Consider the following 44,292-nt stretch of genomic DNA (forward strand, 5'->3'; position numbering starts at 1 on the left):
CGCGCGACCAGGCATCGCCGCAGCCGCGCGCCGGCCGCGGCGATGCCGATGGCCCCGCGCGTGGCGATCGCAACTATTCGAACGCCCCGGGCGAACCCTGGCGCGGCAACGGCCGCGGCCAGAGCAGCCGGCCCGACGAAGCCCGCGGCTTTGTTGGCCAGCCGGGCGGACCGGCCGACGCGCAACGGCAGGCGCAGGGCATGCAGCGCGAACAGCAGCAGGCTTTGCAGCGCCAGCAGATGGAGCAGCAGCGGGAACAGCAGCGCGCGCTGCGCGAGCAGCAGCGGCAGGGACCTGATCTGCAGCGGCAACAGCAGGAGGCCCAGCAACGCGACGCCCAGCAACGCCAGTGGCAGGACCAGGCCCGCGACCAGCAACGCCAGCAGGATCAGCAGCGCATGCAGCAGCGCCAGTGGGCGGATGGGCAGGACCGTCCCGATCCGGCGCGGCAATCGCAGGAAATGCAGCGGCAGCGCTTTGAGCAGCAACGGCAAATGCAGGAAGCCCAGCAACAGCGCCAGATGCAGGACGGCCAGCAGCAACGGCAGATGCAGGAATCGCGGCAGCGCCAGGCGCAAGACGCCCAGCGCCAGCAGATGGAGCAGCAGCGCCAGTCCGAAGCCCAGCAGCAACGGCAGATGCAGGAATCGCGGCAACGCCAGGCGCAGGACATCCAACGCCAGCAGATGGAGCAGCAGCGTCAGTCCGAAGCCCAGCAACGCCAGGCCGCCGACCAGCAGCGCCAGCAGGTGGAGCGCCAGCGCCAGATGGCCGAGCAGCAGCGGCAGGGCCAGGAGATGCAGCGCCAGCGTTTCGAGCAGCAGCGGCAAATGCAGGAGGCCCAGCAGCGGCAGGCCGAGGCGGCCCAGCGCCAGCAGATGGCACAGCAGCGGCAGATGCAGGAGCAGCAACGCCAGGTGCAGGAGCAGCAACGGCAGCAGGCTATGCAGCGCCAGCAAGCGGAACAGCAGCAGCGTCACGTGCAGGAGCAGCAGCGTGCCGCGCAGGAGCAGCAGCGTGCGATGCAAGAGCAGCAGCGGCACCAGCAGGACCAGCAACGGCAGATGCAGGAGCGCCAGCGGCAGCAGATGGAGCAGCAGCGCCAGCAGCAGCAACAGCAGCAACAGCGCGCCCAGAACTAACGCGGCCAGATGGAGGCGCGCAACGGGCGCGACGGCGATCGCCGGCAGTAGCACGGCCCGCTTGACGGAGCCCGGAAGGCAGAAACCCCGGCAGGCCTCGCGGCCTGCCGGGGTTTCTGCTTGCGCGGCGCCGCGCGGGCGGCGCCCCAGCGTGGCTTACTTCGCCAGCTCCGACAGCCGGACCTGCGAAATCTTGCCGTTCTGCACCCAGCCGACGATGGTGTCGGCCATCGAACCGCCCTTGGCGTCGATGCCGTCGACTTCGTTGGGGTTGACCTCCTTGGCCAGGCCCTTGACCGCGTCGGGCATCTTCGCCCGGATCGCTGCCGCGTCGCTGGTGGTGCCGGCCAGCTTCATCGCACCGGCCAGCGCGTACACCATGGTGTAGTTCAGCGACATCTCGGTGGTGGCATCGCGCCCGTCATGCAGCTTCTTGTACTTGGCGTTGAAGTTCTGCGCGGCGGGGCGGCTGTCGTTGACCAGCGGCAGCACGCCGATGGAACCCTCCAGCATGCCCAGGCCGTTGGTGACCTTGGCCATCTCGTCCATCTTGGCCTGGTCCATCACGATAAAGCCGCCCTTGAAGCCCAGTTCGCGCGCCTGCTTGACCACCAGTGCGGTCGGCTCCGACGGGCCGCCGACGAACATCACGTCCGGCTTCTCGCTCATCGCGCGCGACACGCCGCTGTAGAAGTCCGTGGCCTTGGTGTACGACATCGGGTTGTTGGCCACCACCTTGCCGCCGGCCGATTCCCACGCCGGCACGAAGGCCTGCACCCAGGCCTTGGCGTAGTCGTGGTCGGCCGGGGCCAGCGCCACGTTCTTGCCGTAGCGCTTCATCTGTGCCTTGACGAAGGGCTCGATATAGCCGGTGTACGCGGGCGGGATGCGGATGGTCAGCTTGTTGCCGGCGTCGGTGATGCGCGGCACGCTGGAGTAGGCCATCACCAGGAACTTCTCCTGCTCATTGAAGGCCTGCAGCGCGAAGATGCCGCCCGAATGCGGGACGAACACCGCAGGGGTCTTGTGCTGCTGCACCAGGCGGCGGCCGTTGATGGCGGCCTCGGCGGGCGAGTACTTGTCGTCCAGCGCCACCACCTCCAGCTTGACCTTCTTGCCCTTGACTTCCAGGCCGGATGCATTGATCTCGTCCACCGCCATCTGCACGCCCGACAGCACGTTCTTGCCATACAGCGCGGCGCCGCCGGACAGCGGTCCGGTATAGCCGATTTTGACCACTTCCTGTGCCAGCGCGGTGCCAGAGGCCAGCATGGCGGCCATCGCGGTGGCGGCCAGCGGGAAGATACGGCGCATGATGTTGTGTTGCATTGTCTTGTCTCCTGAAAGTACTGCGCTTGTTATGTCTGCTATCCGTTGACGACCGCTCGGTTTGCGCCCCTCTCCCGCTTGCGGGAGAGGGGCAGCGGGTGAGGGCAGGCGCTGGCATACCACAGGCCCGGACTTCGTCATGTACGCCTGGCCCTCACCCCAACCCTCTCCCGCACGCGGGAGAGGGAGCACACAGTCGGTCATTCCGGTGCTACCCCCCGATATACGCCTTCCGAATCCCCTCATCCTTCAGCAACGTATCCCGATCCCCTTCCATCACGATGCGCCCGCTCTCGATCACATAGGCCCGATGCGCGATCCCCAGCGCCGCGTAGGCGTTCTGCTCGGCCAGCAGCACGGTGGTGCCGGCGCGGTTGATGCGCTGGATGATCTCGAACATCTGCTTGACCACCAGCGGCGCCAGCCCCAGCGACGGCTCGTCCAGCAACAGCGCGCGCGGGCGGCTCATCAGCGCGCGGCCCAGCGCCACCATCTGCTGCTGTCCGCCGGACAGCGAGCCGGCCGGGTCGTCCTTCTTCTGCCGCAGGATCGGGAACAGTTCATAGACCTCTTCCAGCGTCTTGCGGATGCCCGCGCCATCGCGCCGGTGCACGTAGGCGCCCAGCACCAGGTTCTTCTCCACGCTCATCGCCGGAAACAGCTTGCGGCCCTCGGGGCAATGCACCAGCCCCGCCTGCACGATCTGTGACGGCTTCATGCCCGACAGCTCGCGCCCGTCAAAGCGCATGCTGCCGCCGCTGATGCGGTGGATCGCGCTCATCGCCAGGAAGATCGAGCTCTTGCCGGCGCCGTTGGCGCCCAGCAGCACCACCAGCTCCCCGGCGCCGGCGTGCAGGGTGATGTTGTCCAGGGCGCGGAAGCTGCCGTACGACAGCGAGACGCGTTCAAGCTGCAACATGGTCGGCTCCCAGGTAGGCCTCGATGACATGCGGATCCTGCTGGATCTGCGCGGGCGTGCCTTCGGCAATCTTCTCGCCGTAGTTCAGCACCATGATCTTGTCGGCGAGGCGCATGATCATGTCCATCTTGTGTTCGATCAGGCAGACGGTCTTGCCATGGCGCACCATCTTGCGGATCAGCTCGGCCAGGCCCACGGTCTCTTCCGGGTTGACGCCGCCGGCGGGTTCGTCGAGCAGCAGCAGTTCCGGGTCGGTCGCCAGTGCCAGCGCAAAGGCCACGCGCTTGCGCGCCTCTTGCGTGATATCGGCGGCCACCTCGTGCGCCAGGTGCGACAGGCCGACGAAGTCCAGCGCGGCTTCGGCCTTGTCGCGGCACAAACGCTCTTCTTCACGCAGGCGGCGCGTGTTGAACAGCACGTCGCGCAGGCCGGAGTGGGTGCGCAGGCGGTGGCCGACGATCAGGTTGTCGAGCACCGTGGCGCGGTCGAACAGCGCGGTGGCCTGGAAGGTGCGGGCCACGCCCAGGCGCGCGATCTGGTCGGCGCGCAGGCCGGCCACGTCCTGGCCCTTGAACAGGATCTGGCCGGAGCTGGGCGCATGCGTGCCCGCTACCAGGTTGAAGAAGGTGGTCTTGCCGGCGCCGTTGGGGCCGATGATGGCGTTGATATGGCCTGGCTCGAAGGTCACCGAGACATCGTGCACCGCGGTCAGGCCGCCGAATTTCTTGGTCAGGTTGCGGATCTCAAGCATGGTCGGCTCCGGCGCGGGTGGTCGGGACAGGGGCGGCGGGTTGTGCAGGGGGCTGCGCCGCCAGCTTGCCGCGCCGTTCGGCCGCGGCCTTGCGTGCCTGCTTCTTCAGCCAGGAACCCACGATGCCGTCCGGCACGAAGATGATCAGCAGGATCAGCACCGGGCCGAACACCAGCATGCGGTAGTCCTGCATGAACTGCAGCGACTGCGTGATCCACGGCACCAGCACCGCGCCCAGCAGCGGCCCGAAGATGGTGCCGATGCCGCCCACCAGCATCGACATCACCATGTCGAAGGTCAGGTCGGTGCGCGCGATATCCGGCCCCAGGAAGCGCACCTGCCCGGCGTACAGCGCACCGGCAAAGCCGGCGTAGCCCACCGACAGCACGAACGACAACACCTTGGTGCGCATCAGGTTGATGCCCAGCGCCTCGGCCAGGGCGTCGCTGTTGCGCACCGCCATGAAACTGCGGCCCAGCAGCGAGGTGACGATGCGGTGCATCAGGAAGGTGCCGACCGCCAGGAAGAACAGCACCAGGTAGTACTGCGCCTGCACGCTGTCAAAGCTGAGCGGCGCGATCGCCGCCGGCACCGGGATGCCGATCAGGCCCACCGTGCCATGCGTCAGGCTTTCCCACTTCTCGATCAGCAGGTAGATGATGTAGCCCACGCACATGGTGAAGATCGAGAAGTAATGGCCCTTCAGGCGCAGCGACACCACGCCGACCACATAGCCCAGCACCATGCAGACCACCCCGGCCAGCACGAAGGCCAGCCAGAATGGCACCTGGTGGTCCACCGTCAGGATGCCCAGCGTATAGGCGCCGATGGCCATGAAGCCGCCATGGGCCAGGTTCAGCTGCCCGGTGTAGCCGGTGATCAGGTTCAGCCCGAGCGTGGCGATGGCGTAGATGAAGGCCAGCGTCATCACGGTCAGGTAGTAGCTGTTGGGCGTGATCAGCGGGAAGGCGATGGCCAGCGCCAGCAGCAGCGTCCAGCCGGTTTTTCCTTGCAGTGCTTTCATTGTGTTGTGCTCCTCAGGCCGTCTTGCCGGCAAACAGGCCCTGCGGCCGGATCGACAGGATCACCACCAGCAGCACGAAGGCGATGATGTCCTTGTAGTCGGTGGAAACGTAGAAGCCGCCGAAGCTCTCGGCCATGCCGATGATCAGCCCGCCGACGATGGCGCCGGGGATGCTGCCCATGCCGCCCAGGATGATGATGACGAAGGCCTTGGTGATCACCAGGTTGCCCATGCTGGGGTAGACCAGGTTGATCGGGGCGTAGAGCGTGGCGGCGATTGCGGCCAGCGCGCCGGAGATGGCAAACACCAGCAGCGTCACGCGGGTGGCGTCGATGCCGACCAGCGCGGCGCCTTCGCGGTTCTGCGCCATGGCCATGATGGTGGCGCCGGTCATGGTGCGCGTCAGGAACAGGTGCAGCAGCACCATCAGCGCAAAGGCGGCGCCGATGATCAGCAGGCGCTGCAGCGGCGCGGTCAGCCCGAACACGTCGACGATCTGGCCATAGGGCGTGGGCATGCGGTGGAAGTCCGCGCCCCACAGCGCCTGCGCGCCGGCTTCCAGGAACAGCAGGATGCCGATCGCGGCGATCATGTCGTGCAGCTCGGGCGAGTTGCGCAGCGGGTGGAACACCAGCCGGTCGGCGGCCATCGACAATACGGCCACCGCCAGCGCCGCGCCCAGCATCGCCAGCCAGTAGTTCACGCCCAGCGATGTCATCAGGAAGTACGACACATAGGCGCCGGCCATGTAGAAGGCGCCGTGCGCGAAGTTGGGCACGTGCAGGATGCCGTAGACCAGCGTCAGGCCAAGCGCCACCAGGCTGTAGACGCCTCCCAGCGTCAGGCCGTTCAGGAACTGTTGAAGGAACAATGCCACAGGGGTACCTCGTGCGGTTCGGGAAACCAGGCACGCAGCGGCAAAGGCCGTGCGTGTTCCGTCGCGGCGGCGCCAGGCGCGGCCACGGTCAGGAAGTCGGGGGTGGAACTCAGGCGGGCGGCAGCGCCGGCTCGCGCGCGGCGATGCGCGGACGGGATGGCCTGGCCCAGGGCGCGCCGTGGCGGTCACGGTGCGGGTGCGCAGATGCGTGTTGCAGGTGCTGCATGGTTGTCTCCTGTGCGATGCGGCGCGCTGGCCGCCCGGCAAGCCGGGGCACTGGCCGCGTCAGCATGGACGGCGGCGTTGCGACCCGGTGACGAGGTGTCGGGAGTATTCCCGCACGATCGTTCGTTTTCACCGACTGTTGCATAGGCTTCGAGGCACCGTCAAGGAAAGCGGCGGAGTATTCCGCACCGCGAAATGGCAATCGGCGCGTCTCCGGGTAAGCCCGGGGGGCTTGTCCCGCCATCATCGACAAGGCCGATGACCCCTATGCGTTCCCTGCATGGACAGCAGCCCTCGATCCCTTTGTTGCTGACTTCATTGATGCGACTGCGGATTGCCTGTGCTCAGCACATCCTGCGTTCTTTTTGATAGCATCGCGCAGGCTTTTTTCTGCTCTGGCGGTCGCCTCGTCGGCTTCCTTTATCGCGTGGGCGCGGGTGTAAAAATTCTAAAAATCAAGAGGAAGGACAGTTCAATGAAGAGGCTCATAACGGCAATTTGCAGTTGCCTGCTGCTCGCTGCATGCGGAGGCATGCACGTGCGGCCTCCCGCCGACTATGTGTTGGCGGGTGCGCCAGCGCCTTCCAGCAATCTCGTGAGGGTGGCTTTCGACCAGCTTGGGGATGTTTATCCCCGAGACGCTTCCAGCGTTCCCTGGCCGCAACGGGCGCCGGGCGTGAATTCTCGCTTTGCACTGAGCGACATTCTTGAACATGGCGATCACGGTCGGCGACTGTACGGTCCAGAGCAACGGCGGGAAGCGGAAGATGCCGTTGTTGCAGCGCTCAATTCGAAGCTTGCCGCTGGCGACACGCTCCTGGTGCTGGTGCATGGCTTCAATGAGGACTTCGAATCCGCGCAACGGTTGTACAGCGTTTCCCGTAACCTACTTGGAAATGAGAAGCCGGCGGTTATTCTTGAGGTCTACTGGGACGGCCTTCGAACGCGCAACCCAGAGATCATGACGGAGCAAACGCGACTTACCTTCTGGCCGGATGCGCTTCTGAGCTCCAACTATGCTGGCCAGAGGGGTTTGCGGCCCATCTTGAATCGGCTTTCGAAGCCTGTCGATCTCCGCTTTCTTGTGCACTCCCGGGGCACGGCTGTGGCCCTCTCAGCAGTGGCCGACCCTGTCTATGAGGGCAATTTCGGAAACGATCCGGAGGGTCGTGTCCGACCGCTGGACAACCCGAACATTGGTAGCATTAAGATCGCAGCATTTGCGCCGGCAGTGGGGAGCGGACATGTTGGCCAAGCCATCTATGACAAGTGGGGAAATCACCCCGTTGATCTGGCTTTCACAGTAAATCCTTGGGACCTGGCACTCTCAAAGCTCTTTGTCTTTCATGACACTTTTTGGGGTGACACAAGTCTAGGCACATCCGAACATTTCGTCCGAGCTCGGATGGAGGAGCATTTCGCGCGTCTCCGCCTCATCCCTGTCAGATTCCCCAATAAAATCGCTCATGGTCTGGACAAATACGTTGAGGGAGACCCCAGCGCAGCTACCTGCATCATTCGATTTGCAGGCCTGACATCGTCCGAATGCCCGTCGAGCGTTGAAATCATTCATTTGCGTGATGGGCAGTGACGGCTCTCAGGCTTACGCAGGCGGCTATCCATCGTTAACTTTGTTTTCGGCTGCGGGTTAGACTCGACCCGCAACTGCGGGGAGGCAAGGAGTCCTCCCTTCCTGCTTGCCGCGCGCGGCATCACTCCGTCAGGCGCAATGTGACCGTGCGTGGTGACGCGTCGACGGATGCCAATGCGGCCAAATTGGCGGGACAATTCTGGAGCCGCGACCACATCACGCCTTCGGCGGTTTTGCGTACGCCGACGGCAACTGCTGTTTGTATGGAAGTGGCTAGCGCCTCATTGTTGATCGAGAACAGCCAGCCACCTCGAATCGCAATGCCAACGGCTGCAAACGTGCCAGCCTCGGCGCGGTCGCCGATATTGTCCACTTGCTTGAGCTTGTCAGTGTTGTCCTTGCCTGCACACATGGAAGCGGAGGCCCTGCACAGGGACGAATTTTTTGCCCCAGGGACGCGGATGCGGTCGTCACCCGTCGCCTCTAACAGGACACGCACCAAGTCAGAAACCACCGCATTGGGGTCGAGCTTGTTTGTTGAAACCTTTTTGTCCCCCGCCAGATCGACCGTGGCGGCCATACCTGGAAATCCATAGCTCTTGCCCGCACGACTCACAAACGTCTGCTCGCCCAGTACGCCCAGGATCCGGCAGGGGGTGACCTTACCTTCCTCCTGGCACAGCCGCTGTCCGAGGTCCTTGGCAAGCTGGTCGATCTGGGCATCCGCAGCCGTCAAGACCGTCTCGTCCTTAATCGACTTCTTGAGCTTGTCAAGGAGCTTGGACTTCAGCTCGGGGTAGTCAAAATCGAGTGTGACGATTTTCCCATTCCGGAAGTAATCCGACACATAGCGCGCCACGAGGAGCCGCAGTGTCACCTGAGCGGCATCTTGCGCCTGCGTAGTAGTTGTTATTTGGTTGAGTCCATAGGTCTTCGCGTAGTGGCCCAACGCTTGCGCTGCCGCACCGACCCACCCTTCGCCGCTGGTGGCGAACGATACGTCCTGAATCATCCCGGTCCATTCACGGCGGCTGATGGTAATTTCGCCGCCGCCAAATTTCGACGAGGTAACCGCAGGGTCCGCTGGCGCCAGGTCTCGAAACTGCGTCGAAGTCAGTACCTGATTGGCGCGATCCACTGCATCAGGCGCAAGAGCGTCGAGATTGACCTCGATGCCGCTCGGATCAATCCCGAGTCGTGCGAACAGCCCTTGTGAAAAGCCCGTGACATGATCATCGTATGCTGCAGCTGACGCCGGCACAGCGCTTCCGGAAGTGGCGGACGCCAGGATACTCAGCCCGAGTTGCAGATCAGTGCGATTGCGCTGGTTGCCCGACAAGCTGGCATTCACTGCGACCGGCGGCATAGTCGTTGGAGACAGGGCGTATTCAGCTTTCGCACGTGCACAAGCGCTGACAGGCGAGCCAATGACTACCGTCGTGCCTGTGTCTGCGATCTTCTTGTTGAAGTCGCCAGCCGTGATACATCCGCCGAGTGATGGCAACACCGTCGCGAAAAGCACACCCCTAAAGCATTTCCTCATAGCCATTGTTCCATCGACGAACCGTCGGAGTTGAATAGGATGCCGGGATGTTTAGGGCGGCGGAGAGAACTGTCCGCCCGCCAACTACCTGGCCGACTGCACCTAAGCGACATAAGTCAGCCACGCGGGCAGTTCATTGGATGGCTTCCGTCGTGTTTTTCACATGCTCTGGGGCTGGACGGGCAGGAATATTCCTGACAAGGCAACCACGCCGCGAGTACTACGACGCAATCGGTGAAACTGTTCGTGCGTGACGCGTTGCGCGAGAGTGCGCGATGCATTTGGTCCCCGGAGGGAGTTGCTGAAGGCTACTGCAAGAGTTCAATACCGCAAATCCCCCCAAGAAGGGGGATCTGACACCTTGATCTTTTCCGGCCTGGCGACGGCACGGGCGCCGCTCAGCAGCGGATCGCGCCGGACAGGAAGCGGAAGCAGTCGGCGGCCGCCGGCATCCTGGGCGCCGGTTCCTTGCGCATCATCAACGCCACGCGGCGCTTGAAGCTGGGGCTGCCCAGGGGCACGGCACGCAGCGCCGCATCGTTGATGCCCTGGGCGTATAGCCGGGACAGCAGACCGACCGCGAGCCCCGCGCGCACCAGGCTGTAGAGCGATTCGCTGTACTGCAGCCGGTCCACCGCATGGGCGTGGAAGCCTTGCTGCTGCAGCAGCGCCAGTGCCGACTCATGCGTGGTGCCGTGGCTGAACACGGCCAGCCGCTCGTCCTTCAGTTGTTGCCAGCGCAGCGCGGGCCTGTCGGCAAGTGGATGGTCCCGCGGCAGCAGGGCAACCAGCTGGTCAGTGCCGACATCCGTGGCAGCAATCTCCGGCGCCGGCCGCGTGACCCAGCCCAGGCCAATATCGATCTCGCCGTCGCAGATGGCCTGGAAAAGGGCCTCTCCCAGCATGTCTGAAACCTCCACCCGCACGTCGCCGCGCTCCGTGCGCCAGCGCGCCAGGGCCGGCGCCAGCAAGTGCATGGCGGACGGCACGGCGCCAAGCCGCAGCGGCTGTGACTGTTGCGACAGGATCCGGTGCAGGTCGTCCATGCCGTGGCTGTAGCTGTTGAGCAGCCAGGTGACCACGGGCAGCACGGCCGCCCCGGCATCGGTCAGCGTGACCCGGTGCGTGGTCCGGTCGAAGAGTCGGGTGGCCAGCACCTGCTCCAGGTCGCGGACGCTGGCCGAGAGCGCCGGCTGGGTCAGCGACAGCTCTTCGGCCGCGCGGCTGAAGCTCTTCAGGCGCGCCACCACATGGAAGACCCGCAGCTGCCGCACGGTCAGCTGGCGGGCCAGGAACTCTGCTTGCCGGGTCGGATCGGTCATAAGATGAGTTTATAAAAATCTAAAATTAATCGATTTTATTTGATTTCGATCCTTCCCTAGAATGCGGGCATTCGTCGATTCCAGGCCCGCAAGACGCGGCCCCGCGCCATGACCGAAAACCCGCTGGATACCTTCCTGAGAGCGCTGCCCAAGGTGGAGCTGCACTGCCATCTGTTCGGCTGCGTGCGCCGCGCCACCTTCACCGAGCTGGTGCGGCGGCAGGGCATGCCGTTCTCGGAAGAAGAGATTGAGGGCTTCTACACCCGGGGCGAGAAGCCGGTCGGCGTATTGCGGGTGCTGCGCGCGCTGGACAGCCAGCTTATTCGGCAGCCGGACGATCTCTACCGGCTGGCCTTCGAGTACCTGCAGGACGCGGCGGCCGAAGGCATCCGCTACAGCGAGTTCTTCTGGAACCCCACCGGCACCGTCAGACAGTCCGGCATTCCGTACCGCGCCGCCATGGAAGCCATCGTGCGCGCGATCGTCGATGCCGAGGCAGGGTTTGGCATCGTGGGGCGGCTGGTGCCGTCGATCGACCGCGAAGCCGATCCCGCCGAGGCGGTCGAGATGGTCGACTGGGTCATCGCCGACCGCCGCGACGAGGTGATCGGCATCGGCATCGACTACCGAGAGAATGACCGGCCGCCCGAGCTGTTCGCCGAGGCCTATCGCAAGGCCCGCGCCGCCGGGCTGAAGACCACTGCCCACGCCGGCGAGTTCGGCACGCCCTGGACCAATGTGGCCACCGCGCTGGACCTGCTGCAAGTGGATCGCATCGACCATGGCTACACCGCCATTGACAACCCCGAGTTCGCGCAGCGTTGCGCGGACCGCGGCATCGTCTTCACGGTGGTGCCGACCAATTCCTACTACCTGCGCACGCTGCCGCGCGAGCGCTGGGCGCTCGATCACCCGATCCGCCATATGCCGGGCATGGGCCTGCGTGTGCACCCCAACACCGACGACCCCGTGCTGCACCACGTCACCGCCAGCCAGGCCTGGGGGATGATGGTGCGCGATTTCGGCTTTGGCCTGGACGACCTGCGCGAGTTCATGCTTAACGGGCTGGACGCCGCGTGGATCGACGACAGCACGCGCCGTGCGTGGCGGGCGCAACAGTGCGCCGAGTTCGATGCGCTGCGCGCCAGGCTGTTCGCGGCCCCGGCTGCCTGAGGCTGCAGCCTGGTCCGTTTCCGTTCCCTGTTTTTTCCGTTCTGACCGCTCGGCCCGACCTGACCGATTCTCCTGGAGCCTGCCATGCTTGCTCGTTTTGCCCATTCGCGGTTCCGCCGCCTGCTGACCCGCGCGCTGCTGCCGCTCGCCCTTGCCGTACCCGCCGCGGCCACGGCCGCCGAGGCGGCCTGGCCCGCCGCCAGGCCTATCACCCTGGTAGTGCCATACAGCGCAGGCGGCAGCACCGACGTGATCGCACGCCTGCTCGCGCAGAAGCTGGGCGAGCGGCTGCGCCAGTCCGTGGTGGTGGACAACACCACCGGCGCCGGCGGCGTGATCGGCGTGCGCCGCGCGGTGCAGGCCGCGCCGGACGGCTACACCCTGGTGATGGGCGCGGACAGCTCGATCGCGATCGCACGGCTGGTCAATCCGGCGGCGGTCAAGTACGACGCGCTCAAGGACCTGGAGCCGATCGGCCTGGTCAACACCGCCGCCATGGTGCTGGTGGCCCGCTCGGGCCTGCAGGCCAACACGCTGGACGAGGTGTTGAAGCTGGCGCGCGCCCAGCCGGGCAAGCTGACCTACGCCACCTCCGGCATCGGCACCGTGCTGCACGTGGCGATGGAAATGCTCAAGGCCCAGGCCAAGGTGGATATCACCCACGTGCCATACCGCGGCGCCGCACAGCAGGTGACCGACCTGATGGGGCAGCAGGTGGACCTGGCCATGCTGATCAGCGCCTCGGCCATCCCGAACGTGACGGGCGGCAAGATCAAGGGCATCGCCGTCAGCTCGGCGCGGCGCCTGGAGGCCTTGCCCAAGGTCCCGGCGGTGGCGGAAACGCCCGCCTTCAAGGGCTTCGAGATCAACAGCTGGACCGGCCTGTTCGCGCCGGCGCGCACGCCGGCGCCCATCGTGGAGCGGTTGAACCGCGAGTTGAACGCCATCCTGGCCTCGCCTGAGGTGGCCAGGATCATGAAAGAGCAGGGCGTCACGCCGGGCCATGGCGATGCTGCCGGCTTTGCCGCCTTCATCCAGCGCGAGCAGGGGCGCTACGCCCGGATCGTGGAGAGCGCCGGCATCCGTGAATAGCGTTAGCGGCAGGCGCCCGGCCATTGGCAGCCGGCGCATTGCCGGAATATAAAAGAAGACAAGGGGAGGAGTAAGTTGAAGTTCAAGCGATATGCCATCGGCACCGGACTGATGGCGATGGGGGCCTGTGCGCAGGCGCAGGGGAGCATCCAGTTGTACGGCCTGCTGTCGGGCGGCGTGGCCTATGTCAGCAATGCCGGCGGCCATCCGCTTGTCATGGCTGACAGCGGCAACCTGCAGAGCCCGCGCTGGGGTCTGCGCGGCAAAGAGGACCTGGGCCAGGGCCTGCAGGCCATCTTCCAGCTCGAGTCAGGCTTCAGCCTGAAGACCGGCGCCCTCGGCCAGAACGGCCGCCTGTTCGGCCGCCAGGCCTACGTGGGCATTTCCAGCGCCAGCGCCGGCACCGTCACGCTGGGCCGGCAGTACGACGCCGTGCCCCAGTTCCTGGGCCGGATCGAGACCGCCGGCAACGAGGTCAGCGTGGGCGATATCGACAATGCCTTCAACTCCTTCCGGGTGCAGAACGCCATCACCTACGTGACGCCCGACCTGGGCGGCATGAAGGCAATGGTCATGTATGGAGCGAGCGACAAGGCCGGCGAGATCGCCAACAACCGCGCCTACAGTTTCGGCTTGGACTACGAGCGCAACGGTCTCAAGCTGGCACTGGCCCATACCACCCTGGATAACCCGGGTAGCGCCGACAATACCGGCGGCGCCGTGGTCGGCGACTACGGCACCATGTTCAAGCGCAGCATCGAAACCCCCAGCGCGGGCGTGCGCCGCCAACGCGTGAGCGCCGCGGGTGGCATGTACACCGCCGGCAAGGCCCAGATCGGCGCGTTGGCGACCGACACGCGCCTGAACTATGCCGATGGCAGCGACCTGCGTATCGATAACTACCACCTCAACGTCAACTACCAGGTGGTGCGCAACACCTATCTGGGTGCGGCGTGGCTATATGCCAGCGGCAAATACTCGTCCGGCCAGGCGCCGAAGTGGCAGCAGTTCACGCTGTTCGTGGACCAGTTCCTGTCCAAGCGTACTGACATCTTCCTGATCGGGCGCTACCAGCGTGCTATGGGCGACGCGACTACGGCGGCGATTTTCGGCTACCCGACTTCCGCCGGGCGCGATCAGGTGGTGGTTACCACGGGGATGCGGCATCGGTTCTGACCGGCCGCGAGGACGCTCACGCCGGCAGTGTCATTGCGTGGGGAAATCGATCTCGGCGCGCCCTGGCGATTCTTCAACCAGCCAGCTCGCGGTGCAACGCCACGTATTCCTGCGCCAGCTTGTGGCGCGGATCCAGATGGATCATGGGGGTGGCATGCTGATGCGATTCGCGGATCTTCACCGATGCAGATAGCCGCGATTCAAGTACTGGCAGGCCCTCGCTTACCAGTTCGTCGACCAGCTTCTGCGGCAAGCTGGCTCGCGGCTGGAACTGGTTGATCACGATTCCCTCGACCTGCAGCCCGTCGTTGTGGTCCTGCTGGATTTCCTTCACGTTATCGAGCAGCGTGTAGAGGGCACGGCGCGAGAAGTCATCGCAATCGAACGGGATCAGGCAGCGCTCCACGGCGATCAGTGCGGAGCGGGTGTAGAAATTCAAGGCCGGTGGCGTGTCGATGTAAATGGCGTCATAGACTGCCTCCAGCTCGAGCAAGGCGTCGCGTAGCTTGTAGATCTTGTAGCGGGATTCGAGCTTGCCGTGGAGGGAATCCAGGTCAGGATGCGCCGGCATCACATCGAGGTTCTCGAACGGCGTCGGGTGGACAAAGGACGTAAATTCCACCGGCCTGAAGTTGTAGGTCAGGGAGGTCTCGAAGAAGTTCGCCGCGGTCGGACTTGCCTCCGCGGCCCGCGCGCCAAGCAGGTACTGGGTGGAGTTGCCTTGTGCATCCAGGTCAATGACCAGGGTGCGCAAGCCCTCGCTGGCGCTGATCGCCGCGAGATTGCACACAATGGTCGATTTTCCGACCCCACCCTTCTGATTGAACACGACGCGCCGCATTTGCCCCTCTGGAGAGAATCGATCCGAAAGCGGCAGCATACCTCAGCGTGAGGTTCCCGGCAGCACCCCGCCCGGCTATGACAACGATATTCCAGGCCGTGATGAGGTGGCACCCGCGGGCAGGCGATTCAGTGGGTGCCAGAGTCAGCCGTCCGATTCCTGCTCGCGGTACCATTGGCGCCTTGAGGTGGTCCCGCGCTTGCATCTCATGGACCAGCCTTGTGCTGCACACTATGCGGCTCACGCCACCGAAAGCATCGACATGGTTGCCGACCTTGCCCGTTCCTGGTTGACCTTCAGCGCGCCTGTGGCCGCTGCACAGGCTGCCGGCCGCCCGCTCGTGGCGCTCGAATCCACCATCATCGCCCACGGCATGCCCTACCCGGAGAACGTTCGCACGGCGCGCGAAGTGGAGGCCCTGATCCGCGACCTGGGAGCCGAGCCCGCGACGATCGCGCTGATTGGCGGGCGAATCCGCATCGGGCTTTCGAACGACGAGCTGGAGCTGCTGGGGCGCTCGGAGCGGGCGCACAAGGTGAGCCGCCGCGACCTGCCAGCCGTGCTGGCCGGCGGCGGGCTCGGCGCCACGACCGTGGCCGGCACGATGATATGTGCCGCGCTGGCGGGCATTGAGGTCTTCGTTACCGGCGGGATTGGCGGCGTGCACCGCGGTGCGCAGGAAACCTTCGACATCTCGGCTGACCTGCAGGAACTGGCCAGGACCTCGGTGGTGGTGGTCTGTGCCGGGGCGAAGTCCATCCTGGACATCGGACTCACGCTGGAATACCTGGAAACACACGGTGTGCCGGTGCTCAGTTGTGAGCAAGACAATGTTGCTGCGTTCTACACGCGCGACAGCGGCTTTCGTGCTGACTTCAGGCTGGACGACGCGGCGGAGCAGGCACGCTTCATCCGCACCAAGTGGGACTTGGGCCTGGCGGGCGGTGTGGTGTTGAGCACACCGGTGCCGCAAGCGGCAGCGATGACGTCCGGGGAGATCGACGCGCTGACTCGGCAGGCGCTTGCCGAGGCCAGGGCGCAGGGAATCACCAGCAAGGCCGTGACGCCTTTCCTGCTGGCTCGCATCAAGGCGCTGACGAGCGGACGCAGCCTGGCGACAAACATCGCGCTTGTGAAACACAACGCCGAGGTGGGAGCAAGGCTTGCGCTGGCATTGGCACGCGCGGGGCGCGGGGCGGGGGCAGCCTAGTCATGTGAGCAGGCCGGCATCCGCAGGGTGCGGGCGCGCACCTGGCAAGCTGGGTCTATGCGCCAACGTCGCCTAATCTTGTGTCTTAGCGATCAGCGAGTGGAAAACTCGCCTGAAGTCGCAACGCGTACATTTTCGATCCGGGGCTAGCGGAAGGAGTCATCATCATGCGACTCTCACTAATAGTCAGCGGCGCCATGCTGGCGCTTTCGGCATGTACATTGGAACCGGCCGGAACAGGCGCCTTTACAGTCATGGGGCCGGCCAGCTTCGATCGCACCTTCACCGCAGCAGCCGGGGCCATGCGCGACCAGGGCCTGGCGATCAGCGTCGAGGACCCGGTCAATGGCGTGGTCGTCGGCAGTCTGGATACCACGACGGTGATGGCCGGTGTTCACCAGCAGGCAGACGGCTACGTGCGGGTGGAATTCGACGGCATGGTTGCACACGATCCAGCGTTGATGGCGCGCATTTCGCGCAGCTACAACCGCCGCATGGGCCGCTGAATCGCGTCAGAGGTCAATTCAATGGATGTCCGCTTTCCGGAAGCGGACCCTGACGAGCCACATCACGACCGGCTGTCTGCCCTTCAGAACGCTCGGACGTCGGGGACGCGAGCATGGCTCGGGCAAAGCGCCAGCGCGAAATCCTCCAGATCCTTCTGGGTGTTGCCGTGAGGCTTCCGGACCCGATCCATGGGTTCAACGCGGATTCGCCTTCCCATGTCCGCGCCGTTCAGCGAGCGCGTCGGCGAGTGCTCTCACCCGCAACGGTATGTGGCGATGGCTGGGGGCCTGAGCAACCTCTCCGTCTGGCAGCAGAGCATCGCGCCTGGCGGCCTGCTGGCGTTGGCGCAGGGTATGGGTCCGCTCGGCCAGGTAGGGCAGGTTCGCCGATAGGCATGCCCCTTTAGTCGCCGGCTCTGACGGGCTTGGTAATTGCAGTCGCGACTCCGCGTCGTTCACTTTCTTGGCCGGCCCCGGAGCCCGGGGAAAAGGATCGCGGCGAGCAATAGTCCTCCGCCGGTGAGAATTAGAATGTCCTGCATGCCTTGCGCCTCCCACGAAGATGCCAGATCGAGCGAGCCAATCTTAGGGATTACGCTGTCGCAGTGCTATCCGTCTCTGTCCGACAAGATGTTGGATCGAGCGCAGGATTTCGGATCGCCGACGCGCGCTCGCATGCAATACGCCGCCGGCCGGCATTGATCGCAAAAATGACCGCGAAGCCAGAGGCACAGGCAGCGAACGTGGGCCGTAAGAAACAAATGTAATCGTTTGTTAATGCCGCCCCCGCAGCCCCGTATTGCCAACAGATGCTTCCTTTCGCTTTGGTACGATGCCGCTCTTTCCGCAAAGCGTCCCGCCATCGTGAATCGCCGCTGTATATTGTTTTTTCGTGAGTATTGCGCACGGTGGCTCATCCGCATCCAATCGCTGGCCGCTGCCGGCATCACGATAGCCAGGCGCGTCTTTCCGGGCGCGCTGCGCCGCCTTGGCCACCCGACGCGATGCGGCATCATGCTGACGCTCGCCGCGGTGCCGGCGCTGTTTCTGCTGTACGTGCTGGCGCTCGTGCCGTTTACGCCGGGCATTGGCGACATCCGCAAAGCCCGCATCGACCGCCCAGCGCTGATCGTATCGGCCGACGGCAGAGTGATCGACGAATTCAAACCGGTCAATCGCGAGTGGGTATCGCTCGGGCAGATCTCGCCGTACATGGTCGCTGCATTGATCGCCACCGAAGATCGCCGCTTTTATGAGCATCACGGGATCGACTGGCTGCGTACCGCGTCGGCTGCGCTGCATACGTTCTCCGGCGACCGACAGGGTGGCTCGACGATCACACAGCAGCTTGCGCGCAACCTGTATCCCGACGAAATCGGCCGCGCGCCGACCCTCGCACGCAAGCTCAGGGAAGCGATCACGGCGCTCAAGATCGAAGCCGTGTACAGCAAGGATCAGATCCTTGAGACATACCTGAACAATGTGCCGTTCCTGTACAACGCCTACGGCGTGGAAATGGCCGCACGCACCTATTTCGGCAAATCGGCGCATCAGCTCGATATCCTCGAGAGCGCGACACTCGTCGGCATGCTGAAGGCCAACAGCACCTACAACCCAGTGCTGAATCCCGAGCGCGCATTGGAGCGGCGAAACACCGTGCTAGGGCAGATGAACAAGTACGGGAAGCTCAAGCCCGACGCGTACACCTGGCTGAGGCGGCAACCGCTCAACGTCAATTTCGGGTTGCAGACCGCGCCACGAAGCGCGGCGCCGCATTTTTCCGCGCAACTGCGCAAGTGGCTGATCGCATGGGCCGAGCGCAACGGCTACAACATCTATGCCGACGGGCTTGTCGTGCGCACAACCATAGATTACCGTCTGCAGACGATGGCGGTGCAGGCGATGGACTGGCAGGCGAGCCAGTTGCAATGGATCGCGAACGGGGCATGGAACGAACGCACTGGCTGTTGGCCAGGCAACGACCTGTTCCGGACATTCATCCGGCAAACGCCTGACTATCGTGCAGCACGCGATGCTGGTCAATCGGATCAGGTCGCGCTCAGGAAGCTCGGCATGAATCGCACGTTTGTCCGCGCACTCTGCCGGAGCAAGGCCCAGGTCCAGGCGGGTTTTGTCGCGATCGATCCGCGCAACGGCGATATCAAGGCATGGGTGGGTAGTCGCGATTTCGGTGACGCACCGTTCGATCACGTGCAGCAGGCCCGGCGCCGGCCGGGTTCGACCTTCAAACCGTTCGTCTACGGGGCGGCGTTCGCGGACGGCGCGCGGCCGGGCGATACGATCGTAGACCGGAACGTCGCCATTCCACTGGCCGGCCAGGCGATCTGGCGGCCTACCGATGCGGCGCCGCCCACCGACCGGCCGATGACGCTGCGCGACGCGCTAGTGTATTCGCGCAACCGCGTCACCGCTCAGCTCATGCAAAAGGAAAGCCCCGAGAAGGTCGCACGGCTCGCGCGCGCGATGGGCGTGCGCGACAGTCCCCTCGAAGCGGTGCCGTCGCTCGCGCTCGGCACGAGCCCGGTCACGCTCAAGGAAATGGTATCGGCGTACAGCACGATCGCGAACCGCGGTGCCTATGTCGAACCGCGCATGGTTACCCGGATCGAGGATCACGACGGCAAGGTGCTCGCCGAATTTGCGAGCGCATCGCCGGAACAGGCACTGCCCGCCGCCGCCGCGCAAACGCTCGTCGATGTGATGCGCGACGTCATTATCCGCGGCACCGGCGCAGGCATCCGCACGCGCTTCGGGATTCGCGCCGACGTGGCCGGCAAGACGGGCACCACGCAGGACAACGCGGATGGCTGGTTCATCCTGATGCATCCGCAACTGGTCGCGGGCGCGTGGGTGGGTTTTGACGATGGACGTGTGACGCTCGGTAACGACTGGGGCCAGGGCGCGCATAGCGCGCTGCCGATGGTGGGCGCGTTCTACGACATGGCGCTGCGCGCACGAGTGATCGACCCGGATGTGCGGTTCAGTCCTGAGACCCGGGCTCCTCGCAAGCCCCATGCGCGACAGCATCGGCAATTCCTGTTCTGGAAATTCTGATGTCGTCGCTGGCGGACGCGACATTCGCTTTCGCAGGTGCCGCCGCGCGATGCGGTTAAGAGCGCGATGGGATGGATGCCCAAGTGACGGGCGCCATCGCGCGTCGCCTCACTCAGTCGTCGTGACGATGCTTCTTGTGGCCCTTGTGCTTGCCGCGATTGCCGTTCTTGTGGTCATCGGCATAGTTGTTGCGCGACACATTGCCGCCCAGCGCCGAACCCGCTGCACCACCGGCCGCGGCACCGACGATGCCGCCGGTTCGGCCGCCCACGGCATTGCCTGCCGCCGCGCCGGCACCACCGCCCAGCGCGCCACCCACGATGGCGCCGGTTCGTTCCTTCTTGTTGGCAGTCACCGCGCCGCCCGCGCCGCCGCCCACCGCACCGCCAACCACGGCACCTGTGCTGCCGCCCAGTGCGCCACCGACGGCCGCGCCAGCGGCACCGCCCAGGCCGCCACCCACGGCGTTCTTAAGGTCATCGGCCAGCGCGGGGTGTGGTGGCAGCGGTCAGCAGCAGGGTCAGGCACAGCGTACGAAGTGGTTGTCGAGTCATGTTTTTCCTCATAGGGGGATGGTTGGCGATCCGCCGATGGGGGAGTTTACACGGGGCGGTCTGTCGCGCTGAGCCCGGAATGCTGGGGTCAGTCGATATTGGCGCAGGAAACAGCGACCCCAGGATGGAGGCGCCACGGGCCGGAAAGCAGAAAAGCCCTTCGCAATTCGTGGAGGGCTTTGTCAATTCAGGCCGTCAGGTGGGCAGGTCGACTATAGCGGGCGGATCTTTGACGCCTGTGGGCCTTTCTGACCTTGCGTGACTTCAAATTCCACTTTCGCACCTTCCTCCAGCGATTTGAACCCGGTGCCCTGGATTTCGCTGTGATGCGCAAACAAGTCCTTGCCGCCATCATCCGGCGTGATGAACCCATAGCCCTTTTCACTGTTAAACCACTTCACGATGCCAGTCGCCATCTCGTCCTCGACATTTGGTGCACACAGGTTGCGTGCTGAGAAGCCCCGCCCCAGAATCGCCCCGTCGCCAAAACATGGTTGAATGCGGTACGGCGCGCCGAACCCCTAGCATACCTAAGAGGAGGGCGCGCAGCATCTGCGGGTTAACCTCCGGATTAGAGAGCTGAGGATGAGGCGGGCGAGTCGCGATACGGGCTGAGTGCGCAAATTTCCGACCGCCGAATATGAGGAAGCCCCCTCGATCCAGGCTTACTCAGTCCAGACGGCATCGACGTCCCGCAGCAGGTGCCCGGCCAAGATGTAGTCGCCGGCCTTCATGGCCTTTGTCTCCAAGGCAACCAACTCGTTGGCTGCGAGCTGGTCCAATGCAAACTGGCAGTAAAGGTTCCGTTGCCGGAAGGACACCTTCGGCCGGCTGAGGCCGGCAATGAGCGCCGCGAGGGACTTCACGGCAATGCTTTCGTGTCCGCGATACTCCACCCGTATCCCTACCTTATTACCAAGGCGCCCGAGTTCAATAGCATCTTGCCAACCTGACTCATAGTCGAGCTCGACCAGCGCGACCCCCTCTGCCTCCAGGAGCCTGATAGCTTCCCCTTTGGTTCCAGCCCGAGCCGTTGTCATTTTTGCCTCCACTCACACTATCCCGCGCGCGGGACCCTTGGCTTCAGATTTGGAGTCAAGATCCTGCTTAATTCTGACGTAAGAAAAATCTAAGTCAATATAGAATCGCCCTGTAGTCCTGCTGCCACCACCCGCGCAACCGCTCCGGCGACGCGGGTTTTTTTTGACACAGAGCGGTCCTCATTCGGCCTGACGCTCCCCCCAGCAGCGACATATCGAGCGGACCTCGGCGAGTGGCGCTAATGCAAGCCGTCCGGCCGGTCGGCGAATGGATGCTCCCGAATCTGGATGCATATCATGCTGCGATATTCATTGACCTGCCTCCGCGTACGTTTTGGCGATAGAGAAAATACCGGGGATTACGGCAGACATGCTTCCAATCACATTGAACACAAGGTAGCGAGCAACTAAGATGGACGTTCCGGGTGCGAGAACAAGCGCCCGCCAGCCAGAACCTCGCGTCCGAGACGAAACAAGCGGCCTGTGCAAACCAGGCCGGCTGTCCCGGACGGTAGTGAAGTCCCGTAGCAAAAGCAGACCTACAGCTTGGGAGACGACTGTGCTGAGTCATCATGAATTCGCCACGCTTGTGCTGGTAAGCGGCAGCTCCGACCCAACGGAGCTGGACCGCGCGGATATGGACACGCTGCTCGCATATCAACTGGTTACGCTTGAGCGCCTTGGGCCAAACCACAGCCGCCCTCAGGTGACAATCCAGGGCTACGCTTTTCTGAAAGCCCTCGGCCGAGTTCGCGCAAGGGAAGGTCAGGCTCGCCAGGCCTCCTTATGAGCGTGTTGCTTTAGCTGGAAGCGACTGCTGGCGTTGGCGCGCTTTCGTCTGATCGGCGTGGCCTGCCAGGGTCACAATGCAGCAATCGTTATCGACTCTATTCCCGTCCCGTCGGAGCTCTCATCGGATGGCTCAGGTGGCGGGTCGCACTTAGGAGATGCAAGATGACTCAGTGGTCCCCCGAGCAATTCATGAAGGTCCAGATGGCAGGCATTGAAGCCCTGACCGGGCTGACCGGCAAGGCCTTTGAGGGCTTCGAAAAACTGCTGGAGCTGAATCTGCAGACGATGAAGACGGCGCTGGCTGAGACCCGAGAAGGCGCAAAGAAAGCGCTCTCGGTCAAGGACCCGCAAGAATTGGTCGAATTGCAAATCGAGTTGTTTCAACCCGCAGCCGCCAATGTACTGGCGTATCGCCGTCAACTGTACGACATCCTTGCCGCCACCCGGGCGGAGTTCGAGAAGGTCGCCGAGGTCCAATACACGGCAGGCAAGCAGGGTCTGCAAGACTTCCTTGGAAGCGTGGTGAGCCAAACGCCAGCCGGCACGGCGGCGGCGCCATTGGCTGCCTGGCAGGAGGCCGTCAGCGCGACCACTGCGCTCTATGAGTCGATGCAAACGACGGCAAAACAGGCCGTGCAAGTGGCCGAGGGCAGCTTCAATACTGCTGCGCAGGTGGCCTCGAAAGGCACGCAACGTCGTGCAGCACAGGCCTCAAAGGCACCTGCAAATTAAGTCGGCTTTGAAGAATAGGTGGAGCGTTGGAGGCGGCCACGTGCGTTGCACCGCCGCCGCTCGCTCGCCTGTCCTGTGCCGCAATGCCGAGGGGGCCATGAACCGCGCCTAAACTTCCTTCGTGTCGAATATGAGCATGTCAACGCCGGCCTGGGCAAAATTGGCCAAGTCAGCTGCTGCTGCGGTGCCCTCAGGCGAAGCCATTGCCTGCTGGAGCGCCGCCAGCGAATCGAAGCTCAGCACCGCAACCAGGTGAAACGGCGAAGCGCCGGCCGGGCTTGCAACCGGGCCGCTGCTGACCTCGTAGCGTCTCAGTCCGGCGATCTTCTTGGCGATCGGAACATGGGTCGAGAAGTAATATGAATCAAACGCTGCCGTGTCCGCCGGCTTCTTGTATAGCACCATTAGCTTTGCCATCGTGGTTCCTCCAAGCGTGAGTTTGATATAGCCCGAGCTTGCAAGTGTATCGTCCCTATGGCGGGTGAACCCCATTTCTGTCAGAGGGTCGGGTTGAGCAGTTTCTTCATGCTACGATTTTCCTATCTAAGTCGGAGGTCGTCATGACAATCGAAAGCTACCAGGGCTACATCGTCCGCGGCTTTGCAAAGCAGCTTGGCGACGGATCCTTCGAGGCATCCGGAGCAGTTGAGAAGGACGGCCGCATCGAGGAAGGATCGGATCCCTTGGGGTACTACCCCTCGTTTGAGCGTGCCGCGGCAGCCGGCATTGCCTGGGCGAAAGCGTGGGTAGATGATCACGGCTGAACCCCTCTGAAATCGCCCACCCAGACCCACGGATTGGCACCTATGCGCCGCCGCAGTTGATGCCGGATGGTGCGCTTTCGTCATGCTAGGATGCCTCGAAACGCTGGGAGGTCGCCATGTCGAGCCATGTCTGGGTCGAAGAAGGGGAGTACTACTGCCACTGCACGGTCTGGAAGTCTAAGTCCGGGACCTGGGAGGCATCGGTATTGTTCGAGCGAAGAATCGATCACGCAAACGAGTTTGTCCCAGGCTTGCGGCACAAGATCAAAGCCTCGTTCAATAGCGAGGGCGAGGCAATGACCGAAGCAATCGCTTACGCAAAGGCTTGCGTCGAGAACACCAAGACCGGCTTGTAGCCCCATGCGGCTACCCCAAATCGTTTCGATCCCTGCACCGACTGGCTCGCCATCTCAGGCACGTTGACGATCGGTGCTGCCGTCATCGGCGACTTCGCGCTGCGGGACACGATTTCTTACAACCAGGGGAGGTGCCCGTCGGTATCCTTGCGGCAAATTCGCCAACTGCAAGCGCAGGTCACCATGAAACCCCTATTTGTGCTCACCGTGGTCACGGCAGCACTTCTCACCGGCTGCGCCGTCGCTCCCTATGATGACGGCTACTACCACGGCGGATACTCGCGTCCGATTTACGGCGGCGGTTACTCCGATTGGGACGGCGCAAGGTATTACGGCGGCAACCGAAAGTGGGGCGGTGACTGGGATCGAGGCTGGGACCGGGACGAGCAGCGAAACCGGGGCCGTGACTGGAGCGGCCGTGATAACCGCGGCTGGAACCGTGGTGGAGATCAAGGCGAAAACCGCGGCGAGAAGCGTGGATGGAATCGCGGCGATGAGCGAGCGGAGCATCGCGGCCGGGACCGTCGAGGCGAGCGTGGCGAGGACCGGGGTAATGAACGTGGCGGTAGCCGCGGTGACGACCGTGGGCGGAATCGTGATGCTGACGGTGGCAACGGTCGCGGCAGAGACCGTAATAAGGATTGATGCGACAGCCCCTGGCTTCGCAGCGTTACGACGATGACTTGGTCCGATGCCAGTCAGACCTTCAGCGGAGTTTGTCGTCACTGAGTGATTCCCCTGCTTGCCGCTTCTTCCAGTTGATGCTGCCCGCATCGCAGGGTAGGCCTGCGAGCGCGGTTGCGACGCGCTGACCGATAGCACTACCCGTTGACGGAAGAATCTCTATCGCTTGGCTGAAGCGTCAGCCTGCGAAGGAGTGGATACAAAGCCTTACAAGACTCTCAAGCGCCGTGGTCAACTGTCGCAAGCTGCCGCCGTTACACGAGGTAACCAGCTTTAGGTTCTGCTCATACCAAACAGGGCGAGAACGCCCTAAGGTATCGGCAACATTCGACGGAACAGCATCATGCAGAAGATCTTGGCAGTTTGTGCAATCGCAGCCGCATCCATGCTTGCGTCAGGCGCCGCTCAGGCAAGAGTGGACGTTGGAATTGGCATCGGTATTCCAGGTGTCGTGGTTGCCGCGCCTCCACCCCCGGTGTACTACGAGCCGGCCCCAGTTTACGTGGCTCCGCGCCCGGTGGTAGTGGAGCCGGGTTACTACGACGATTGGCAGGCACGCGCATGGCGTGAACAACAGTGGCGTGAGCGGCGGTGGAGGGAACGCGAGTGGAGAGAGCGCTATCGCGAGTGGCACCGTTGGCACGATGACGACTAGGACTGAAGCCGTCGGGTTCTACGCTAAGCCTGCCTTCCTGCGGGCCTGACCCGAGGCGCGGGCTTCCCTGCGGAGGCCCGCTTGTCGTCCGCCCGTCTCAGAAGGTGGCCGGCGAATTCACCCATAGCACCTTGGCCACCACGTCGCCCACATTGCGGTAGCCATGCGGCACCTGGCTGGCGAACGTGAAGGCATCGCCCGGGCCGATCAGGTAGACGTCGTCGCCGAGCATCAGTTCGAGCTGTCCTTCGAGCACGTATCCCACTTCCTCGCCCTGGTGCTCGATCTGCCCGTCGCTGGCCTCGCCGGGCCAGACGATGTGGATGTTGGCCTGCAGCAGGCCGCCACGCTTGGGCAGCACCACGCGTTCGAGCGCCACGCCGCCGGCCCGGATCACCGGGCGTTCACCATGCCGCAGGATCGGCGACTGGTTCGGCTCCTCGTCGCTGGTCAGCGCGCCGATATTGGTGTCCAGCGCCACGGCCAGCCGGTGCAGCGTGGTGAACGACGGGGTGGCGAGCCCGCGCTCAATCTTTGAAATCAGGCTTTCCGAGCAACCCGCCTTCCCGGCGAGCTGCAGCAGCGTGTAGCCGGCTACCAGCCGGGCGTGGCGCAGCTTGACGCCAAGCGTCAGGGTGGCTGACTTGCTGTCGGCCGCTTCAGGTGTGGGGTGCTCGGGCTTTGCCATGCAGGCTCGGAATGGGTTGGACTTGGATCGGCCGCCAGGCGCCGTAACGTCAATGTGTTCAGCGGCTGGCCAGTTCGGCGACAGTGTAAGCCAGTGCCTGGGTTCCAAGGAACAGATCGGCGCCTTCCGTATCTTCGGCGGCATTGTGGCTGATGCCCCCCTTGCTTGGCACGAAGATCATCGCCGTGGGGCAATGGTCGGCCAGGTACATGGCGTCGTGGAACGCGCCGGAGGTCAGCCGCATCGGCAGCGCGCGGCCGGCGTTGCCGCTGGCACGCGCGCAGGCGCGCTCGATGGTGCCCAGCATGGCCTCGGGGAAATGCGTCGGCTCGCGATGGAAGAAGCGCGTGACCGTGACCGCTTCGGGCGCATGTGCGTGCCTGACGCACGCCGCGCGCAGTGCCGCTTCGGCGCGGTCAAGCGCGGCGTCGTCCAGGCAGCGCATATCGACCGTGAACGTGACGTGGCCGGGAATGGTGTTGACCGAGTTCGGCGCCACGCTCCAGCGGCCCAGCGTCAGGCGCAGTTCGGGAGTGCCGGGGGCGGCCGCATGGCGCGGCGCCAGCGCGTACAGGTCTTGCGCTATGGCCACGGCCGCGGCCATCGCATCGCATCGTACCGCCATCGGCGTGGTGCCGGCATGGGCCATCGTACCCGTGCATTCCACGCGGAACCAGCGCACCGCCTGGATGCCGGTGACCACGCCCAGCGGCACCTTTGCGCCTTCCAGCACCGGCCCCTGTTCGATGTGCAGTTCGACGCATGCCGCCATGGGCCGCGCCATCGGCACCCTGGTGACATCGTGGCTTTTCGCCAGCGCGGCATCGAGCGCCTCGCCGAAGCGAATGCCGGCCGCGTCAGCCACGTCGCGATAGCCTGCCAGCCGGGTGGGTTCGACGAAGGCGCTCGACCCCATCGCGCCGGGACCGAAGCGGCTGCCTTCCTCGTTGGTCCAGGACACGACCTCGATGGGGCGCAAGGTCTCAATGCCGGCCGCGTTGAGCGCGGCAATCACTTCCAGGCCGGCCAGCACGCCGTACGCGCCGTCGTACTTGCCGCCCACCGGCTGCGTATCGGCGTGGCTGCCGGTCAGCACCGGCGGCAGGTCTTCGCGGCCGGGGCGGCGGAAGAACAGGTTGCCGCAATCGTCGATGCCGACTGTGCAGCCCAGCGCGCGTGCCTGGTCGATCAGGTGGCGCCGGGCGGCCAGGTCGGTCGCGGTCAGCGTTTCGCGGGAAACGCCGCCGTCGTGGCGCAGGCCAAAGCGGGCCAGGGCTGCCAGCGATGCGGCCAGCCGCTCGGCGCCCACATGATCCTGCGCGCGTTCGGCAATGGCTTGTGCGTTGGCGAGGGTGGGCTGGTTCGATACGGTCAATTTGGTCTCCAGATATCAGGCAAGGCTGGCGCCGAGCGCCTGCTCAAGGCGATGAGCCATGCCAAGCACGCGGGCATCGGCATGGCGCGGCCCCGTCACGGTCACGCCAACCGGCATGCCGGTGGCGCCGGTACCCGTCGGCACATGGACGCACGGGGTGCCCAGCAGCGTCCACATGCGGCAGAAAATCGGATCGCCGGTGGCGCCAAGGCCAGCAGGCGCTTCGCCTTCGGCGCTCGGGGCCAGTACGACGTCGAATTCGGCCATCGCCATGTTGAACGCCGTGCGGGCCGCCTCCGCGTGGGCCAGTGCGACATGGAAGCGCTGGCCGGTGACGGCACGGCCCGCTTCGAGCTGGCGCGCGAAAGCCGCGCTAAAGCCTTCTGCGTGCTCGCGTGCTTCCGGCGCGAATGCGGCGAGTGCCTCGAATGCCATGATGTCCAGTTGGGCTTCAGTCAGCCCGTGGCAAGCGTGCGGCAGGTTGAAGTCGCGCACCGTGCCACCGATGCGTTCGAGCGCGCGGATCGCGGTGTCCAGCGCGGCTTGGGTATCGGCACTGGCGCGCTCCCAATGCGGCGTGCGGCAAATGCCGATGCGCAGCGGCGCGTGGTGTAGCGTGGACGCGTCCGCTACCGCGGCATCGCGCGCCAGGGTGCCGATGAAGAGGGCCGCGTCGTCCACGCGGCGGGCCAGCACGCCCACCGTATCCAGGCTCGGTGCCAGTGGCTTGATGCCGGCCAACGGCAGCGTGCCATGCGTGGGCTTGTAGCCCACCACGCCGCAATAGGCGGCCGGCCGGATGATCGATCCCGCGGTCTGTGTGCCGAAGGCCAGCGGCACCATGCCTGCGGCGACGGCGGCGGCCGATCCGCTCGACGAGCCGCCGGGGGTGCGGGGCCTGTCCGCCGGCGCGCGCGGGTTGCGGGTCGGCCCCGGCTGAAACGTGGCGAATTCGGTGGTGACGGTCTTGCCGAGCACGACCGCGCCCGCCGACCGGGCCAGTGCCACCGCCGCCGCATCCACGCCCGGCCGATGTCCGGCGTATATCGGCGAACCATACGTGGTCGGCATGTCGGCAGTATCCATCAGGTCCTTGACGCCAAGCGGGACGCCCGGCAACGCGCCTGACGCGCCGCCGGCATCCAGCCGCCGCGCCTGCGCCACCGCGGTGTCGCTACCCACGTGCTGCCAGGCAAGAATGCCTGCGTCTTGCGCCGCAATGCGGGCCAGCGCCGCACGGACCACCGCTTCGGCGCTCAGTTCGCGCCGGGAGACCAGCGCCGCCAGGGTGCGGACCGGAAGATCGAGGAAATCGTCCATCGCATGTTCTCCGGATCAGCCGAAATAGGCTGCGCGAACCTCATCGTTCTCGCGCAGCGCCTGCGCGGTGCCCTGGGCCACGACACGGCCCTGGGTCAGCACATAGCCGTGGTGTGAGATGGCCAGCGTCTGGCGCGCGTTCTGCTCCACCAGCAGCACCGTCATGCCCAGTTCGTTGATCTGCTGGATGACCTTGAAGTTTTCCTTCACGTAGAGCGGCGACAGGCCCAGCGATGGCTCGTCGATGACCAGCAGCCGCGGCTGCGCCATCAGTCCGCGCCCGATCGACACCATCGCCTGTTCGCCGCCGGACATGGTGCCGGCGAGCTGGCCCGCGCGCTCGCGCAGCCGGGGGAAGATCGTGTACACGCGCTCGATGCGCTCGCGCACCCTGGCCGGGTCCGCCTCAAGGAAGGCGCCCAGCGCAAGGTTCTCAGCCACCGTCATGCGCGGGAACACCTTGCGGCCTTCGGGAATGCAGGAGATACCGCGTGCGATGATGTTGTGGGTCTTCTCGCCCGCGATGTCCGTGCCGTCCCACAGGATGCGTCCCTGGCGCGGCGGCGTCAGGCCCAGGATCGAGCGGATCAGCGTGCTCTTGCCGGCGCCGTTGGCGCCAAGGATGCATGTGATCTTGCCCGGCGGCACCTCGATCGAGACATCGTGCAGGACGTTGACCTTGTCATAGCCCGTGGTCAGCCCTTCCACGCGCAGTGTGCTGTCGCTCATGCGGCTTCCTCCCCCAGATAGGCAGTCTGCACGTCGGGATCGGCGGTAATCTCGGCGTAGGTTCCCTCGGCAATCTTCTTGCCGTAGTTCAGCACGATGCAGCGGTCGGTGATGCGCTCGATCACGTTCATCTCGTGCTCGATCAGCACCACCGACAGGTCCTGCAGCTTGCCGCGCACCTGCAGGATGTCGTCCATCAGTTCATGGGTCTCGTCATGCGTCATGCCCGCCGAAGGCTCGTCGAGCAGCAGCAGGCGAGGGCGGCTCATCAGGGCCCGGCACACCTCGATGCGGCGGCGGTCGATCATCGTGAACGTTTCCACCGGTTCGAACAGCCGCCCCACCAGCGGCGGGCTGAAGATGCCCAGCAGCTCGCGCACCGACTCCACGTAGCGCTCGTACTCGGCGCGGAACGCCTTGCGCCGGAACAGGTTGAAGACCAGTCCGTGCCGCATGTTCTGGTAATCGCCGATCACGATGTTGTCGAACACCGTCAGCGGCAGCGACAAGCGCGAACGCTGGAACGTCCGCGCCACGCCGCTGCGGTAGATCTGCTGTGGCGTCTTGCCGATGACGTTGTTGCTGTCATAGGTAATGGTTCCGGCGCTGGCCTTGTACAGCCCCGTCAGCACGTTGAAGAACGTGGTCTTGCCGGAGCCGTTGGGGCCCAGCAGGCCCAGGATCTCGCCACGGCGGATATCGAGCTGGAGGTTGTCCAGCGCGGTCAGGCCGCCAAAGCGCATGGTCAGGTCGCGCACCTGGATCATCGCGTCGCTCATTGCGCATCCTCCCGGGGAAAGAACAGACGGGTCTTGCGCGGCATCAGGCCGTCCGGGCGGAACAGCAGGATGGCGATCACCAGCGCCGCGTAGAACAGGAAGCGGTATTCCTGGATGAACTGCAGCTTTTCGGGCAGCACCAGCACGATAATGGCCGCCGGCACCAGGCCCACCACGTTGCCGAGGCCGCCCAGGATCACGATCGACAGCATCAGCAGCGAGTCGGCGAAGGTGAAGTTGTTGGGCGCCACGAACGCAGTGACCATGCCGTAGACACTGCCGGCGATGCCGGCAAAGAAGTTGCCGAGCATGAATGCAATCACCTTCCACCGGGCGATGTGCAGGCCGAACGCGGCGGCGGCGGTCTCGTCGGTGCGCACCACGTCCATCGCCAGGCCTACCCACGAGCGCTCCAGCGCCTTGACCACGGCAAACGTGCCAGCGCAGATCAGCAGGCTCAGCAGCGCATAGCTGGCGTAGAACGACACGTCCACGCCGAACAGTGTCAGGCTCTCATTGAACTGGAAGCCGAACAGCGTCATCCCGGGCACCTGCAGGCCCTGCGGCCCGCCCAGCACGTCGTTGACCTCAAGGAAGGTCTTGAACAGGATGCCGAACGCGATGGTCACCAGCGCCGCATAGTGGCCGCGCGTGCGCAGCACGGGCGCAACCAGCACCGAGCCGATCACGGCCGCTGCCACGCCGGACAGCACGATCACCAGCACGTGAGGAATGCCCGTGTGCGCGCCCAGCACGGCCGTGGTGTAGGCGCCGATGCCAAAGAACGCCGCCCCCGCGAAGTTGGACACGCCGGAAAACCCGAACTGGACTGTCAGCCCCAGGCAGGCGGTGGTGTAAAGCAGCACGGCACACAGCATCAGCAGGACGAAATGGCTCTCGTGGAACAGCGCGATCAGCGCCAGCGTGCCGGCCAGCGCCCATAGCCTGGACTGGCCCGGTCGCCGCACTGCCGCCTGCTCCAGGGCCTGCGTCAGGCCCAGCCGGCCCGCCGCAAACACCGCGGCCCCGGCCAGCGCCAGCAGCACGGCCACCGCCAGTTGCGATTCCGCATGCAGGAAGAAGTAGAGATAGGCCACCAGGGCGATGGCCGAGATGGCCAGCACCATGGCCGGGCGCCGCTGCGGGCCATCGGCCGTGGCGGCGGGGGCCACCGGCAGCGGCTTCGAGACGTTGTCAGACACGTTCACTGGCTTTCTCCGCGATGAGTCCGGTCGGCTTCCAGGCCATCAGCACGATGACCACGGCAAAGGCGAATACGTCCTTGTAGGCGCTCGGGATGTCGGGCACCAGGGCCGGCAGCATGGCACTGCCCAGCACTTGCAGCGCCGCAAACAGGAACCCGCCGAGGATGGCGCCGTAGATATTGCCGAGCCCGCCCAGGATGGCAGCGGCAAAGCCGATCACTCCCAGCAGCAGCCCGACGTTGAAGTTGATCTCGTTGTAGTAGAGGCCGTTCATCACGCCCGCCAGTGCCGCCATGGCGGATCCCAGTGCAAACGTGACCAGTACCACCACCTCGAAGTTGATGCCCATCAGCCGGGCCGTCTCGCCATCCTGGGCCACGGCACGAATGGCCATGCCAAAGCGCGTGCGGGTGATCAGCAGATGCACGCCGAGGATGATGGCTACGCCGGCGGCCAGCAGGATCAGGTTGTCCGCGCGGATGGAGAGCGCGCCGATGGTGAACTCGCCAGCGGGCAGCAGCGCGGGAAACGGCTTCGGATTCGAGCCGTCCGGGTAGAACAGCCGGACCGCCTCCCGCAGCACCGTGCCCAGCATCAGCGTGGCCAGCAGCGTGTTCAGCGGTGGCGCCCGGCGCAGCGGCAGGATCAGGACGCGGGCGATGCCGGCGCCCAGCAGGCCGGTCACCGTCACCGCGCACACCACGATGGCCAGCAGCTGCAGCCACGGGGAATCCACGTGCATCGCCACCACGCCGGCTGATGCCGCCAGCCCGGCAAATGCGCCCACCATCAGCACATCGCCATGAGAAAACTTGATCACGTCGAGCACGCCGAAGAACAGCGTGAACCCTACCGCCACCATGGCGTAGATCATCCCGAGCATCAGCCCGTTAAAGATGTACTGCCCTAATACACTCATCGGTATCCCCCGAATTCCGGATGCCCAGGCGGGCGCGGGGCCGGGCGGGGGCAGGAGCGCCCCGAACCCGGCCGCCATGCTTACAGGCCGGTCAGCTTCTTCTTGCCCTTGCCGTAGGTGCTGTCTTCCCAGATCACCCACTTGCCGTCTTCCACCACATACTTGGTGATCAGCGGCACCACGTTCTGGCCGTGGTCGTCGAAGGTGACCTTGCCGATGATGGTGTTCACGTCCCTGGTGCCGTTCAGCACATCACGCACCTTCTTGCGGTCCGGGCCCACCTTTTCCACGGCGTCCATGATCAGGTTGGCCGCGGCAAACGCAAACGGGCCGTACGCTTCGGGCGGTTCACCGTACTTCTGCTGCGTGTAGCGTTCCATGAAGAACTGGCCGCCAGCCAGCTTCTCTACCGGCGCGCCTTCGATGAACGCCAGCGAACCCTCCGACAGCGATTTGCCCACGCCTTCGATATAGGCATCGGACTTGATGCCCGACGTGCCTTCGAACTGGGCCTTGATGCCGAGCTTGTCCATCTGCGTGCGGATGCGCACGCCCAGCGGCGTGAGGCCGCCGAAATACACCACGTCGGGCTTCAGTTCGCGGATCTTGGTCAGCTCCGTGGTGAAGTCCTGCTGATCGGCCGTCACGCCGAACGTGCCGACGATGGTGCCGCCATCCTTCTTCAGGAATTCGCTGAAATACTTGTTGTGGCCCTTGCCGTAGTCGGTGGTGTCATGGATGATCGCCCACTTCTTGTAGCCCAGCCCGGTCATGAATTTGGCTGCCACTTCGCTCTGGTTGATCATCGTGCCGTTGACGCGATGGATCTCCTTGAACTTGTTGCCGTAGGTGACCTCGGGCAGCACGGCGCCCCACACCACGGCGGGCATGCCGAAGCGGTTGTAGACGCCCACTGTGCCCATGGCCACGGCAGAGCAGAAGTGCGTCACGCCGGCAACAATGAACTTGTCCGCCGCGATCTTGGTCGCCACCTGCACGCCGACGTTCGGCCGGCATTCGTCGTCCTGCACCACCAGTTCATAGGTGTACCTGGCCTTCGGGTCCGCATTGCGCAAGCGCACGGCCAGGTCCGCGGAATTGCGTCCGCCCAGGCCGATCGACGACACGCCACCGGTGAGCGGACCGACAAAGGCAATCTTGACGACATCCTTGGCCTGCGCCGGTGCTGCCGTCAGGACCATTGCGGTCGCTGCGGCTGCCATGGCGGCGGCTACTGCAGTGTGTTTCTTGCGCACTCTCTTTCCCCCTGGGTTGCATGGACAAATTGGACGGACCGCTGCGCGGCGTCACGGACCCGAACCGATGCAGGGCGCCTGCGGACGCCCAGGAAAGCTGCCTGCACCACATTCAAGTTACTTGAATACTATGCAACAGGCATGCCACCCTTCAACGAGCGAAAACCCGTAGCTTGAATGAGAGTCTGGGGAAATGAGGGGGCATACCCGTGGGTCCATGCTCAATCTGGGCGCATGGGCGCACGGTTGCGGTGCGCCGCAGAGCAAAACAAGGGAAGAAACATATGGTGAGACACAGGTGCTGCTTGAGGCACTTTTATTGCATCTCGTAGGCACCCACAGATGCAGGTAGCGGTAGATAGTGATGGCCGGCTATGGTGAGACCCGCGCTGCGCGGAATCCCGAGGACAGCCAATGGGGGCACTGGACTTACTGATTGCCGCGCACGCGCTGGAGACTGGCGCGGTGCTGGTGACCAATGACCAGGCGTTCCGGCGCGTCCCTGGCCTGGTGGTGGAGGACTGGTCGGTTCCGACCGGAAACTGATCGTGGCAATCTGAAAAATTGACCATCATTCTAATATTTACTAGAATGATAGCATGAGAGAGTTGAAGAATCACCTTTACGAGCAGGTCGCCCGGATCGGAAAAGCTGTAGCCAGCCCGAAGCGGCTGGAGCTCATCGAGCTCCTGTGCCAGGGCGAGAAGACGGTCGAGGTACTGGCTGACCAAGCGGCAATCAGCGTGAAGCTGGCTAGCGCCCATCTCAAGGAACTCCGCGAGGCCCGCCTCGCCGAGACTCGCAAGGATGGAAAGTATGTCGTGTACCGGTTGGCCAGCACCGGTGTGGCCGACCTCTGGGTGACCTTGCGTTCCGCAGCCGAAGAGCGGCTGGTCGAATTGCAGGTGGCACTGGCGACCATCGTCGAGCATGGCGATGACCTCAAAGGATTTGACCGGAGCGCCATCCTGAGGAAGGCCAGGGCAGGGGAGGTGCTGGTGCTCGATGTACGCCCTGCCGATGAGTTCACCGCGGCCCACCTACCGCATGCTCGCTCCTTACCGCTGGGCGAGCTTAAGAAGCGGCTTGCCGAGATCCCCAAGGACATGCCTGTGGTTGCCTACTGCCGGGGACCCTTCTGCCTGATGGCCAAAGACGCCGTCGAGCTCCTGCGCAGCAACGGCTACTACGCCTTCCATCTGACCGATGGCGTGGCCGAGTGGCGGGCCCACGGGTTGCCCATCGAGGTTTAGGGCAACCATAGGAGACAGTTATGTTCTTCCGGCAACGCCCCGCAGAAAACGCCACGCTTTCCTACTTCTTCGGATGCGCCGGTGTCGGCAAGGCAGTTGCCGTCGACGTCGTCGCCGGCGACGAAGCCTGGTTCATTGCCGAGGCCAAGAAGGGGGGCGTGGTGATTGCGCATGTGATCGACACCCATGTACACGCCGATCACTACTCCGGGGGGCCCGCACTGGCGCGTCAGGTCGATGCGCCCTACTACCTGCACGAAAGCAACAAGGGACGGGTCGCATTCGACTTCGCGCCGCTGGTCGATGGCCAGCGACTGGAGGCCGGCAATGTGCTGGTCGACGTCCTGCACACTCCCGGGCACACACCCGACAGCGTCTGTCTGCTGGTGCGCGACCTGCGCCGAGGCGACGAGCCATGGTTTGTGATGACTGGAGACACGCTGCTTGTGGGGGCCGTCGGACGCCCCGACCTCGCTGGCATGGAACGCGAGATGGCCGCCCAGCTTTATGACAGCCTGCATCAGAAGTTGCTGACGCTGCCCGCAGATCTCGAGATTTACCCCGGGCACCAGGCTGGCAGCGCGTGCGGCGTCGGCTTGTCTGGCAAGCCTGCGTCGACCATTGGTTTCGAGAAGCGCTGGAACGCAGCGCTCACCTTGGAGAAATCCGCTTTCGTCGAATACCTGAGCAAGGAGATCCCCCCTCAACCCGCCAACATGGAAGCGATGGTGCGGGAAAATCTGGGTTGGGGGCGCTAAGGCATGAACACGGCGCAGATCCGCCTCGGGCTGCGTGAGAACCTCGGCCAGTTTTCGCTGCTGGTCCTCGTCAATGCATTTGTTGGTGCGATGGTGGGCCTGGAGCGCAGTATCCTGCCGGCCATTGCCGAGCAGGAATTCCACATCGCGGCGCGCACGTCGATTCTTTCCTTCATCGTTGTGTTTGGCATCACCAAGGCACTGACAAACTACTTTGCCGGACGTTTTTCCGACCGCTTCGGCCGGAAGCGAGTCTTGGTGGCCGGATGGCTGGTCGCCATACCGGTCCCATTCATTCTGATGTGGGCACCCAACTGGAATTGGGTGGTCGGAGCCAATGTCCTGTTGGGCATGAGCCAGGGGCTGACGTGGTCCACTACAGTCATCATGAAGATCGACCTGGTCGGCCCGAAGCAGCGCGGCCTGGCCATGGGACTCAACGAATTTGCCGGATACTTCGCGGTGGCGGCCAGCGCACTGGCCACTGGTTGGACCGCCGCCCACTTCGGTCTCAGGCCCGAGCCCTTCTACCTGGGCGTCATCTACGTTGCTGCCGGGCTGCTGCTTTCCGCGCTAGCGGTTCGCGAAACCCGGGATCACGTCGTGCACGAGTTGCGTGAGCACCATCCTCCAGCAGTTGCGGACAAACTCAGCCAAGCCGAGATTTTCCGCCGCACATCGCTGACCGATCGCAATCTCTCCAGCGTCAGCCAGGCCGGGCTAGTCAACAACCTGAACGACGGCATGGCCTGGGGCCTGTTCCCGCTGGTCTTTGCCGCAGCAGGGATGACACTGGCCCAAATCGGCGTGCTAGCTGCAATCTATCCAGCAATCTGGGGCGCTTCGCAGATTCTCACCGGCGCTCTTTCGGACAAGATTGGCCGCAAATGGCTGATCGTGTGGGGGATGTGGTTACAGGCAGGGGGGATTGCCGTCACCGCAGTAGCAGCAGACTTCCGCGTGTTTGGTCTGGGTGCCGCCTTGCTTGGAATCGGCACGGCGATGGTCTATCCAACCTTGCTCGCCACGATCGGCGACGTGGCCCACCCCTCCTGGCGCGCTTCCGCAGTGGGCGTCTACCGGCTCTGGCGTGACCTTGGCTACGCGGTGGGAGCCCTCTTGGCCGGTATCACTGCGGATATGTTCGGCGTGCCGACGGCGATCTGGCTGGTCGCGGCGCTGACCTTGCTGTCGGGTGTGGTCGCAGCGGTGCGGATGAGCGAAACCCATGCACCAAGTAAAGCACGAGCGCAAAGAGCGGCCCGATAGCCACAGTCTTGCCCATTGCCGTCCTATTGCCCTGAGGTGGCGCGATTGCAGGCGCTCGCGCTTGATGTGCGGTCAGACAGGCCCGTTTGGATAGCTGGCCCGGCGAGCGATACCTGACCCACATCGCCGAGATGCAGGTCGGCCTTTCACGTGACTCACTTGACCGAAAAGCGAGCCGTCACCGATTTGCCGTCGGCAAACTTGATCACCGCCACGGCCTTCGACCCCCGCGCGACCTGAACCTTGTCGGCCGCGACCAGCGCATTGCCCGTACCTGCGGCGAGGGTCGTCTCAGTTTTCTGTACGCCGGTCAGCACCGTCAGCTTGCCGCTGGCGCCGGCCACCGGCTTCTTCGCATCGTGGTCGTCCACGTAGATGGTGATGGTCCCATCCTTGTTGACCAGCTCGAACTGAAGGTCGCCGGCGGTCTGGACCACGCCGCCATACTGGGCCGGCTTAGCGCCGTGCGCCATCGCCAGGCCGGAGAACCCGAGGCTGGCTGCCATCAACATCGTTGCGATCTGCTTCTTCATCATGTACTCCAAAGATGCGGCGACTTGCGGGCGTCGCTGCAGTAGCCCTTGATCAATAGGCTTCGCGACTCTCCTGTGCCAGGATGTTCTCCAGCGGCTTGCGGCCGAACAGCCAGAACGCCAATGGTGTGAGCAGCGAATCGAGGAGGGTCGAGCTAACCAGCCCCCCAAAGATGACGACCGCCACCGGATGCAGGATTTCCTTGCCTGGAGCGTCTGCCGAGACCAGCAGCGGCGTCAGCGCGAACGCGGCAACCAGCGCCGTCATCAACACCGGCGTCAGGCGCTCCAGCGAACCACGCACGATCATCGGCACGCCAAAGGACTCGCCCTCGAACCGGCACAGATTGATGTAGTGGCTCACCTTCAGGATCCCGTTGCGCGTCGCGATACCCGTCAGCGTGATGAAGCCGACCATCGATGCGACGGAAAGCGTGAGCCCGCCCAGCCACATCGCGATCACGCTGCCGATCAACGCAAACGGGATATTCGCCATGATGATCAGCGTCAGCGTGGCGGACCGGTAGCGCGAATAGAGCACCAGGTAGATCAGGGCGAGCGACACCATCGACAGCAGCACGATAAGTTGTGTGGCCTGTTCCTGGGCCTGGAATTGCCCCTCAATATTCACGAAATATCCGCCTGGCAATCCGGCTTGCGCGACCGCCGCCCGAACGTCGCCAATAACCCGTGCCATGTCGGCACCATCCGTGTTCGCGTAGACGACGATGCGACGGCGGCAGTTCTCACGCCCGATCTGGTTCGGCCCATCGCCATCCTCCACGCTGGCAATTGCCGACAGCGGTACCGGACCGCGCGGCGAATCGAGCATGACCCTGGCCAGGTCCTGCGGCGTGCGGCCCGCGTCTGGGAGTCGCACGACAAGATCGTAGCGGCGCACGCCCTCTATGACCTGCGTGATCCGGGTGCCGTCCGTCAGCGTCTGCAACGCCTTCAGCGCTTCCCCGGCAGGGATGCCGTGCTGCGCCGTCTTGCGGTAGTCGAGACGCACGTTGACCTGCGGAATCAGCACCTGGCGCTCGACCGTGATATCCACCAGCCCAGGCACGCTCGCCAGCCTGCCGCGTACGTTCTCTGCCAGGCCGCGCAGGGTATCGAGGTCGTCGCCGTATATCTTCAGCGCGATCTGCGCGCGTACGCCGGAAAGCAGGTGGTCCAGCCGGTGCGAGATCGGCTGGCCGATCGCCACGGATGCCGGCAGCACCGCCAGTTGCGCGCGAATCGCCGCCATCACTTCTTCCCGGCTGCGGTCCGAGCGCTTGAGGTCCACGTCGATCTCGGATGAGTGGACGCCCTCGGCATGCTCGTCGAGCTCGGCCCGGCCCGTGCGACGCCCGACCTGCGTCACCTCGGGCACCTGGCGGATCAACGTCTCGGCCAGGGCTCCCATGCGATTGGCTTCTGCCAGCGACGTGCCGGGATTGAACATCAGCGACATCACCAGCGATCCCTCGTTGAACGCCGGCAGGAAAGCGCGCGAAAAAAACGGCACGGTCGCCGCGGCCAGTGCCACAACGACGGCGGCGGTTCCCAGGATGGGCTTTGCGCGGGGAAACGACCAGTGCAGGATCTGTGTATCGGCCCGTTTGAGCCACGCCACCAGGGGGCTGTCCGGATGGTCCAGCCGCTTCATATGCGGGAGCAGGTAATACGACAGCACTGGTGTTACCGTCATTGACACCAGCATTGAGGCCAGGATCGACACGATATAGGCAATGCCCAGCGGTGTGAACAGCCGCCCCTCGATACCCGGCAGCGCGAACAGCGGCACGAACACCAGCACTACGATCAACGTGGCATAGACGATGCCCGAGCGCACCTCGACCGAAGCCCGCCAGATCACTTCCAGCACGGACGGCGGGTCCTCCATCGACTTGCGCTGCCTGAGCCTGCGCAGGATATTCTCGACATCGACCACCGCATCGTCGACCAGCTCACCAATCGCGATGGCGAGGCCGCCCAGCGTCATGACATTGATGGACTGGCCGAGCAGGCGGAACGCCAGCGCCGTCACCGCCAATGACAACGGAATGGCGACAAGCGAGATCGCCGTCGTGCGTGCGCTCAGCAGGAAGATGAACAGGATCACGGTCACCATGATGGCACCGTCCCGCAAGGCTTCGACCACGTTACTGATCGAAGCCTCGATGAAGTCCGCCTGGCGGAACAGCACCTCGGGGGCCGCGATCCCTTGCGGCAAGCCTTGCTTCAGGCCGGCCAGGGCGCTCTCCAGGTCCTTCGTCAGGCGAACCGTATCCGCGGCAGGCTGCTTCTGGACACTGACGATCACCGCCGGCTTGCCGTTGAACCCGGCATCGCCGCGCTTGAACGCAGCAGCGTAGCGCACCCTGGCGACCTGTTCCAGCAGCACCGGTGTGCCGTCCTTGTATGCGACGGCCAGGCCCTGCAAGTCTTCCAGCCGATGGGTGCGGCCAAGATTGCGGATCAGGTACTCGCGGCCGTTCAGGTCGATAAAGCCGCCGCTGGTGTTGGCGGCGAATTCACGCAGGGCACGCTCGACCTGGGCGAGCGTCACGCCGAACTGCGCCATCTTCGCCGTATCGGGCTCCACCCGCAGCTGGCGCACTTCGCCGCCGATCGGGATCACCTGCGACACGCCGGGAACGGAGAGCAGGCGCGGGCGCAGGACGAAGTCCGCGTACTCGCGAGCCTGCATCGGGCTGGCCCTGGCGGGGTCGATCGGCAAGGCGATCAGCATGATCTCGCCCATGATCGAAGAGACCGGGCCCATGATCGGCGTCAGCCCCCCCGGCAACTGCTCCCTGACCAGGGCCAGCCGCTCCGACACCAGTTGCCGGTTGCGGTAGACGTCGCTGCCCCAGTCGAATTCGGCATAGACGATAGACAAGCCTACGCCCGAGACAGACCTGACACGGGTAACGCCGGGCATGCCGTTGAGGGCGGTCTCAATGGGAAACGAGACCAGCAACTCGACCTCCTGCGGCGCCATGCCACCAGCCTCAGTGATGACCGTAACAAGCGGCTTGTTGAGGTCCGGGAAGACATCCACAGGCGTGCGCCACGCGGTCATCGCGCCGTAGGCCATCAGGATGGCGGCGACGGCGAGCACCAGCAGGCGATTGCCCAGGCTGGCGCGAACGATCCAGTTAAACATGCCCGTGCCCCTAGCGGATCTGGTTCACAAGTGCCGCGCCGGACACCACCACGCGGTTCTCGGGCGATAGCCCTTTGACCACGACCACGGTGCGCGCGTCCAACACACGTGCCTCGACCGGCTGGGCAATGAAGCGCTGCGTGCCGGATTTGATCCACACCACAGGTTCATTGTTTGCGTTACGCACCAGCGCCTCGCTCGGCAGCGCGATACCTTTGACGGTATCCGACAGCCGGGCCACGACCGTCACCGGCTGGCCGACGGCCAGCGGCGAAGCATTGCCCGTGAGCCGGAACACCAATGGCACGGCACCGTTCTTCAAGCTCCGGCCAGCGCCCACAAAACCCAGCTTGCCACCGTCCGTCCGCCCGAGCGTACCGTCCTGGATGCGCGTGGCCAGCGTGGCGTCGGCGGTGTTCGCCTCGATCAGCATACGGGTGGGGTCCACGACTTCGTACAACACATCCGTCGCTGCCACGACCTGACCCGCCAGCACGTTCGCGGTCGCAATGACCCCGGTAGCCGGCGCGCGCAGCGGCACGGTCTGATGCAGGCTGTTGCCGACCGCCTGGCGTTGGCCGGACAGGCTTTGCACCTCCGCGCGCGCAGCCTCGATCTCCTTGCGCGGAATGCTGTCCTGCAACGACTCCAGGCGCTGGAGCCGTTGCTGCGCCAGTTTCAGATTGGCACTCAGGCTCGAAAGCTGTGCCTGCTGGTTGCCGATATCGAACGGCTCATTCTTGTGCCGGAGCATGGCGAGTACCTGCCCCTTGCTGACGCTTTGGCCAAGCGCGGGGAATCCACCAGGCGGCGGTTCGATCCAGCCAGGATGCCCGGCCTGCAGGCGCCCGCCTGCATTCGGATCGATGGTAACCACGGCGTTGAGTTCCACCGTGACCGGGTGCTCGGCCAACTGGGGCATGATCGTACGTAGGCCCATCCTGCGCTGTGCCAACTTGGGGATCTGCACACTCCCGTCGGGCAGGCGCGCCAGGCCCCCACCGGGGGCAGCGGCCGGGCCGTCCAGATGTTCCCCGTTCGGGCCATGGGCGCCGGGCGCCGCCATGGCTGCAGTTACTGCAGCCATCGCCAGGGCTGCGGCGATCATCACAATCTTTGTCATCTTCCTCATGATCACCCCCTAGCCCTTTGCAGTGCGTTGCGGCGACGCAGGCGCCAGAATGCCGCGGCGAGCGCGGCTGCGACAAGCAAGCCAGCCCACAGCCATGGTGAACGGAAAAACTCCCATTGCCCGTGTGCGTGCTGGTTCGCAGCGACGTTAAGGGTGCCTTCGATCAGGTCGGTGTCGTTGCCGGCAATCAAGGTAAAGACCAATGGGTGAGCGCCAGGCTGCTGCAGTGCCTTGAGCAGCTTCTCGTCGGTGAATGAGTAGTCGCCGAAATCGGCATGCAGCTTGCCCTGTGCCTTGATGCCACTGAGTTCCACTTCAAGCGTGCCGTTCAGAACCGGCTCGTTGGTTTCGTAGCGGTCCACGAGGACCGAAAGCTCCTCCGCGGCAAGCGTGCCCACCAGTTCGAATGCCTCGGTGTGTGCCTCGATGGTGGGTTGCGAACTGCTCGTGCCGACGGCGGATGACGGAGCATCCAGGTGCTCGCCGTTGGGTCCATGGGCCCCGGGCGCGGCATGTGCCACACAGGCAAGGAAGAGCAGGACGGTAGCAAGTAGCTGGCGCATCATGGCAGGACTCCGAGAGCCTGGTTAAGGGTGGCAACTGCAAGGCCGCGCCTGGTGCGCTGGCGGACCAGGTCGGCTTCGGCTTCGAGTGCCTGGTTCCGTGCCCGCAGCACTTCGGGCAGGCCGATTTCGCCGAGATTGAACGTTCTGCGCAGCAATGCCGCGCGTTCAGACAGCGTGGCGCTGCGCTGTTCTGTCAGCGCGAGCTGCTGTTCGGCGAGGGATAGCGCCGTCGTGGCTGCGTCGACGTCCGACCGGATCACGCGTTCGGCGCGATCGAACTCAGCGCGCGCAGTCATCAGCTCGGTCTGGGCCGCGGCTTCGCGCGGCAGATTGCGGGCGTCGGTGGCAAACGGAATCCTGACGAAGACACCGATGGTCTGGTCATTCGGCAGGCCTCCGCCGGCGCGGTCGGCCCGGTATGACAAGCCGACTTCAGGCGGGTCGCGGCGGGACTTCTGCAGATAGCCAAGCTGACGCTCATTGCGCATCACGATGCGCTGTGCGGCCTCCAGCCTTGGATGTGTGGAAGGAGCACCCGCCTGCGCTACCGGTTCGTCGTATCGCAGGGGCAGCGCGGATAACCCTGTCGATTGCAGGAGCCGGGCCCGGGCGTCAACCAGACGCGCCTCGCCCTCCGCGAGCAGGGTCTGCGTCGCCAGGTGGTCTTGCTGTGCCAGCAGCAGGTCGGTCCGGGCGAGGTCGCCCGCCTTGACACGCCGCTGTACGTCGTCGCGGAGCGAAACGGAGACGTCCACGCGCCGGCGCAGGACGTCGCGTTCCCCTTCTGCAGCGGCGAGCTGCCAGACGCGTTCGCGCACTTCGGCGGCAACATAGAGCCGTGCCAGCCCGGCACTGGCTTCCGCTTCGGCCGCCTGGGCGTCGGCGAGATCACCCCGGGCCGAGCGCTGGCCCGGCATCCAGATCGGCACGCCGATGGTAACTTCGCTCTCGCGCATACCGCGCCGGTCGGTCCAGCGATCATCGCGATGGAGCAGGCCCAGGGATGGCGGCCCGGCAATGAGTGAGTCGGCCTGGACCCGGCTGGCGGCAGCTTCCTGCCGCCGCCCTTCGGCGGTCTGGAGCGCAACCGAACGCTCCCACGCGGCATTGAATAAAGCGTGGATGTCCGGCGCCGGCGCCTGGCCATAGGCCCCCGACGACAGCACGATGGATGCAACAATGAATATGACTGACTTCTGCATGGAATCCCCAGCGCAATAGGCTCGAACAAGCAATGCGGCGGGGTCGCTGCACGATCAGGCGCGCAGCGGCAAGAAATCAAAAGGACAAAGCCCCGCCGTCAGGCGGGCGCGTGAGGTGGCCGTAAGGGAGGACTGCCGGTGGGGTTCGGCAGGGTACTGCTGTGGAAGCCGGGTGCGGGGTAGGCAGGCGGCAGCATAGGGGCCAGCAGCGGCATCAGTACGATCGCCTGGAAATTCGAGCCATAGTCGAAGTCCAGTTGGTGCAAGGCTGAAGAGGCTGAGTCATCTGCCTGCATGTCCCCATCGTCGTCATGATGATGGGGAACGTGCTCGGCGTGGACGACCATATGTTCCAGCAGGGTCCCGGAAGCATGCGCGAGTTGTCGCTCCACCGCGGCAAAGGCCTGCAGCGGCAACATAAGCATCAGGAGAATGGCAACGACGCGCGACATAGTCGGCAATTCTACATGAGAGCGAACCCCAGATCGTCCACGAATCCCGCCCCAATCGCCTCGCTGGAATTACCAGGGTCGGCGGTGGCATGGGATTGCGGTGACAATATCGGATCGGTTTCCCGTCTTCGCTGCCCCATGTCCCTCCGCACGGCTTCTCCAGCCTGCCTCAAAGGCCTGGTGGCTGGCCTCTGCAATACGGGCTTCGCACTCGCTGCCGGCGCGCAAATGCCCACGCTGGCTCGCGGCGAGTTGGCTGATCTGTTTGGGCCTCTTTTGAATTTCAAGTGGGGTGTGCCCATTTCCTTATACAGAAGTCATGAGTG

Annotated in this window: 42 protein-coding genes and 1 pseudogene; 16 read left to right on the forward strand and 27 right to left on the reverse strand. The window is 64.4% G+C overall.

The features are described from left to right. From CF68_RS37530 to CF68_RS25565, 6 genes are all read right to left on the reverse strand, one after another. Nucleotides 1–1,196 (reverse strand): hypothetical protein (locus CF68_RS37530; RefSeq protein WP_063832584.1); only part of this gene is annotated, 1,196 nt, incomplete at its 3' end. Nucleotides 1,197–1,298: 102 nt separating this feature from the next. Continuing rightward, nucleotides 1,299–2,471 (reverse strand): ABC transporter substrate-binding protein, encoded by a 1,173-nt coding sequence (locus CF68_RS25545; protein WP_035824303.1) that lies wholly within the window; start codon nucleotides 2,469–2,471, stop codon nucleotides 1,299–1,301. Between the two features lie 211 nt (nucleotides 2,472–2,682). Then, nucleotides 2,683–3,390 carry an ABC transporter ATP-binding protein gene (locus CF68_RS25550; RefSeq protein WP_010812719.1) on the reverse strand — a complete coding sequence of 236 codons (708 nt, stop codon included), beginning with the start codon at nucleotides 3,388–3,390 and terminating at the stop codon, nucleotides 2,683–2,685. Beyond that, nucleotides 3,377–4,141 carry an ABC transporter ATP-binding protein gene (locus CF68_RS25555; RefSeq protein ID WP_035824305.1) on the reverse strand — a complete coding sequence of 255 codons (765 nt, stop codon included), beginning with the start codon at nucleotides 4,139–4,141 and terminating at the stop codon, nucleotides 3,377–3,379. Before CF68_RS25555 ends, CF68_RS25550 begins: the two co-directional genes overlap by 14 nt. Continuing rightward, entirely contained in the window at nucleotides 4,134–5,165 is a 1,032-nt protein-coding gene (locus CF68_RS25560; RefSeq protein WP_035824310.1) for a branched-chain amino acid ABC transporter permease, read from the reverse strand. Before CF68_RS25560 ends, CF68_RS25555 begins: the two co-directional genes overlap by 8 nt. Before the next feature lie 13 nt (nucleotides 5,166–5,178). Beyond that, nucleotides 5,179–6,042 (reverse strand): branched-chain amino acid ABC transporter permease, encoded by an 864-nt coding sequence (locus CF68_RS25565; protein ID WP_013953621.1) that lies wholly within the window; start codon nucleotides 6,040–6,042, stop codon nucleotides 5,179–5,181. Nucleotides 6,043–6,607: 565 nt separating this feature from the next. Between CF68_RS25565 and CF68_RS37235 the strand changes: the two genes are divergently transcribed. Beyond that, a complete protein-coding gene (locus CF68_RS37235; protein WP_152548547.1) occupies nucleotides 6,608–7,858 on the forward strand; it encodes a hypothetical protein in 1,251 nt (416 codons plus the stop codon). A 121-nt stretch (nucleotides 7,859–7,979) separates the two neighbouring features. Here CF68_RS37235 and CF68_RS25570 read toward each other — a convergent pair whose 3' ends face one another. Then, nucleotides 7,980–9,380, reverse strand: a complete 1,401-nt coding sequence (locus tag CF68_RS25570) for a hypothetical protein (protein ID WP_152548548.1) — start codon at nucleotides 9,378–9,380, stop codon at nucleotides 7,980–7,982. A 419-nt stretch (nucleotides 9,381–9,799) separates the two neighbouring features. After that, nucleotides 9,800–10,723, reverse strand: a complete 924-nt coding sequence (locus CF68_RS25575) for a LysR family transcriptional regulator (protein WP_051591682.1) — start codon at nucleotides 10,721–10,723, stop codon at nucleotides 9,800–9,802. A gap of 108 nt (nucleotides 10,724–10,831) precedes the next feature. Between CF68_RS25575 and add the strand changes: the two genes are divergently transcribed. From add to CF68_RS25590, 3 genes are all read left to right on the forward strand, one after another. Continuing rightward, nucleotides 10,832–11,896: an adenosine deaminase gene (add, locus tag CF68_RS25580; protein WP_035824313.1), complete on the forward strand. Its 1,065-nt coding sequence runs from the start codon at nucleotides 10,832–10,834 to the stop codon at nucleotides 11,894–11,896. 84 nt (nucleotides 11,897–11,980) lie between these two features. Then, the gene (locus CF68_RS25585; protein WP_035824314.1) at nucleotides 11,981–12,988 is read left to right on the forward strand and encodes a tripartite tricarboxylate transporter substrate binding protein; all 1,008 of its coding nucleotides are present in this window, start codon (nucleotides 11,981–11,983) and stop codon (nucleotides 12,986–12,988) included. A gap of 75 nt (nucleotides 12,989–13,063) precedes the next feature. After that, nucleotides 13,064–14,164 carry a porin gene (locus tag CF68_RS25590; protein WP_051591683.1) on the forward strand — a complete coding sequence of 367 codons (1,101 nt, stop codon included), beginning with the start codon at nucleotides 13,064–13,066 and terminating at the stop codon, nucleotides 14,162–14,164. Nucleotides 14,165–14,237: 73 nt separating this feature from the next. Here CF68_RS25590 and CF68_RS25595 read toward each other — a convergent pair whose 3' ends face one another. After that, nucleotides 14,238–15,005: a ParA family protein gene (locus tag CF68_RS25595; RefSeq protein ID WP_010812729.1), complete on the reverse strand. Its 768-nt coding sequence runs from the start codon at nucleotides 15,003–15,005 to the stop codon at nucleotides 14,238–14,240. Nucleotides 15,006–15,267: 262 nt separating this feature from the next. Between CF68_RS25595 and CF68_RS25600 the strand changes: the two genes are divergently transcribed. The 3 genes from CF68_RS25600 to CF68_RS25610 all read left to right on the forward strand — a co-directional run bounded on the left by CF68_RS25600 (nucleotide 15,268) and on the right by CF68_RS25610 (nucleotide 19,796). Then, entirely contained in the window at nucleotides 15,268–16,215 is a 948-nt protein-coding gene (locus CF68_RS25600) for a pseudouridine-5'-phosphate glycosidase (RefSeq protein WP_035824370.1), read from the forward strand. A 167-nt stretch (nucleotides 16,216–16,382) separates the two neighbouring features. Continuing rightward, nucleotides 16,383–16,721 (forward strand): hypothetical protein, encoded by a 339-nt coding sequence (locus CF68_RS25605; protein WP_035824317.1) that lies wholly within the window; start codon nucleotides 16,383–16,385, stop codon nucleotides 16,719–16,721. Nucleotides 16,722–17,735: 1,014 nt separating this feature from the next. Next, nucleotides 17,736–19,796, forward strand: a complete 2,061-nt coding sequence (locus CF68_RS25610) for a penicillin-binding protein 1A (RefSeq protein ID WP_369798906.1) — start codon at nucleotides 17,736–17,738, stop codon at nucleotides 19,794–19,796. Between the two features lie 112 nt (nucleotides 19,797–19,908). On the opposite strand, the pseudogene CF68_RS25615 reads toward CF68_RS25610, so the two are convergent. From CF68_RS25615 to CF68_RS25625, 3 genes and pseudogenes are all read right to left on the reverse strand, one after another. Further along, nucleotides 19,909–20,350: pseudogene (locus tag CF68_RS25615) on the reverse strand (hypothetical protein). A gap of 212 nt (nucleotides 20,351–20,562) precedes the next feature. Then, complete coding sequence (locus CF68_RS25620; protein ID WP_035824323.1) at nucleotides 20,563–20,766, reverse strand: cold-shock protein; 204 nt, start codon at nucleotides 20,764–20,766, stop codon at nucleotides 20,563–20,565. Nucleotides 20,767–21,015: 249 nt separating this feature from the next. Beyond that, nucleotides 21,016–21,390: a hypothetical protein gene (locus tag CF68_RS25625; RefSeq protein ID WP_010812735.1), complete on the reverse strand. Its 375-nt coding sequence runs from the start codon at nucleotides 21,388–21,390 to the stop codon at nucleotides 21,016–21,018. Nucleotides 21,391–22,344: 954 nt separating this feature from the next. Between CF68_RS25625 and CF68_RS25630 the strand changes: the two genes are divergently transcribed. Beyond that, a complete protein-coding gene (locus CF68_RS25630; protein WP_035824325.1) occupies nucleotides 22,345–22,914 on the forward strand; it encodes a phasin family protein in 570 nt (189 codons plus the stop codon). A gap of 108 nt (nucleotides 22,915–23,022) precedes the next feature. On the opposite strand, the gene CF68_RS25635 is transcribed toward CF68_RS25630, so the two are convergent. After that, a complete protein-coding gene (locus tag CF68_RS25635; RefSeq protein ID WP_035824327.1) occupies nucleotides 23,023–23,331 on the reverse strand; it encodes an EthD family reductase in 309 nt (102 codons plus the stop codon). Between the two features lie 143 nt (nucleotides 23,332–23,474). Between CF68_RS25635 and CF68_RS25640 the strand changes: the two genes are divergently transcribed. From CF68_RS25640 to CF68_RS36500, 4 genes are all read left to right on the forward strand, one after another. After that, nucleotides 23,475–23,678: a hypothetical protein gene (locus CF68_RS25640; RefSeq protein ID WP_010812739.1), complete on the forward strand. Its 204-nt coding sequence runs from the start codon at nucleotides 23,475–23,477 to the stop codon at nucleotides 23,676–23,678. Between the two features lie 116 nt (nucleotides 23,679–23,794). Further along, nucleotides 23,795–24,034 (forward strand): hypothetical protein, encoded by a 240-nt coding sequence (locus CF68_RS25645; protein ID WP_010812740.1) that lies wholly within the window; start codon nucleotides 23,795–23,797, stop codon nucleotides 24,032–24,034. A 355-nt stretch (nucleotides 24,035–24,389) separates the two neighbouring features. Beyond that, nucleotides 24,390–24,716 carry a hypothetical protein gene (locus CF68_RS25650; protein WP_200872591.1) on the forward strand — a complete coding sequence of 109 codons (327 nt, stop codon included), beginning with the start codon at nucleotides 24,390–24,392 and terminating at the stop codon, nucleotides 24,714–24,716. 345 nt (nucleotides 24,717–25,061) lie between these two features. Beyond that, nucleotides 25,062–25,373, forward strand: a complete 312-nt coding sequence (locus tag CF68_RS36500; protein ID WP_084187429.1) for a hypothetical protein — start codon at nucleotides 25,062–25,064, stop codon at nucleotides 25,371–25,373. A 97-nt stretch (nucleotides 25,374–25,470) separates the two neighbouring features. Here the strand turns inward: CF68_RS36500 and CF68_RS25655 are convergent, their stop codons facing one another. The 8 genes from CF68_RS25655 to CF68_RS25690 all read right to left on the reverse strand — a co-directional run bounded on the left by CF68_RS25655 (nucleotide 25,471) and on the right by CF68_RS25690 (nucleotide 33,644). Then, nucleotides 25,471–26,061, reverse strand: a complete 591-nt coding sequence (locus CF68_RS25655) for a helix-turn-helix domain-containing protein (protein WP_035824329.1) — start codon at nucleotides 26,059–26,061, stop codon at nucleotides 25,471–25,473. A 58-nt stretch (nucleotides 26,062–26,119) separates the two neighbouring features. Then, nucleotides 26,120–27,436, reverse strand: coding sequence for a M20 family metallo-hydrolase (locus CF68_RS25660; RefSeq protein WP_035824331.1), 1,317 nt, complete (start codon nucleotides 27,434–27,436; stop codon nucleotides 26,120–26,122). Nucleotides 27,437–27,451: 15 nt separating this feature from the next. Continuing rightward, the gene (locus tag CF68_RS25665) at nucleotides 27,452–28,756 is read right to left on the reverse strand and encodes an amidase (protein ID WP_035824335.1); all 1,305 of its coding nucleotides are present in this window, start codon (nucleotides 28,754–28,756) and stop codon (nucleotides 27,452–27,454) included. 15 nt (nucleotides 28,757–28,771) lie between these two features. Next, on the reverse strand, nucleotides 28,772–29,485 hold the full coding sequence (locus CF68_RS25670; protein WP_035824337.1) for an ABC transporter ATP-binding protein: 714 nt from the start codon (nucleotides 29,483–29,485) through the stop codon (nucleotides 28,772–28,774). Next, nucleotides 29,482–30,264 carry an ABC transporter ATP-binding protein gene (locus tag CF68_RS25675; RefSeq protein ID WP_035824340.1) on the reverse strand — a complete coding sequence of 261 codons (783 nt, stop codon included), beginning with the start codon at nucleotides 30,262–30,264 and terminating at the stop codon, nucleotides 29,482–29,484. Before CF68_RS25675 ends, CF68_RS25670 begins: the two co-directional genes overlap by 4 nt. Continuing rightward, nucleotides 30,261–31,472, reverse strand: coding sequence for a branched-chain amino acid ABC transporter permease (locus CF68_RS25680; RefSeq protein ID WP_235205885.1), 1,212 nt, complete (start codon nucleotides 31,470–31,472; stop codon nucleotides 30,261–30,263). The genes CF68_RS25675 and CF68_RS25680 overlap by 4 nt, the downstream gene beginning before the upstream one ends. Further along, nucleotides 31,459–32,388, reverse strand: a complete 930-nt coding sequence (locus CF68_RS25685; protein WP_035824343.1) for a branched-chain amino acid ABC transporter permease — start codon at nucleotides 32,386–32,388, stop codon at nucleotides 31,459–31,461. The genes CF68_RS25680 and CF68_RS25685 overlap by 14 nt, the downstream gene beginning before the upstream one ends. Before the next feature lie 80 nt (nucleotides 32,389–32,468). After that, nucleotides 32,469–33,644: a branched-chain amino acid ABC transporter substrate-binding protein gene (locus CF68_RS25690; RefSeq protein WP_035824346.1), complete on the reverse strand. Its 1,176-nt coding sequence runs from the start codon at nucleotides 33,642–33,644 to the stop codon at nucleotides 32,469–32,471. Nucleotides 33,645–34,058: 414 nt separating this feature from the next. Here CF68_RS25690 and CF68_RS25695 point away from each other — a divergent pair, with 414 nt between their 5' ends. From CF68_RS25695 to CF68_RS25710, 4 genes are read left to right on the forward strand one after another with little or no spacing between them, the layout of a single operon-like run. Then, complete coding sequence (locus CF68_RS25695) at nucleotides 34,059–34,190, forward strand: PIN domain-containing protein (protein ID WP_235205886.1); 132 nt, start codon at nucleotides 34,059–34,061, stop codon at nucleotides 34,188–34,190. A gap of 53 nt (nucleotides 34,191–34,243) precedes the next feature. Then, nucleotides 34,244–34,897: a metalloregulator ArsR/SmtB family transcription factor gene (locus tag CF68_RS25700; protein WP_035824349.1), complete on the forward strand. Its 654-nt coding sequence runs from the start codon at nucleotides 34,244–34,246 to the stop codon at nucleotides 34,895–34,897. A 20-nt stretch (nucleotides 34,898–34,917) separates the two neighbouring features. After that, nucleotides 34,918–35,655: an MBL fold metallo-hydrolase gene (locus CF68_RS25705; RefSeq protein WP_035824354.1), complete on the forward strand. Its 738-nt coding sequence runs from the start codon at nucleotides 34,918–34,920 to the stop codon at nucleotides 35,653–35,655. A 3-nt stretch (nucleotides 35,656–35,658) separates the two neighbouring features. Continuing rightward, the gene (locus CF68_RS25710) at nucleotides 35,659–36,924 is read left to right on the forward strand and encodes an MFS transporter (RefSeq protein WP_035824356.1); all 1,266 of its coding nucleotides are present in this window, start codon (nucleotides 35,659–35,661) and stop codon (nucleotides 36,922–36,924) included. 155 nt (nucleotides 36,925–37,079) lie between these two features. Here the strand turns inward: CF68_RS25710 and CF68_RS25715 are convergent, their stop codons facing one another. The 6 genes from CF68_RS25715 to CF68_RS25740 all read right to left on the reverse strand — a co-directional run bounded on the left by CF68_RS25715 (nucleotide 37,080) and on the right by CF68_RS25740 (nucleotide 43,966). Beyond that, nucleotides 37,080–37,460 carry a hypothetical protein gene (locus tag CF68_RS25715; RefSeq protein WP_369798908.1) on the reverse strand — a complete coding sequence of 127 codons (381 nt, stop codon included), beginning with the start codon at nucleotides 37,458–37,460 and terminating at the stop codon, nucleotides 37,080–37,082. A gap of 49 nt (nucleotides 37,461–37,509) precedes the next feature. Continuing rightward, nucleotides 37,510–40,614 carry an efflux RND transporter permease subunit gene (locus tag CF68_RS25720; protein WP_035824358.1) on the reverse strand — a complete coding sequence of 1,035 codons (3,105 nt, stop codon included), beginning with the start codon at nucleotides 40,612–40,614 and terminating at the stop codon, nucleotides 37,510–37,512. A 10-nt stretch (nucleotides 40,615–40,624) separates the two neighbouring features. Beyond that, nucleotides 40,625–41,737 (reverse strand): efflux RND transporter periplasmic adaptor subunit, encoded by a 1,113-nt coding sequence (locus CF68_RS25725; RefSeq protein ID WP_152548549.1) that lies wholly within the window; start codon nucleotides 41,735–41,737, stop codon nucleotides 40,625–40,627. Between the two features lie 11 nt (nucleotides 41,738–41,748). Next, nucleotides 41,749–42,312: a hypothetical protein gene (locus CF68_RS25730; RefSeq protein WP_035824362.1), complete on the reverse strand. Its 564-nt coding sequence runs from the start codon at nucleotides 42,310–42,312 to the stop codon at nucleotides 41,749–41,751. Then, complete coding sequence (locus tag CF68_RS25735) at nucleotides 42,309–43,514, reverse strand: TolC family protein (RefSeq protein ID WP_035824363.1); 1,206 nt, start codon at nucleotides 43,512–43,514, stop codon at nucleotides 42,309–42,311. Before CF68_RS25735 ends, CF68_RS25730 begins: the two co-directional genes overlap by 4 nt. Nucleotides 43,515–43,612: 98 nt before the next feature. Further along, nucleotides 43,613–43,966 (reverse strand): hypothetical protein, encoded by a 354-nt coding sequence (locus CF68_RS25740; protein WP_035824364.1) that lies wholly within the window; start codon nucleotides 43,964–43,966, stop codon nucleotides 43,613–43,615. Nucleotides 43,967–44,292: the final 326 nt, after the last annotated feature.

It is taken from the genome of Cupriavidus sp. SK-4 (genome assembly GCF_000611125.1).
Taxonomy (GTDB): domain Bacteria; phylum Pseudomonadota; class Gammaproteobacteria; order Burkholderiales; family Burkholderiaceae; genus Cupriavidus; species Cupriavidus necator.

What these genes read in the sequence shown, in the direction of transcription:
- CF68_RS25710 (WP_035824356.1), top strand. Translation starts at nt 35,659, where the DNA reads ATGAACACGGCGCAGATCCGCCTCGGGCTGCGTGAGAACCTCGGCCAG.
- CF68_RS25575 (WP_051591682.1), bottom strand. Translation starts at nt 10,723, where the DNA reads ATGACCGATCCGACCCGGCAAGCAGAGTTCCTGGCCCGCCAGCTGACC.
- CF68_RS25595 (WP_010812729.1), bottom strand. Translation starts at nt 15,005, where the DNA reads ATGCGGCGCGTCGTGTTCAATCAGAAGGGTGGGGTCGGAAAATCGACC.
- CF68_RS25720 (WP_035824358.1), bottom strand. Translation starts at nt 40,614, where the DNA reads ATGTTTAACTGGATCGTTCGCGCCAGCCTGGGCAATCGCCTGCTGGTG.
- CF68_RS25715 (WP_369798908.1), bottom strand. Translation starts at nt 37,460, where the DNA reads ATGATGAAGAAGCAGATCGCAACGATGTTGATGGCAGCCAGCCTCGGG.
- CF68_RS25700 (WP_035824349.1), top strand. Translation starts at nt 34,244, where the DNA reads ATGAGAGAGTTGAAGAATCACCTTTACGAGCAGGTCGCCCGGATCGGA.
- CF68_RS25670 (WP_035824337.1), bottom strand. Translation starts at nt 29,485, where the DNA reads ATGAGCGACAGCACACTGCGCGTGGAAGGGCTGACCACGGGCTATGAC.
- CF68_RS25545 (WP_035824303.1), bottom strand. Translation starts at nt 2,471, where the DNA reads ATGCAACACAACATCATGCGCCGTATCTTCCCGCTGGCCGCCACCGCG.
- CF68_RS25705 (WP_035824354.1), top strand. Translation starts at nt 34,918, where the DNA reads ATGTTCTTCCGGCAACGCCCCGCAGAAAACGCCACGCTTTCCTACTTC.
- CF68_RS25645 (WP_010812740.1), top strand. Translation starts at nt 23,795, where the DNA reads ATGTCGAGCCATGTCTGGGTCGAAGAAGGGGAGTACTACTGCCACTGC.
- CF68_RS25555 (WP_035824305.1), bottom strand. Translation starts at nt 4,141, where the DNA reads ATGCTTGAGATCCGCAACCTGACCAAGAAATTCGGCGGCCTGACCGCG.
- CF68_RS25695 (WP_235205886.1), top strand. Translation starts at nt 34,059, where the DNA reads ATGGGGGCACTGGACTTACTGATTGCCGCGCACGCGCTGGAGACTGGC.
- CF68_RS25655 (WP_035824329.1), bottom strand. Translation starts at nt 26,061, where the DNA reads ATGGCAAAGCCCGAGCACCCCACACCTGAAGCGGCCGACAGCAAGTCA.
- CF68_RS25600 (WP_035824370.1), top strand. Translation starts at nt 15,268, where the DNA reads ATGGTTGCCGACCTTGCCCGTTCCTGGTTGACCTTCAGCGCGCCTGTG.
- CF68_RS25685 (WP_035824343.1), bottom strand. Translation starts at nt 32,388, where the DNA reads ATGAGTGTATTAGGGCAGTACATCTTTAACGGGCTGATGCTCGGGATG.
- CF68_RS25605 (WP_035824317.1), top strand. Translation starts at nt 16,383, where the DNA reads ATGCGACTCTCACTAATAGTCAGCGGCGCCATGCTGGCGCTTTCGGCA.
- CF68_RS25610 (WP_369798906.1), top strand. Translation starts at nt 17,736, where the DNA reads ATGCTGACGCTCGCCGCGGTGCCGGCGCTGTTTCTGCTGTACGTGCTG.
- CF68_RS25635 (WP_035824327.1), bottom strand. Translation starts at nt 23,331, where the DNA reads ATGGCAAAGCTAATGGTGCTATACAAGAAGCCGGCGGACACGGCAGCG.
- CF68_RS36500 (WP_084187429.1), top strand. Translation starts at nt 25,062, where the DNA reads ATGCAGAAGATCTTGGCAGTTTGTGCAATCGCAGCCGCATCCATGCTT.
- CF68_RS25585 (WP_035824314.1), top strand. Translation starts at nt 11,981, where the DNA reads ATGCTTGCTCGTTTTGCCCATTCGCGGTTCCGCCGCCTGCTGACCCGC.
- CF68_RS25625 (WP_010812735.1), bottom strand. Translation starts at nt 21,390, where the DNA reads ATGACAACGGCTCGGGCTGGAACCAAAGGGGAAGCTATCAGGCTCCTG.
- CF68_RS25735 (WP_035824363.1), bottom strand. Translation starts at nt 43,514, where the DNA reads ATGCAGAAGTCAGTCATATTCATTGTTGCATCCATCGTGCTGTCGTCG.
- CF68_RS25675 (WP_035824340.1), bottom strand. Translation starts at nt 30,264, where the DNA reads ATGAGCGACGCGATGATCCAGGTGCGCGACCTGACCATGCGCTTTGGC.
- CF68_RS25620 (WP_035824323.1), bottom strand. Translation starts at nt 20,766, where the DNA reads ATGGCGACTGGCATCGTGAAGTGGTTTAACAGTGAAAAGGGCTATGGG.
- add (WP_035824313.1), top strand. Translation starts at nt 10,832, where the DNA reads ATGACCGAAAACCCGCTGGATACCTTCCTGAGAGCGCTGCCCAAGGTG.
- CF68_RS25665 (WP_035824335.1), bottom strand. Translation starts at nt 28,756, where the DNA reads ATGGACGATTTCCTCGATCTTCCGGTCCGCACCCTGGCGGCGCTGGTC.
- CF68_RS25725 (WP_152548549.1), bottom strand. Translation starts at nt 41,737, where the DNA reads ATGACAAAGATTGTGATGATCGCCGCAGCCCTGGCGATGGCTGCAGTA.
- CF68_RS25630 (WP_035824325.1), top strand. Translation starts at nt 22,345, where the DNA reads ATGACTCAGTGGTCCCCCGAGCAATTCATGAAGGTCCAGATGGCAGGC.
- CF68_RS25730 (WP_035824362.1), bottom strand. Translation starts at nt 42,312, where the DNA reads ATGATGCGCCAGCTACTTGCTACCGTCCTGCTCTTCCTTGCCTGTGTG.
- CF68_RS25550 (WP_010812719.1), bottom strand. Translation starts at nt 3,390, where the DNA reads ATGTTGCAGCTTGAACGCGTCTCGCTGTCGTACGGCAGCTTCCGCGCC.
- CF68_RS25560 (WP_035824310.1), bottom strand. Translation starts at nt 5,165, where the DNA reads ATGAAAGCACTGCAAGGAAAAACCGGCTGGACGCTGCTGCTGGCGCTG.
- CF68_RS25640 (WP_010812739.1), top strand. Translation starts at nt 23,475, where the DNA reads ATGACAATCGAAAGCTACCAGGGCTACATCGTCCGCGGCTTTGCAAAG.
- CF68_RS25740 (WP_035824364.1), bottom strand. Translation starts at nt 43,966, where the DNA reads ATGTCGCGCGTCGTTGCCATTCTCCTGATGCTTATGTTGCCGCTGCAG.